Annotated in this window: 54 protein-coding genes and 1 other annotated feature (1 of these 55 only partly in view); of the genes, 39 read left to right on the top strand and 15 right to left on the bottom strand. The window is 44.2% G+C overall.

Features of this window, described 5'->3' with window-relative positions; genetic code table 11:
- From licT to DWV34_RS12610, 7 genes are all read left to right on the top strand, one after another.
- Positions 1 to 668, top strand: the 3' portion of a protein-coding gene (gene licT, locus DWV34_RS12640) for a BglG family transcription antiterminator LicT (protein ID WP_118476415.1). Its footprint begins 163 nt before the window's first position; only the last 668 of its 831 coding nucleotides appear in the window; its start codon lies off the left edge, out of view; the stop codon is at positions 666 to 668.
- A gap of 270 nt (positions 669 to 938) precedes the next feature.
- Positions 939 to 1925, top strand: a complete 987-nt coding sequence (locus tag DWV34_RS12635) for a PTS sugar transporter subunit IIB (RefSeq protein ID WP_118476413.1) — start codon at positions 939 to 941, stop codon at positions 1923 to 1925.
- Between the two features lie 35 nt (positions 1926 to 1960).
- On the top strand, positions 1961 to 2761 hold the full coding sequence (locus DWV34_RS12630) for a PTS mannose/fructose/sorbose transporter subunit IIC (RefSeq protein ID WP_006568880.1): 801 nt from the start codon (positions 1961 to 1963) through the stop codon (positions 2759 to 2761).
- 18 nt (positions 2762 to 2779) lie between these two features.
- Positions 2780 to 3691, top strand: a complete 912-nt coding sequence (locus DWV34_RS12625) for a PTS system mannose/fructose/sorbose family transporter subunit IID (RefSeq protein ID WP_006568881.1) — start codon at positions 2780 to 2782, stop codon at positions 3689 to 3691.
- Positions 3692 to 3843: 152 nt separating this feature from the next.
- Positions 3844 to 4215, top strand: a complete 372-nt coding sequence (locus DWV34_RS12620; protein ID WP_006568882.1) for a DUF956 family protein — start codon at positions 3844 to 3846, stop codon at positions 4213 to 4215.
- Positions 4216 to 4235: 20 nt separating this feature from the next.
- On the top strand, positions 4236 to 5171 hold the full coding sequence (locus tag DWV34_RS12615; RefSeq protein ID WP_006568883.1) for a type I phosphomannose isomerase catalytic subunit: 936 nt from the start codon (positions 4236 to 4238) through the stop codon (positions 5169 to 5171).
- 62 nt (positions 5172 to 5233) lie between these two features.
- Positions 5234 to 7339: a PTS transporter subunit IIABC gene (locus DWV34_RS12610; RefSeq protein WP_006568884.1), complete on the top strand. Its 2106-nt coding sequence runs from the start codon at positions 5234 to 5236 to the stop codon at positions 7337 to 7339.
- Positions 7340 to 7456: 117 nt separating this feature from the next.
- Here the strand turns inward: DWV34_RS12610 and DWV34_RS12605 are convergent, their stop codons facing one another.
- The 7 genes from DWV34_RS12605 to DWV34_RS12575 are packed head-to-tail and all read right to left on the bottom strand — an operon-like array spanning position 7457 to position 12341.
- Complete coding sequence (locus tag DWV34_RS12605) at positions 7457 to 8401, bottom strand: phosphoglycerate dehydrogenase (RefSeq protein WP_006568885.1); 945 nt, start codon at positions 8399 to 8401, stop codon at positions 7457 to 7459.
- Positions 8402 to 8405: 4 nt separating this feature from the next.
- Entirely contained in the window at positions 8406 to 9038 is a 633-nt protein-coding gene (locus DWV34_RS12600; RefSeq protein WP_006568886.1) for a ketohydroxyglutarate aldolase, read from the bottom strand.
- A gap of 25 nt (positions 9039 to 9063) precedes the next feature.
- Positions 9064 to 9828: a ChbG/HpnK family deacetylase gene (locus tag DWV34_RS12595; protein ID WP_006568887.1), complete on the bottom strand. Its 765-nt coding sequence runs from the start codon at positions 9826 to 9828 to the stop codon at positions 9064 to 9066.
- 10 nt (positions 9829 to 9838) lie between these two features.
- A complete protein-coding gene (locus DWV34_RS12590) occupies positions 9839 to 10663 on the bottom strand; it encodes a PTS system mannose/fructose/sorbose family transporter subunit IID (protein WP_006568888.1) in 825 nt (274 codons plus the stop codon).
- A 12-nt stretch (positions 10664 to 10675) separates the two neighbouring features.
- The gene (locus DWV34_RS12585; RefSeq protein WP_118476411.1) at positions 10676 to 11440 is read right to left on the bottom strand and encodes a PTS mannose/fructose/sorbose/N-acetylgalactosamine transporter subunit IIC; all 765 of its coding nucleotides are present in this window, start codon (positions 11438 to 11440) and stop codon (positions 10676 to 10678) included.
- A 14-nt stretch (positions 11441 to 11454) separates the two neighbouring features.
- The gene (locus DWV34_RS12580; RefSeq protein ID WP_009288736.1) at positions 11455 to 11931 is read right to left on the bottom strand and encodes a PTS sugar transporter subunit IIB; all 477 of its coding nucleotides are present in this window, start codon (positions 11929 to 11931) and stop codon (positions 11455 to 11457) included.
- Positions 11928 to 12341, bottom strand: a complete 414-nt coding sequence (locus tag DWV34_RS12575; protein ID WP_009288735.1) for a PTS sugar transporter subunit IIA — start codon at positions 12339 to 12341, stop codon at positions 11928 to 11930. The genes DWV34_RS12580 and DWV34_RS12575 overlap by 4 nt, the downstream gene beginning before the upstream one ends.
- 261 nt (positions 12342 to 12602) lie before the next feature.
- On the opposite strand from DWV34_RS12575, the gene DWV34_RS12570 reads away from it, so the two are divergent.
- The 4 genes from DWV34_RS12570 to DWV34_RS12555 all read left to right on the top strand — a co-directional run bounded on the left by DWV34_RS12570 (position 12603) and on the right by DWV34_RS12555 (position 20598).
- On the top strand, positions 12603 to 14948 hold the full coding sequence (locus DWV34_RS12570) for a hypothetical protein (protein ID WP_118476409.1): 2346 nt from the start codon (positions 12603 to 12605) through the stop codon (positions 14946 to 14948).
- 53 nt (positions 14949 to 15001) lie between these two features.
- Positions 15002 to 15175, top strand: a binding site (T-box leader).
- Positions 15176 to 15244: 69 nt separating this feature from the next.
- Positions 15245 to 16264 (top strand): phenylalanine--tRNA ligase subunit alpha, encoded by a 1020-nt coding sequence (pheS, locus tag DWV34_RS12565; protein ID WP_009288732.1) that lies wholly within the window; start codon positions 15245 to 15247, stop codon positions 16262 to 16264.
- A gap of 54 nt (positions 16265 to 16318) precedes the next feature.
- The gene (gene pheT / locus DWV34_RS12560; RefSeq protein WP_118476407.1) at positions 16319 to 18739 is read left to right on the top strand and encodes a phenylalanine--tRNA ligase subunit beta; all 2421 of its coding nucleotides are present in this window, start codon (positions 16319 to 16321) and stop codon (positions 18737 to 18739) included.
- 161 nt (positions 18740 to 18900) lie between these two features.
- Positions 18901 to 20598 (top strand): aryl-sulfate sulfotransferase, encoded by a 1698-nt coding sequence (locus DWV34_RS12555; RefSeq protein WP_118476405.1) that lies wholly within the window; start codon positions 18901 to 18903, stop codon positions 20596 to 20598.
- A gap of 86 nt (positions 20599 to 20684) precedes the next feature.
- Here the strand turns inward: DWV34_RS12555 and DWV34_RS12550 are convergent, their stop codons facing one another.
- The gene (locus DWV34_RS12550) at positions 20685 to 21038 is read right to left on the bottom strand and encodes a hypothetical protein (protein ID WP_006568897.1); all 354 of its coding nucleotides are present in this window, start codon (positions 21036 to 21038) and stop codon (positions 20685 to 20687) included.
- A 174-nt stretch (positions 21039 to 21212) separates the two neighbouring features.
- Here DWV34_RS12550 and queA point away from each other — a divergent pair, with 174 nt between their 5' ends.
- The 5 genes from queA (at position 21213) to DWV34_RS12525 (ending at position 23582) form a co-directional block, all read left to right on the top strand.
- Entirely contained in the window at positions 21213 to 22238 is a 1026-nt protein-coding gene (gene queA / locus DWV34_RS12545; RefSeq protein WP_009288729.1) for a tRNA preQ1(34) S-adenosylmethionine ribosyltransferase-isomerase QueA, read from the top strand.
- Between the two features lie 7 nt (positions 22239 to 22245).
- Positions 22246 to 22392: a Fic family protein gene (locus tag DWV34_RS18210; RefSeq protein ID WP_083809522.1), complete on the top strand. Its 147-nt coding sequence runs from the start codon at positions 22246 to 22248 to the stop codon at positions 22390 to 22392.
- Positions 22393 to 22480: 88 nt separating this feature from the next.
- The gene (locus DWV34_RS12535; protein ID WP_009288728.1) at positions 22481 to 22678 is read left to right on the top strand and encodes a YwbE family protein; all 198 of its coding nucleotides are present in this window, start codon (positions 22481 to 22483) and stop codon (positions 22676 to 22678) included.
- Between the two features lie 58 nt (positions 22679 to 22736).
- Entirely contained in the window at positions 22737 to 23105 is a 369-nt protein-coding gene (locus DWV34_RS12530) for a helix-turn-helix transcriptional regulator (protein ID WP_108912274.1), read from the top strand.
- Between the two features lie 3 nt (positions 23106 to 23108).
- Complete coding sequence (locus tag DWV34_RS12525) at positions 23109 to 23582, top strand: GyrI-like domain-containing protein (RefSeq protein ID WP_325058591.1); 474 nt, start codon at positions 23109 to 23111, stop codon at positions 23580 to 23582.
- A 107-nt stretch (positions 23583 to 23689) separates the two neighbouring features.
- On the opposite strand, the gene DWV34_RS12520 is transcribed toward DWV34_RS12525, so the two are convergent.
- Positions 23690 to 24703: a C45 family autoproteolytic acyltransferase/hydolase gene (locus DWV34_RS12520; RefSeq protein ID WP_243000866.1), complete on the bottom strand. Its 1014-nt coding sequence runs from the start codon at positions 24701 to 24703 to the stop codon at positions 23690 to 23692.
- 345 nt (positions 24704 to 25048) lie between these two features.
- Positions 25049 to 25714: a DUF3298 and DUF4163 domain-containing protein gene (locus tag DWV34_RS12515; protein WP_022260849.1), complete on the bottom strand. Its 666-nt coding sequence runs from the start codon at positions 25712 to 25714 to the stop codon at positions 25049 to 25051.
- A gap of 108 nt (positions 25715 to 25822) precedes the next feature.
- Between DWV34_RS12515 and DWV34_RS12510 the strand changes: the two genes are divergently transcribed.
- The 17 genes from DWV34_RS12510 to hdhA all read left to right on the top strand — a co-directional run bounded on the left by DWV34_RS12510 (position 25823) and on the right by hdhA (position 48544).
- Positions 25823 to 27163 carry an MATE family efflux transporter gene (locus tag DWV34_RS12510; protein WP_225103667.1) on the top strand — a complete coding sequence of 447 codons (1341 nt, stop codon included), beginning with the start codon at positions 25823 to 25825 and terminating at the stop codon, positions 27161 to 27163.
- A gap of 29 nt (positions 27164 to 27192) precedes the next feature.
- Entirely contained in the window at positions 27193 to 28413 is a 1221-nt protein-coding gene (locus DWV34_RS12505; protein ID WP_009288721.1) for an NAD(P)/FAD-dependent oxidoreductase, read from the top strand.
- Positions 28414 to 28425: 12 nt separating this feature from the next.
- Positions 28426 to 29088: a (d)CMP kinase gene (gene cmk, locus DWV34_RS12500; RefSeq protein WP_009288720.1), complete on the top strand. Its 663-nt coding sequence runs from the start codon at positions 28426 to 28428 to the stop codon at positions 29086 to 29088.
- Positions 29089 to 29091: 3 nt separating this feature from the next.
- Positions 29092 to 30993 carry a bifunctional 4-hydroxy-3-methylbut-2-enyl diphosphate reductase/30S ribosomal protein S1 gene (locus tag DWV34_RS12495; RefSeq protein ID WP_009288719.1) on the top strand — a complete coding sequence of 634 codons (1902 nt, stop codon included), beginning with the start codon at positions 29092 to 29094 and terminating at the stop codon, positions 30991 to 30993.
- A 181-nt stretch (positions 30994 to 31174) separates the two neighbouring features.
- Entirely contained in the window at positions 31175 to 34636 is a 3462-nt protein-coding gene (locus DWV34_RS12490; RefSeq protein ID WP_022260847.1) for a pyruvate carboxylase, read from the top strand.
- Between the two features lie 80 nt (positions 34637 to 34716).
- Entirely contained in the window at positions 34717 to 35367 is a 651-nt protein-coding gene (locus DWV34_RS12485) for a ClpP family protease (protein ID WP_022260846.1), read from the top strand.
- A 129-nt stretch (positions 35368 to 35496) separates the two neighbouring features.
- Entirely contained in the window at positions 35497 to 36984 is a 1488-nt protein-coding gene (locus DWV34_RS12480) for a 4Fe-4S dicluster domain-containing protein (protein WP_006568913.1), read from the top strand.
- Between the two features lie 160 nt (positions 36985 to 37144).
- A complete protein-coding gene (locus tag DWV34_RS12475) occupies positions 37145 to 39505 on the top strand; it encodes a DNA translocase FtsK (protein WP_118476401.1) in 2361 nt (786 codons plus the stop codon).
- Positions 39506 to 39523: 18 nt separating this feature from the next.
- Entirely contained in the window at positions 39524 to 41197 is a 1674-nt protein-coding gene (locus DWV34_RS12470; protein ID WP_006568915.1) for a formate--tetrahydrofolate ligase, read from the top strand.
- 21 nt (positions 41198 to 41218) lie between these two features.
- Positions 41219 to 42067 carry a bifunctional methylenetetrahydrofolate dehydrogenase/methenyltetrahydrofolate cyclohydrolase FolD gene (gene folD / locus DWV34_RS12465; protein ID WP_006568916.1) on the top strand — a complete coding sequence of 283 codons (849 nt, stop codon included), beginning with the start codon at positions 41219 to 41221 and terminating at the stop codon, positions 42065 to 42067.
- A gap of 3 nt (positions 42068 to 42070) precedes the next feature.
- Positions 42071 to 43408, top strand: a complete 1338-nt coding sequence (rimO, locus tag DWV34_RS12460; protein WP_006568917.1) for a 30S ribosomal protein S12 methylthiotransferase RimO — start codon at positions 42071 to 42073, stop codon at positions 43406 to 43408.
- Positions 43392 to 43925 (top strand): CDP-diacylglycerol--glycerol-3-phosphate 3-phosphatidyltransferase, encoded by a 534-nt coding sequence (gene pgsA, locus DWV34_RS12455; protein WP_009288713.1) that lies wholly within the window; start codon positions 43392 to 43394, stop codon positions 43923 to 43925. Before rimO ends, pgsA begins: the two co-directional genes overlap by 17 nt.
- A 12-nt stretch (positions 43926 to 43937) precedes the next feature.
- Positions 43938 to 45176 (top strand): competence/damage-inducible protein A, encoded by a 1239-nt coding sequence (locus DWV34_RS12450; RefSeq protein ID WP_006568919.1) that lies wholly within the window; start codon positions 43938 to 43940, stop codon positions 45174 to 45176.
- A 135-nt stretch (positions 45177 to 45311) separates the two neighbouring features.
- A complete protein-coding gene (gene recA / locus DWV34_RS12445) occupies positions 45312 to 46361 on the top strand; it encodes a recombinase RecA (RefSeq protein WP_006568920.1) in 1050 nt (349 codons plus the stop codon).
- A gap of 9 nt (positions 46362 to 46370) precedes the next feature.
- Positions 46371 to 46970 (top strand): regulatory protein RecX, encoded by a 600-nt coding sequence (locus DWV34_RS12440; RefSeq protein ID WP_024727967.1) that lies wholly within the window; start codon positions 46371 to 46373, stop codon positions 46968 to 46970.
- 78 nt (positions 46971 to 47048) lie between these two features.
- Positions 47049 to 47642 (top strand): zinc dependent phospholipase C family protein, encoded by a 594-nt coding sequence (locus DWV34_RS12435; RefSeq protein WP_006568922.1) that lies wholly within the window; start codon positions 47049 to 47051, stop codon positions 47640 to 47642.
- A 104-nt stretch (positions 47643 to 47746) separates the two neighbouring features.
- A complete protein-coding gene (hdhA, locus tag DWV34_RS12430; RefSeq protein WP_006568923.1) occupies positions 47747 to 48544 on the top strand; it encodes a 7alpha-hydroxysteroid dehydrogenase in 798 nt (265 codons plus the stop codon).
- A gap of 210 nt (positions 48545 to 48754) precedes the next feature.
- On the opposite strand, the gene DWV34_RS12420 is transcribed toward hdhA, so the two are convergent.
- On the bottom strand, positions 48755 to 50380 hold the full coding sequence (locus DWV34_RS12420; RefSeq protein ID WP_006568924.1) for an ABC-F family ATP-binding cassette domain-containing protein: 1626 nt from the start codon (positions 50378 to 50380) through the stop codon (positions 48755 to 48757).
- Between the two features lie 188 nt (positions 50381 to 50568).
- On the opposite strand from DWV34_RS12420, the gene ylxM reads away from it, so the two are divergent.
- From ylxM to DWV34_RS12390, 6 genes are all read left to right on the top strand, one after another.
- On the top strand, positions 50569 to 50925 hold the full coding sequence (gene ylxM, locus DWV34_RS12415) for a YlxM family DNA-binding protein (protein ID WP_022260843.1): 357 nt from the start codon (positions 50569 to 50571) through the stop codon (positions 50923 to 50925).
- Positions 50926 to 50963: 38 nt separating this feature from the next.
- The gene (ffh, locus tag DWV34_RS12410; protein ID WP_006568926.1) at positions 50964 to 52304 is read left to right on the top strand and encodes a signal recognition particle protein; all 1341 of its coding nucleotides are present in this window, start codon (positions 50964 to 50966) and stop codon (positions 52302 to 52304) included.
- Positions 52305 to 52354: 50 nt separating this feature from the next.
- A complete protein-coding gene (rpsP, locus tag DWV34_RS12405; protein ID WP_009288711.1) occupies positions 52355 to 52600 on the top strand; it encodes a 30S ribosomal protein S16 in 246 nt (81 codons plus the stop codon).
- A gap of 16 nt (positions 52601 to 52616) precedes the next feature.
- Positions 52617 to 52844 (top strand): KH domain-containing protein, encoded by a 228-nt coding sequence (locus tag DWV34_RS12400; protein WP_006568928.1) that lies wholly within the window; start codon positions 52617 to 52619, stop codon positions 52842 to 52844.
- A 92-nt stretch (positions 52845 to 52936) separates the two neighbouring features.
- Positions 52937 to 53692, top strand: coding sequence for an exodeoxyribonuclease III (locus DWV34_RS12395; RefSeq protein WP_006568929.1), 756 nt, complete (start codon positions 52937 to 52939; stop codon positions 53690 to 53692).
- An 18-nt stretch (positions 53693 to 53710) separates the two neighbouring features.
- Complete coding sequence (locus DWV34_RS12390; protein WP_006568930.1) at positions 53711 to 54760, top strand: endonuclease/exonuclease/phosphatase family protein; 1050 nt, start codon at positions 53711 to 53713, stop codon at positions 54758 to 54760.
- Between the two features lie 43 nt (positions 54761 to 54803).
- On the opposite strand, the gene DWV34_RS12385 is transcribed toward DWV34_RS12390, so the two are convergent.
- The 4 genes from DWV34_RS12385 to DWV34_RS12370 form a co-directional block, all read right to left on the bottom strand.
- Complete coding sequence (locus DWV34_RS12385) at positions 54804 to 55277, bottom strand: hypothetical protein (protein WP_006568931.1); 474 nt, start codon at positions 55275 to 55277, stop codon at positions 54804 to 54806.
- A 32-nt stretch (positions 55278 to 55309) separates the two neighbouring features.
- Positions 55310 to 56578, bottom strand: a complete 1269-nt coding sequence (locus tag DWV34_RS12380) for an ArsB/NhaD family transporter (RefSeq protein ID WP_006568932.1) — start codon at positions 56576 to 56578, stop codon at positions 55310 to 55312.
- A gap of 228 nt (positions 56579 to 56806) precedes the next feature.
- Positions 56807 to 57007 carry a hypothetical protein gene (locus DWV34_RS12375; protein WP_006568933.1) on the bottom strand — a complete coding sequence of 67 codons (201 nt, stop codon included), beginning with the start codon at positions 57005 to 57007 and terminating at the stop codon, positions 56807 to 56809.
- 52 nt (positions 57008 to 57059) lie between these two features.
- On the bottom strand, positions 57060 to 57539 hold the full coding sequence (locus DWV34_RS12370; RefSeq protein ID WP_009288710.1) for an S-ribosylhomocysteine lyase: 480 nt from the start codon (positions 57537 to 57539) through the stop codon (positions 57060 to 57062).
- Between the last annotated feature and the right edge of the window lie 132 nt (positions 57540 to 57671).

Raw genomic sequence — 57671 nt, 5'->3', positions numbered from 1 at the left:
TGACACATCGCTTTCAGCAGATGGTAGCAGACATCCCCATTGAACGATTGGAAATATGTAATGAAATTATTCAATATGCAAAAGACACTTTGCAAAAGAATATCAATGACAATATTTATATTTCTCTCACAGACCATATTAATTTTGCCATTGAACGGGTAGAGATGGGTGTTCCCTTCCAGAATCCATTTTTATGGGAAATCAAAAAGTTCTACTATCAGGAATATCTGATCGGGCAGGCCGCCATCCGCATGATTGAGCGGAAGTTAAAGGTTACTCTGCCGCAGGATGAAGCGGCGTTTATCGCACTGCATATTGTCAATGCAGAACTGGATCTGGATATGACAGAGATGGTTTCCATGACCAAGCTCACACAGCATATCTTAAAGATCGTAGACGAGTGTTTTCCTGACCAGATGGATAAAGAATCTGTTTTTTACGAAAGATTTATCACACATTTGAAGTTTTTTGCACAGAGAATCTTTACAGGCAATGAAGTGGAGAGTGACGACACAGAGTTCCAGGAGATTATCCGGAACAAGTATCAGGAATGTATGGACTGTGTGGAAAAGATCAGAATTTATATAAAAAATACGTGCAATCATGATATAACGGATGAGGAGATGATGTATCTCACCGTTCATATCAAAAGAGTGATTACAAGATAAAAGTTCATATTGATTTAGAATAAGGATTGTTACTGGTAATGCAGGCTAAACCTGATTCAAACCGAAGGATTTTTGAATCCATATGTTTCGCAATATATGCTGAGGTGTGTGGATTGAAAAGATCCGGTGTTTGAGTCGGGTTTTTTTATTTCTTTCGTGTTTTACGGAAATCACCCCCAGCGGGGGATTTTATAAATAGGGACCTGAGTTCTTGGTTAATATAAAAGAATAAAGATTCCGAAGGATAACTAGAAAAGGAGGAATGTTTAAATGGTAGGAATTATTCTTGCTACGCATGGCGGATTCGCAGATGGTATTATGCAGTCCGGGTCCATGATCTTCGGTGACCAGCCCGATGTGGCAGCTGTTACACTGCAGCCGAGCGAAGGGCCAAATGACATCAGAAAGAAGATGGAAGACGCAATCGCTTCTTTTGAAAGTCAGGACGAAGTATTATTCTTAGTCGATCTTTGGGGAGGAACTCCATTCAATCAGGCAAACGGACTTGTATCAGAGCATGAGGACAAATGGACGATTGTAGCCGGCTTAAATTTGCCGATGCTGATCGATGCCTACGGTTCACGCATGACGATGGAGACAGCTCACGAAGTTGCAGTCCAGATCGCAGGAAGCGGTAAAGAAGGGGTGCGCATCTATCCGGAGTCTCTGGAACCGAAGGAGGAGCCGGCAGCCGGACAGCAGGCGGAAGCACAGCCTCAGGGAGCGATCCCGGAAGGAACCGTATTAGGGGACGGACACATCAAATTTGTGCTTGCCCGCATCGATTCCCGTCTGCTTCACGGACAGGTGGCAACTGCATGGACAAAGACAACACAGCCGAACAGGATTATCGTCGTATCCGATTCAGTGGCTCATGACGATCTGCGTAAAAAACTGATTCAGGAGGCTGCGCCTCCGGGAGTACGCGCAAATGTTGTTCCTGTGGACAAAATGATTGAGGTCTCAAAAGACCCGCGCTTTGGAAACACAAAAGCACTGCTGCTTTTTGAGACACCTCAGGATGCTCTGCGTGCCATCGAAGGCGGAGTGGACATCAAGGAGCTCAACATCGGCTCCATGGCTCATTCTGTCGGAAAAGTAGCTGTGAGCAAAGTTGTATCTCTCGGAAAAGAAGACCTCAAGACGTTTGCAAAATTAAAGGAACATGGAATCGGCTTTGATGTCCGCAAGGTGCCGAGCGATTCCAAAGAAAACATGGATGAGATCATTAAAAAAGCAGAAGCCGAGTTATCTTAGGCTTCACACATTCAGAAAATAGAGGAGGAATTATAATGTCAGCAATTTCAATCGTATTAGTTATTATAGTTGCCTTTCTAGCTGGTATGGAAGGAGTTCTGGATGAATTTCAGTTCCATCAGCCGCTGGTTGCGTGTACATTAATTGGACTTGTGACCGGTCAGTTAGAAGCAGGTATTATTTTGGGCGGTACATTACAGATGATCGCTTTGGGATGGGCAAACATCGGTGCCGCTGTTGCACCGGATGCCGCGTTAGCTTCTGTAGCTTCCGCTATCATCTTAGTCCTTGGAGGACAGGGCACCGCTGGTGTCAGCACTGCCATCGCAGTTGCGATTCCTTTGGCAGTTGCAGGTTTATTCTTAACAATGGTTGTACGTACACTTTCTGTGGCATGTGTTCACCGTATGGACGCAGCTGCTGAAAAAGCAAATTTCAAAGGTGTTGAAATTTGGCACATCATCGCGATTGCTATGCAGGGACTCCGTATTGCAATTCCGGCAGGAGCGCTTCTGTTCATTCCTGCGACAACTGTGCAGAATTTCCTTACATCTATGCCAGCATGGCTGACAGATGGTATGGCAATCGGCGGTGGAATGGTTGTAGCCGTTGGTTATGCGATGGTTATCAACATGATGGCAACAAAAGAAGTTTGGCCGTTCTTTGCAATCGGTTTCTGTGTTGCTGCACTTTCAGATCTGACATTGATCGCATTGGGAGCTATCGGTGTATCTCTGGCATTGATTTACCTTACACTGTCTGAGAGCGGCGGTTCTTCTAACGGCGGAGGAAGCAATACAGGTGATCCGCTCGGCGATATTCTGAATAATTATTAATTGAAGGAGGTATGAAAAATGGCAGAAAAAATTACATTAAGTAAGAAGGAACGATTGTCCGTTGCATTGCGCTCTACCTTCCTTCAGGGTTCTTGGAACTATGAACGTATGCAGAATGGTGGCTGGGCATTTTCAATTATCCCGGCAATCAAAAAGTTGTATAAGACAGAAGAAGAACGCTCAGCGGCGTTAAAACGTCACTTGGAATTCTTTAACACGCATCCGTATGTTGCTTCTCCGGTTATCGGTGTTACACTGGCGCTGGAAGAAGAACGTGCAAACGGAGCAGAGGTCGATGACGCAGCGATCCAGGGTGTTAAAGTCGGTATGATGGGGCCTCTGGCCGGTGTCGGAGATCCGGTATTCTGGTTCACCGTTCGTCCGATCCTTGGAGCTCTCGGAGCATCTCTTGCGATGACAGGAAACATCATGGGACCAATCTTATTCTTCGTACTGTGGAATGTGATCCGTTGGGGATTCATGTGGTACACACAGGAATTCGGATACAAAGCCGGCGCAAAGATCACAGAGGACCTTTCCGGAGGACTGCTGCAGAAAGTCACGAAGGGTGCGTCCATTCTCGGTATGTTTATCCTCGGTTCGCTGGTTCAGCGGTGGGTATCCATCAGTTTCCAGCCCGTTGTATCAAAGGTATCTCTGAGTGACGGAGCCTACATTGACTGGGGAAAACTTCCTGAGGGAGCAAAGGGAATCCAGCAGGCATTTGAGCAGTATGCATCAGGCCTGTCACTGACCCCGACCAAGATCACAACTTTACAGAACAACCTGGATTCTTTGATTCCTGGATTAGTTCCATTATTATTAACATTATTCTGTATGTGGCTGCTGAAAAAGAATGTTTCACCAATCATTATTATCATCGCATTATTCTTAGTTGGTATTGGCGGACACCTTATCGGATTGTTATAAGCTAATGAAAAAAGTTCGGAGCAATCCGAACTTTTTTTATTCTTTGAGGAGCCTGAGAAATAAAGCAGGTCTGCCTGCTTTGTTTACTGAACCATATCGTGATATAATGTTTTAGATACTGTTTAAGAATAAATTAGAAATGGAGAGTTGTTATGGCTCAGTCAATAAACACAAAAGTAGATTTGGTAATCAGCGGAACTTCTTATCACGGCCTGAACAGTTATGGAAAGATCATGATCGGCGATAAAGGATTTGAATTTTACAATGACCGGAATGTAAATGATTATATTCAGATTCCATGGAAAGAAGTTGATTACGTGATTGCCTCAGTCATGTTTAAGGGAAAACACATTCCGCGCTATGCGATCCAGACAAAAGAAAACGGAACTTATTCTTTTGCCTCAAAAGAGCCGAAGAAAGTACTGCGTGCGGTCAGCAGGTATGTTGCACCTGACCATATGGTCCGCTCTTTAAGCTTTTTTGGAGTGATCAAAAAGAAGTTAAAAGCCAAGTTTAACAAATAAGTCTTAGGAGGGATAAGATTATGGGACATATTCTAAAAATTAAACCGGTGTTTAAAGAGATGATCTGGGGCGGACATAAACTCAGAGATGTGTACGGATACGATATCCCCAGCGATCACACGGGAGAATGCTGGGCAATCTCTGCCCATAAAAACGGGGACTGTACCATTGAAAACAGTGAATTTGCGGGAAAGACCTTATCCTGGCTGTTTGAAAATCACAGAGAATTGTTCGGCAATATCGAAGGAAATGAATTCCCGCTGCTGGTGAAGATCATCGACGCAAAAGATGACTTGTCAGTTCAGGTACATCCGAATGACGAATATGCAAAGGACCACGAGGACTCTCTGGGAAAAACGGAATGCTGGTATGTGCTTCAGGCAGACGAGGGTACGAAGATGGTCATGGGTCATCATGCCAAGACCAAAGAGGAATTTGTGAAAGCGATCGAAGAAGATGATTATGAGAACCTTTTAAATTCCTTTGAGATTCAGGAGGGAGATTTCTTCTACATTCCATCAGGAACTCTGCATGCTATCTGCAGCGGGTCACTGATCTACGAGGCTCAGCAGTCTTCCGACATTACCTACCGTGTTTATGATTATCACCGGAAAGATAAGGATGGAAATGAAAGACAGCTGCACGTACAGCAGTCCATTGATGTTACCAATGTACCTGCGCAGATCAGCGGCAATAAATCTTTCGATGAGATTTTGCTGGAAAACGGAACAAAAGTACGATATGTGGAAAGTGATTTCTTTAAAGTAGACTGTTACCGAATAAACGGAAAAAATACGGTAGAAAACTGTGTGCCGTTCCAAATGGTGAGTGTGATTGAAGGAAAAGGAACCATTGGAGGGAATGATGTCATAAAAGGTGATCATTTTCTTATTTGTTCAGATCAAAAAGAAACGATATTCGATGGAACGATGGATGTTATGATAGCAGCTCTGTAAATGGCTTAAGCTGCAGGTAAGTTCAGATATGTCTTTGATATGAGGTTTTTAGGAGGGAGAATATGAAAGACAAGTTATTCGGTGTTTTGCAGCGTGTGGGACGTTCCTTCATGCTTCCGATCGCAATTCTGCCTGTGGCCGGGCTGCTGCTGGGGATCGGACAATCTCTGACAAATGAAACCATGCTGAGCGCCTATGGACTGCTTGGAGTCATGGGGCCGGATACGATTCCGTATGCGGTCCTGAAAGTATGCGGTGACTGTGGGAATGCCGTTTTCGGAAACTTACCGCTGATTTTTGCCATTGGTGTTGCGGTTGGGATGGCAAGGGCTGAAAAGGAGGTTGCGGCACTGGCCGGTGCTATTGCATTTTTTATTATGCATACGGCGATATCGGCTATGATCTCGATCAACGGCGGAGCGGCAGCCATGCGTGAGGGTGCAACGACTTCTGTTCTGGGGATCACCTCTCTTCAGATGGGAGTTTTCGGAGGAATTATTGTGGGTCTTGGCGTAGCGGCGCTGCATAACAAATTTTATAAGATCAGGCTTCCGGAAGCCTTGTCTTTTTTTGGCGGAACAAGATTTGTGCCGGTAATCAGTACGGTTGTATTCGTATTTGTCGGGATCATTATGTATTTTATCTGGCCGCCGATCCAGGATGTCATGTATGCGGCAGGGGGACTTGTGAGTGCATCGGGTTATTTCGGCACCTTTATCTATGGCGTTATGGAGCGTGCGCTCATTCCGTTTGGACTGCACCATGTATTTTATCTGCCCTTCTGGCAGACTTCTCTTGGAGGAACGATGGAAATCGGAGGAAGGATGATCGACGGTGCTCAAAATATCTTCTTCGCACAGCTGGCCGATCCGGGGACAACCCATTTTGCGGTTTCCGCCACAAGATTTATGACAGGTAAGTTTCCTCTGATGATCTTTGGCCTGCCTGGAGCTGCATTTGCTATGTACAGGTGTGCGGAACCGGAAAAGAGGAAAGCCGTGGGCGGCCTTCTGATATCCGCAGCCCTCACATCTATGCTGACAGGGATTACGGAGCCTTTGGAATTTACTTTTTTATTTGTGGCACCTGGACTGTATGTGATTCACTGCGTGTTTGCAGGAGCGGCTTATATGCTGATGCATATCCTGAATGTCTGTGTCGGCCTGACATTTTCGGGCGGCATTATTGATATGTTCTTGTTTGGAGTTCTGCAGGGACAGGCAAAAACAAACTGGCTGATGTTTATTCCGGTAGGCCTCATATATTTCACTGTATACTACTTTATGTTCAGTTTTTTGATCAGGAAGCTGGATTTAAAAACCCCTGGACGTGAAAAGGAAGACAAGGAAATAAAACTATACACTAGAGCCGACATGGCTGCAGAACATCAGAAAGAAGGAGAAGAAACCGACGGTTCTGATCTATCAGCGCTCATTGCCGCGGGGCTGGGAGGGAAGGAAAACATCAAAGACGTGGACTGCTGTGTGACACGGCTAAGATGTACCATTGCCGACCCTTCAAAAGTGAATGACAGGATGCTGCAAAAAAGCGGATCACGGGGCATTGTAAAAAAAGGAGACGGGGTTCAGATTATCTATGGGCCGATGGTCACTGTTATAAAATCAAATCTGGAAGATTATCTGGCCAGCAGCTTGTCGGACAGGGCAGCAGAAGCACCGAGAGCCCCTGTGGCAGAAGAGATGCCGGAGGTGGCAGCGGAAACTGTCTGTATGCCGGTCAATGGAGAAGCAGTAGAACTGGATGAAGTGGAAGATGAGGTCTTTGCAGAAGGGATGCTCGGACAGGGGTTTGCCGTAAGACCTTCTGACGGAAATGTGATTTCACCTGTGGACGGTACAGTCACTACGGTATTTAACACGAAGCACGCTATATGCATCACGTCTGGGGGCGGGGCTGAGGTCCTGGTTCATATGGGAATTGATACAGTCAAACTTGCCGGGAAATATTATCATGTGAAGGTGGAGTCAGGCATGAAAGTGAGAAAAGGGGACCGGATCGCTGAGTTTGATCTTGAAAAGATCAAGCAGGAGGGCTTTTTTGTCACAACACCTGTGGTGGTGAGCAATAGTGAAGAGTATACAAGCATTACCATAGAGAACACCGGGGAATTGGACGCCGGAACAAAAGTGCTTACATTAAAAAAATAGGAATAAGTGAAAAAGATCTTCCAACGGATGGCCGCAAGAAGATCTTTTGTCTGGATCGTTCTTTATCACAAAGTCATCAAGTGCCATAAATATATAATATATTGAGGGAGATATGGATCATGGATCCTGCAAAAGCTGGATCATTATATTCGTTGCTGTATTTACGGTATTGATCTCAGACTCTACTGAACGGGATGCGATGTGGGCAGTTTGGATAAAGTGATCCATCTTGATCAGCTCATCGACCCACGGTTCCCTATGGGGAGGTTCTGTGGTGAAGACGTCGGATGCACAGGCGTAGATCTCCTTGTTTTTTAAAGCTTTGTAAAGAGCGTATTCGTTTACAATTCCGCCCCGGGCTGCATTTATTAAGACAGCCGTGTCCTTCATCATTTTAAACTCTTTGGTTGAGATCATGTCTTTTGTATTTTCAGTAAGCGGCACGTGGATGGATATAAAATCACATTCTTTCAGGATATGATTCACAGATGTTTGCTTTGCGTTGTATTCAGCCAGTACATCTTGGGCAGCATCAAACATATCATAGATCAGAACTTCCATTCCGATCCCGTTTGCTATTCTCGCGACATGTTTTCCGATATTACCAAACCCGATAATACCAATTTTCTTATGAAAGAGTTCCAGTCCTGTTGGTTTGTCCCAGCCGTGACTTTTGACATTCATAGCATTGCTCACAATATGCCTTGCCGCTGCAAACATCATTCCGATGGTGAGTTCGGCGACTGCATTGGAATTCGTTCCAATGCAGCGGCCGACTTTAATCCCTAGTTCTTCACAGACAGAAAGATCAATATTATCGGTCCCAACCCCGAATTTCACAATGGCTTTTAGGTGCCTGCATTTCCGGAGGAGCTCTTCATTCAGTTCGTCAACGCCCGCGATGATCCCGGACGCCCGCTTTGCTTTTTCTGCAAACACGTCTTTTGGAAGTGGTCTGCCTGTATGATTGACGTCCATTTCATAGCCAAGTACTTCTAAACGTTTTCCTGCTTTACTGCCGTATTTTGCGTATCCTCTCGGTGTTACTAGAATCGTTTTCATATGCTCATCCTTTTCTTACGTCTGTTACAATATCACGCAGCTTTTTTGCGTTTGCCGCAATTTCCTCTGTGGAACCTTTGGTAAGTAATCCGCCCAGGCCAACGCAGTCAGCTCCGCTGTCAAACCACTCTGCAAGGTTGTCGAAGTCAACTCCGCCTGATGCCATGACCGGCACCTGGGGGCATGGGACTTTTACCACTTTAGCTAAGCTGGGGCCGTAGTAATTGGAGATTGGAAATGCCTTTATAAAGGATGCGCCTGCCTTTAATGCCGTCAACATTTCCGTATAAGAAGTACATCCCGGTGCATATGGAATCTGGTATAAGTTGCAAATTTGCGCGACACCGTCGTCATAACAAGGGGCAATGATAAATTGTGCCCCGCTCATAATTGCAAGGCGGGCCGTTGTTCCGTCCAGGACGGTGCCTGCGCCGACCAGAAGATCCTCCTTATATTTCTTTTTTAAAGCAGAGATCACTTCTCCGGCGTTGTTGTTGGTATAGCTGATTTCAAGAACATTGACTCCGCCATCCAGGCATCCCTGAGCGATCTCATAACCACGTTCCACAGTATCCACCCGGACGATTGCCATTAAGCCGGTTTTTTTGATTCCTAAAATAATTTCTTCCTTTTTCATTTTTATCTCTTCTTTCTTTTATAAGTTATAAGTCTCTGGATGTAATAAATTTCATTTTGTCTAATTTAGCCTTTTTGAAACTATCTTCAAGATGCGTACCGCCTGTGTAGTTATCAATAAAATAACCCTCGACCAAGACAGGATGAACGTATACCTCTGCCTTCTTTTCTTTCATAAGCTGGGGATTCCTGCTCTTGCGGTTTTTATCAAAGGTGGCCACACTGCTGGAATAGTCTGTATGACGAAGGTGCAGCTGATTCATTTTTTTCTTCCACTGGGTGCCGTAGAAATGCCGCCATTTACTCCCGTTAAAAAAACTGTTTCCAATGTAACGGACAGATTCAAATTTGTATTTTTTTAACAAGGGTATCAATCCGTAAAGAACCGGAATATCATAAAATGCACAGTGGTGGGAGTCTATATTCATTAGAGAAAAACCTCCGCTTAAATACTTTTGGATCTGTGCTTCTATTTCCTCTGCGATGACATCTGCGTACATTGGTGTAACCCGGTGCAGAAAATCGGGGTGATAATCAAACAGATCTGATCTGGCATATTGTTTCAGCTTTTTAATCCCGGAGGTTAACGGTGTCCCGTCGAACAGATTGATATGTAAGCCGACCTTGTGCTTAAAGTTATTTTTTTCTGCCAGGGACACTGCCTCATCAAAATAATTCGTGTTGGTCACGACAGAAGCCTGGGAGCAAAAACCTTCATTGAAGGCTTTTGCGATTCCCAGATTCGCTTCATGGGTCAATCCAAAATCGTCAGCATTTAGTATAATTTTCATGGTTTATCCTCTAAAAGAATCCGATCAGTGTTCCCACTGTGCCAATTAGGATCAGCACCAGCAATATGATGTTTACATTGACTTTTTTTCTCAACATAAATACAGTTAATAGAGTGATTCCCAACGGCAGTATACCTTTTAAGATACTGTCAAATACCGCAGTCTGCACGTCCAGTGTACCTGTGCTTAAATTTAACTTTAATCCGCAGGACACAGTTACATAAGATGCCACCAGTCCTCCCAGTACAGTTGCCCCGACGATGGTTGCTTTTTCGGTTACTTTGTTTAATAAACCGCTTCCGATGATCTTTCCGATTCCTTCGCGTCCCATATAGTAACCTTTGGTATAGGATAAGTAACCAAGACCGAATAACACAACACCAATGATCAATAAGTAGATGATCGGTCCTAAGAAGTTGCCGGCCTTTGCCATACCAAGGATAATACCCAATGCTATGGGGGATAACGTTCCCTGCCAGATTGTGTCGCCGATACCTGCCAGAGGTCCCATCAAACCTGTTTTGATGCTTGAGATCATTTCTTCGTCTACATCTTCACCGTTTGCTTTTTGCTCTTCTAAGGCAAGAGTAATCCCTAAGATACAGCCTCCTACATTCGGTTCTGTATTAAAGAACTCCATGTGTCGTTTGCATGCGTCTTTTAATTCCTGTGTCTCTTTTCCGTATAATTTTTCCAGACTCGGCGCCAGAGTATGCAGCACCCCGGAAGCCTGCATTCGTTCATAGTTGTAGGTTGAATGGCTGAAGAATGTCCAGATCAGATAGGACTTAATGATATCTTTTTTACTTAATCTCTTTTTTTCTATGGTTTCCATGTTGATTCCTCCCTAACTTAAAGCTGAACTTTCGCTGTTCTGTAAAAGTGCTATAATCACTGCTAAAATACCGATGACCACCAGTGGCAGGTTGATATAAATAGATAAAATAAAACCTAACAGCAGATATAAGTATGCTTTTGCCCCAGCGTTAGATAAGATGGCTTTAAAATTCATTGCAATACCAAGGGCAGGAAGAATTGTCCCGATCGTAGTCAATACATCAATCACTGGTGTCCCTTTTAATGCCTGCAGCATACTTGTAATAACACCTGACCCGCTATATACGGCAATTGCTACCGGAATGGTATAAATGATACACTTAAAAATCTGGGAAGGAACGATGTTATAGAAAATAATTTTCTTTATATCTCCTGTCTCCGCAATTTTATCGGTTCTATGGACAATGAAAATATCCCCTGTCATATAAATCATCCATAATAAGTTGCCCAGTAAGGAAATCGGTACTGCAAGTGTCACTGCGACTCCTGTGGATGCATTTGAAATAATCGCCAGTGCTGTTCCGACAGTTCCCGCCAGGCCCTCATCCATGGTCTGGGCGCCGCCTGCCGTAATCTGTGCAAGATAGGTTACATTGATCGCTGCACCGACCATACAACCTTTGACAGAATCACCTAAAATTAGACCAACCAGGATCCCTGATATCAAAGGCCTTCTCAGCGCCCAGCTCATGTTAACAGTAAGCCATGGTGTCCCATTTGCTCCTAAATAGTAGACCAGGCCAATCAAAACTGCCTGTAAAATTGAAATATGCATGTTTCTCCCTCCGCTTAAAGTATTTTATTTATCTCTACAGTTTCCATGTTTGGCACGACCTGAATAAATACATGTACATGCTGTGCTGACAATTGCTTCAACATATCCCGTTCTTTATCACTTGCTGAAATATTTTTATATAACTTTTTTCGTTCTTGTGTAGAACCCATTCCGCCTAAATTAATTTCTTTTATTTGGACACCTTTCTCAATCAAATCCAGAAAAACCTTGGGTCCCTTTGCTAAAATAATGATGTTTTTATCCTCATCTTTTATCTTCTCTAAATACTCTGCGGCGCCGTCAATGGTCATTGCCTGAGCGCTTAGGTGCTTTGGCACTGCGCCTGTAATGACTGCGCTTAAAAATGGATCCTTTGCGACTTTGTCGTCTACGATCACAATTTCATTCCCTCCCACATGCTGGACCCATGCTGTCATGACCTGGCCGTGAATCAAACGGTCGTCGATCCGTGATAATACTATTTTGCTCATAATGTCCCTCCTCTCTCCATATTTAATGATAATTTAGCAATTCCCTGTTTTCCGGTCTCAACAAGATAATCTGCCAGCTCATCCAATTTCATATCGTTTCTTTTCAAGGCTGCTTCCACCAGCATAGATAAATTAATTCCCGATACACAGACAACATGTTTGTCCCTGTTATGATCAATCGCCTGGGCTGCGGCATTGTATGGGCTGGCTCCTAATAAGTCTGTCATGAATAAGATATCGTGATCTGTGTCCGCAGCGAAAGAATCGACCCTTTTGATAAAAGTATCAATGCTGTCCTCATGCCGCAATCCAAGAAACCATATGTTTTCCTGCTTCCCTATTATAAGCTCCAATGCATCGACCATGCCTTCTGCAAGTCCACCGTGTGTTGCCACTATAATGTCTGTCATCTACATCCTCCTTCACTCGTTAAATGGTAATTCGTTCTGTATGCGCTTACATCACTTAGGCATATCCTAACCCACAATTCTTATATACGCAAATTTTTTATATACACACTTAATTTACACTCTGTTTGAGTTTTTTACGGTGTATTTTGCATGAATTTTAAGTTTAGTGTATGATGAGTGTATATTAATTACGTCTGATTCAATTTGTGTGTGTTATAGAAACACCATAATCAGCACCAAATATACGCAGGAGATATGGCCATGTCTACGAACAAAGAGAAAATTTTATCCTATTTAAAAGAAGAAACCTTGCAAAGCATCAATCATCATAATTTTACCTTTGAAAAATGCAATGCGCTTATTCTGTCGATGGAGTTATATATTGACAGGACAAATGTGTCACGTATCCTAAATGATCTGCACAAAGAAGGAAAATTAATCAAGAAGGCAGGACGCCCCACCACTTTTATTTCAAGAGAGATCATCCGGAACTCTTTTCCTTTTGTATCCATCCCTGATACACTGAATAAAAATGAAACTATTTCAGACTTCATCCGATATGACGTACCGGCAAAAGAACAGACCATCGTCCAGTCGTTTTCTATTATCGGAAGTCAGCAAAATGGGTCCTTATATGAAGCTGTAACCAGGATCCTGCCTGTATTTTATCTCCCTAAATATTTCTTTAAGATCTTTTTTATGCAGGGGGAAGCTGGGACGGGGAAGAAGTTTTTCTTAGAAGAAATGTTAAACCGTGCAAAAACGTTGGGATTGGCTTCCCGGGAATCATCGGTTTATTATATTGAATTCAGCGATATTTACGTCAATCTAAGGCAGACCATAGAGATGATAGAAAAGGATCATAATATTTTTATCCTGGCAATTGAGTTTGTTCAAAAAAACGTAGACTCTGAAATCTTAAGCGGTTTTGTACATTCTCTTCAAATCCAATATAAAAATAAAAAAGACGCACCGATGATCGCCTTTATTGCGGCATCAGAATTACAGTCAGACCTGCTTCATTCCATCAGCCCTGTCATCCTGAACTTTCCTTCCGCAAAAGACCGGCCGCAATCAGAGTTGATTTCGATTCTATTGAATATGATCCAAAAAGAGAGCAACCGTTTAGATAAAACAATGTTTGTATCTTCCCAATTCATTCAGCTGATTTTACATAAGTGCAGCAACCTGCATCAATTAGAAAATGAGATTTTATATACAATTTCAAGGATTCTCTATACATCAAGTACTGCAGGCAAAAACAATGAACTTATGTTAGATGCATCGGTCTTGTTTGATAATGAAAGGGAGAATTTTATAAAATCCATTCCTGAACTAAAGGCAGAGATCCCTGACAAGATACAGATCAGACCAAACGGAGAAATTGAGTTTGATCAATTGTTTCTAAACTCCAATGAGCCTTTGGCTGAAACAAAAAATATAGTTTCAGATTTCTTTTCAAAGCAGCTGCTGATCTGTTCCAGGGTGACTGCCGCTGTATCTGAGAACAGTTATTCCGGCGATAGGCTTATTTCAGGGATCACAAAAGCATTCAATAAAAGTGTATTCTGCCAGGACCCATTTTTAAAAGAAAAAGTGGAACATATGATTCTGTCTGTATTCCGGAAAGATAAAAGTCTGGATATTGTGAAGGAAACCCCTTCTATGGACATTCAAACACCACAGATGAAAGCACTGTTAAACAATCTGATTCAATTAGCACAGACAAACCACTGCAAACTGTCAAAAACCCAAGAAAAAATGATCCAATCTATACTGACATATGCCCACTTAATCATGAGTGATATCCATATTCCTGTGATCATTACCTCAAAATATCATTTGTTGGCAAGTAATTACGCAAATATATTCAATTTATTCTTTGACCGGAGAATCATACATACTTTTCCTGCTGTTTTATCCGAAAAAAGAAATGAGAAACGAACGAATCTTGAGAACTTATATGAATTTGCGGTCAGCATCAATCGGGGACAGGGGGTCCTGATCTTATCAGACGCGGATATGAAACAAACCATTACCAATTACTTTTTTCCTAAGACGAAGGTATTGTCTTATAATGTCCAGTTTCATTCCTTTATTCTGGTGAAAGAGATTTTAAAGCTGTCTGTGAAGAAAAATGCCAGTATTATTTCCATCATCCCAAACCTGTTAATAAGCCAGAATGATGAGATGAAGATATTAAAAGACAACCAGTTAAAGAGTTATACTTTAAGATCCGCAGATAAACATCTCTTGTTTGCGTCCAAGCTTACCCCCGGAATCAATACGTTTACAACGAATGAACTATTTTTTCGTGCTCTGAGAGCAATTGCAAAGAAGCTTGATATCAAGTTAAATAACAGCCTGATCTTTGAATTCCTTTTTCATGCAAACTGTATCTTATTTCAGAAGAAACATAATTTTGATTTTTCTAAAAATGTCATGGATCACATGGATATTGATTATGCTGTCTTAGAGGTCATCCAGGAGAAAATACAGGAGCTGTCCTCGCCTGATTTTCATGTATCTGCATTTACCATGAAGGATTATCAGATTCTGTATGAGGCTGTTTTCCACAGTGCGCTGCAGAGCTTATGGGAGAGATAAAGAATCGGTTTTCCGTCTTGACATTCCGCTTTTGTGTGATAAAATAAGGAATGATAAAGACAGAGAAGGTGCACAGTAAGGAAGTCTTTCCCGAATTTCACACCGGAGTCGTATCCCTGAAAGAACAGTAGGGGATAACGTTATCTGCACGTTACGCAGGAGACTAAGAGCCAGGTCGTTTTTTCCTGGAATTAGGGTGGTACCGCGAGATGATTCCCGTCCCTTATATATTTTATATAAGGGATGGGATTTTTTTCATTCTATTAGATCAGATTATAAAACAAGGAGAAGTGATTATGAAGGAGAAACTTGAGGCGATTAAAAAAGAAGCCTTGGAGAAGATCAACACAGCAGATGCCATGGACACTCTGAATGATATCAGGATAGCGGTTCTGGGCAAAAAGGGAGAACTTACCCAGGTATTAAAAGGCATGAAGAATGTTGCCAAAGAAGAACGTCCGATGGTCGGACAGATGGTCAATGACACGAGGGCAGCCGTAGAACAGGCATTGGAAAAGGAGATGGCTCTTCTTAAGAAAAAGATTATGGAAGAAAAGCTCAAAACAGAAGTTATTGATGTGACGCTTCCGGGGAAAGTCCATGAGAAAGGACACCGCCATCCGAACCAGATTGCTCTTGAAGACTTGGAACGGGTATTCATCGGAATGGGTTATGAAGTCGTGGAAGGCCCGGAGGTAGAATACGATAAGTATAATTTCGAGATGCTCAATATCCCGGAAAACCATCCGGCAAAAGATGAGCAGGATACCTTCTTTATTTCAAAGGATATTCTTCTGCGCACCCAGACTTCACCGGTACAGGCACGGGTCATGGAGACCGGACAGATGCCGATCCGTATGATTGCTCCGGGACGGGTGTTCCGCTCTGACGAGGTGGATGCCACCCATTCACCGTCATTCCATCAGGTCGAAGGTCTGGTCGTGGACAAGGGAATCACCTTTGCGGACTTAAAGGGAACCCTTCAGCAGTTTGCCACAGAGTTTTTCGGACCGGAGACAAAGGTGAAATTCCGTCCGCATCACTTCCCATTCACAGAGCCGAGTGCGGAAGTGGACATCACTTGCTTTAAGTGCGGAGGGAAAGGATGCCGTATGTGCAAGGGCAGCGGATGGATCGAGATTCTCGGATGCGGTATGGTGCACCCGAATGTTCTGCGGGCTTGCGGGATCGACCCGGAAGTTTATTCAGGATTTGCATTCGGAATCGGTCTGGAACGTGTGGCGCTCCTGAAGTATGAGATTGACGATATGCGCCTGCTGTATGAAAACGATAAGAGATTTTTGAGCCAGTTTTAATTTTCGGGCGGCAAAGGCAAGTGAATATATTTAGATTTTGAAGGAGAATAGAGAATGAATACACCAATTTCTTGGATCAGGGCATATGTGCCGGATCTTGACTGTACGATACAGGAATATGTAGATAAGATGACACTTTCCGGGTCCAATGTGGAATGCTATGAAGAATTAGATAAAAATCTGGAAAAGATCGTAGTGGGAAAAATTCTTTCCATAGAGAAGCATCCGGATGCCGACAAACTGATCGTTTGTCAGGTGGATGTGGGGACGGAAAATGTCCAGATCGTCACCGGAGCAAAGAATGTTTCTGAGGGTGATTTGGTACCGGTCGTTTTAGCAGGGGGGAAAGTGGCCGGCGGCCATGACGGAAGCCCAAACCCGGAAGAGGGAATTAAAATCAAAAAAGGAAAGCTTCGGGGAGTGCCGTCCTTTGGCATGATGTGTTCCGTGGAAGAACTGGGTACAAGCAGAGATATGTATCCGGAAGCACCGGAAGACGGGATTTATATCTTTCAGAAAGATGTAAAACCGGGAGATGATGCGGTAAAAGCGATGGGACTCCGTGACCAGGTGGTGGAATTTGAGATTACTTCAAACCGTGTGGACTGTTTCAGTATGGTTGGAATGGCCAGAGAAGTTGCGGCAACGTTTCGAAAAGAATTTCATCCGCCGGTTGTGACAAAGACAGGCAATGACGAAGATGTCAATGATTTTATCAAAGTTACCGTAAAAGATACAGATCTTTGTCCCCGCTATACAGCAAGAGTTGTGAAAAATATCAAACTTGCACCGTCGCCGGAATGGATGCAGAGAAGGCTTGCAGCTATGGGAATCCGTCCGATCAACAATTTGGTGGACATCACCAACTATGTGATGGAAGAATACGGCCAGCCGATGCATGCTTATGATCTGGACACCATAGCAGGAAGCGAGATCATTGTGCGGAGAGCAAATGACGGAGACAAATTTACAACTCTGGACGGTGAAGAACGGAATTTAGACAGTGATGTGCTCATGATCTGTGACGGAGAAAAAGAAGTTGGAATCGCAGGTATTATGGGCGGTGAAAACTCTATGGTCACGGATGATATCAAGACTCTTTTATTTGAGGCCGCATGCTTCAACGGAACGAACATCCGCCTGTCTTCCAAGAGGATCGGCCTTCGGACCGACGCTTCCAGTAAGTTTGAAAAAGGTCTGGATCCGGAAAACGCTATGGCCGCTATGGACCGTGCGTGCCAGCTGATCGAAGAATTGGGAGCAGGGGAAGTAATTGGAGGGGCAGTGGATGTCTATCCGAATCCAAAGCAGCCTGTGCGTCTTCCATTAGAGGCTGACAAGATCAATGCACTGCTCGGAACCAATATTTCCATGGAAGAAATGATCGAATACTTCAGACGTCTCGATGTTAAATACGATATGGATGCAAATGAACTTATCATTCCTTCTTTCAGGCAGGATTTGAACTGTATGGCAGACCTGGCAGAGGAGGTGGCGAGATTTTATGGATATGACAATATTCCGGTCACTCTGCCGAGAGGAGAGGCTACAGCGGGTAAAAAGCCGTTTAAGATCCGTGTAGAAGATATTGCAAGAGAATCTGTAGAGCAGAATGGATTCAGCGGCGGTATGTGCTATTCTTTCGAGAGTCCGAAAGTATTCGATATGCTGCTGATTCCGGAGGGTGCAAAAGAGAGGGAAGCCATTAAGATATCCAATCCGCTGGGAGAGGATTTCAGTATCATGAGGACTGTTTCACTAAATGGTATGATGACTTCGCTGGCCAATAACTACAGCCACAGAAATCAGAATGTGCGTCTTTATGAGTTCGGCAACATCTATATCCCAAAAGCACTTCCGCTCACGGAACTTCCGGAGGAACGGATGCAGCTTACTCTGGGAATGTACGGTGACGGTGATTTCTTTACACTGAAGGGAGTCTTGGAAGATGTCTTTAAGGATCTCGGACTCGGCGGCACATCCGAATATGTTCCGACCAAGGAGCATTCTTTTATGCATCCGGGACGTCAGGCAGACGTTTTAGTCGGCGGAACTAAAGCTGCCTATATCGGTCAGATGCATCCGCAGGCTGTAGAAAACTATGGTATGAAAGGCGAAGTATATGTGGCTGTCATTGATATGCCGATCCTTACCGAGCAGGCGACCTTTGACCGTAAATATACAGGAGTGGCAAAATTCCCTGCGATGAAGAGGGATCTTAGTATGGTAATGAAAAAAGAGATATTTGTCGGCCAGATTGAAAAGATCTTCAGAGACAAGGGAGGAACACTGCTGGAAGGCTTTGAACTTTTTGATGTCTATGAAGGCGATCAGATCCAAAAGGGATGTAAGTCAGTGGCATATTCCCTGACCTTCCGTGCCCAGGACAGGACATTGGAGGAAGCAGAGATCAATAAAATCGTCGATAAGATTTTAGAAGAATTAAAGACATTAGGTATTGAACTTAGGGCATAAGCGGAAAATAAGAGGAAATAATAAGAAGGGTAGAGAATGTGCAGATACTGCAGATATTTCTGCTCTTCTTTTCTTTTTTGTTAAAAATATTACAAAATAGTTACATATATTATAAAAATGTGCTATAATACCGTTGAAAATGTCACAGGAGGATATAAGAAATGAGCTATTTGAAAGGAATGATCGAGGAAATGCAGGAAACAGAAGGAAAAAAGCACAAACAAAAAAAAGTCATTATTTGCATTCTGGCGGTTCTGATTCTTATGGCAGCTGGTTTCTTGGGATACCGTGTTTATGCGAACTACAAAGAAGAACAGTTCTTTAAAAGCGTAAAACTAAGAGAGATTAAAGTAAAGCCTATGACACTTGAACACAAGGAAAAAGATGTGTTCACAGAAGCTTATCAGAAAGAATCCCAAAATCAGATTGACAAGCAAAAGAAAAAAGACTATACCATCCAGAAACCTATGGTGATCCAAAATGCATATGGGACAAATACGACGGCTTTGTACTATTACGGAAAAACAGACCGGGCTTCTTATGCAGTATGTACGGTAGAAGCACCTGATGCGGGGGCAGCAGTATACAAACATACGCTGAAGGGGAAAAAGAAGTACAGCACGACCCATGAATATCAGATCATTGGGCTGTCAGCCGGTACGAGAAATAAGGTGACCATGGAATTTTTTAACGAAGATGGAAGAGCTGTTGAAAAGCAGTACTTCTATGTGGATATACCGGAAGACGATGTTATTCCAAGGGTGCTGAAAAAGACAAAGGGAAGTTCCTCACAGAAGATGGAGGACGGGCTGTTTGCACTGTTGGGGCATGACAAGGCACAGAATGCAAATATTTATCTCTATGACAATAATGGAGTGAACCGGGGAAGGATGCCTTTAAATGACTATCGCACAGACCGTCTGCTCTTTGTCGGCGATGATATGGCTTACTCTTACGATTTTAACAAGATCGCCATGGTCAACAGGCTGGGGAAAGTCACAAAGACTTATGATCTTGGAGAAAATTATGAATTTCATCATGACTTTCTTTATGCAGAAAAACAAAATAAAATTATCTGCCTCGTCAATGACAAAAAACAGGATACCATTGAGGACATTGTAATTTCTGTTGATGTAAAGACGGGAGAAGTAAAGGAACTGATTGATTTTGAAGACTATTTTAAGACCATGCGGCTTCTGGCATACCGTCCGAAGAAAAACACTTATGGAGGAACGGGACTTGACTGGCTTCATTTAAACTCCATGAATATGATCGATGATGACAGTATGATTTTCAGCAGCAGGGAGCAGAGCACGCTTATTAAGATGAAAAATGTGTTTGAAAAACCGGAAGTGGATTATCTGATCCATGGAGGCACGATCTATAATGGAACGGATTATAAGAAATATCTGCTGAAAAAAGAAGGAAATTTTGTTGGCCAGGCGGGACAGCATACAATTTCGGTGGAACATGATAAGTCACTTCCGAAAGGCCAGTATTATCTCTACATGTTCAATAATAATTACGGATATTCTGCCACGATCAAGAATTTTGACTGGAGTATGTTCCCGGGAACCGGAACAATGAAAGAAGGGGAGAAGTCTATGTATTATAAGTATCTCGTGGATGAAAACAAGAGGACTTATAAACTGGTGCAGTCCTTTTCGATCCCTTACTCTCCGATCGTCAGCAGTGTTGAACACCTGAAGAATAATATTTCTTTTGGAAGCGGTACCAGCAAAACATTCGGAGAATATGACAAGGACGGAAAACTCATTTATTCCTTTTACTACGATGCGGACAAGTACTCTTACCGTGTTATGAAGTATGATTTTGAAGGATATTTATTCAGAGAATAGTTTTTGAATGACACAAAAACCCGGATATGCAGAGGTTATGCTGCATATCCGGGTTTTATTGGAGTTATGTATTTTTGGTTGTTCTCCTAGAGCTGGTCTTTCTTTTCCAGGATAGCGGCTGCAGCTGCGCAGGCAGGGCAGTCGCAGTATTCGGCGCCTTCCGCCTTGATCTCTCTGGCATGTGCCGCAACATCTTTTGCTTTGTCTGCCCCGAAAACCTGAGCTCCGGCTTCGGACTCTGCAAAACCGATCAAAGTGTCAATGGGCATAATATCTTCTTCCAATTCGGCAATGTATTTTTTTGTTTCCTCTGTCTCCGCTTCGGTGCCCACAGAATCCAGCCAGGTGTTAGCCGCATCTCTGGTTTCACTGCTGCATGTAGGAGAATCGATTAGTTCGCGGGTTTTTTCTACAACAAAATCTAATACATCTTTTTTCATAATGGGAACCTCCTCTGTCGTCCGGTTTTGATTTTATTTTACTCTTATTTAAGAAGAATTGCAATAATACCAGGTCAATAGGAAATCAAAGAAAACAGGGCTCTGCATTGCGGCGCTTTGTTTTTAATGCTATACTATCCTATTGAAAAGAAATTAGAGAAAACAGGAGCAATTATGAAAACATCAGATTTTACATTTGACCTGCCGGAAGAGCTGATCGCACAGGATCCGCTGACCGACCGTTCAAGTTCAAGATTATTAGTGTTAGACAAAGAAACAGGGGAGATAAGACACGAGGGTTTCCGGAATATTGCCGGTTATCTGAAAAGAGGAGACTGCCTTGTGTTAAACGATACGAAGGTTATCCCTGCCCGGCTGATTGGTGAAAAAGAGGGAACAGGTGCGAAAATCGAGGTCCTGCTCTTAAAAAGAAAACAGGACAATACGTGGGAAACACTTGTAAAACCGGGAAGGAAGGCGAAGCCGGGGACGAGAATTTCGTTTGGACAGGGGAAACTTGTCGGTGAGGTTACGGACATTGTGGACGAAGGAAACCGTCTCGTGAAGTTCGAGTTTGACGGGATTTTTGAGGAAGTGCTGGACGAGCTGGGACAGATGCCTCTGCCTCCGTACATCACTCATCAGCTGAAGGATAAGAACCGGTATCAGACCGTATACGCCAAACACGAAGGGTCTGCGGCGGCGCCGACAGCAGGGCTGCATTTTACAAAGGAACTGCTGAAAGAGATCGAAGAAAAAGGGATACGGCTTGCCTATGTCACTCTGCATGTGGGGCTTGGAACGTTCCGTCCTGTGAAGGTGGAAGATGTCACAGAACATCATATGCACTCTGAATTTTATGTTGTAGATGAAGAGGCAGCAGAAAAAATCAATAAAACCAGAAAAGAAGGCGGAAGGATCATTTCCGTTGGTACGACCAGCACAAGAACTTTGGAATCCGCGGCAGATGAAAACGGATTTATTGAACCTAAGAGCGGATGGACGGAGATCTTTATTTATCCGGGTTATAAGTTTAAGGTCATTGACGGTCTTATCACTAATTTTCATCTGCCGGAATCTACACTTTTGATGCTGGTGTCTGCACTGGCGGGAAAAGAGCATATTTTAAAGGCGTATGACGAGGCTGTGAAGGAGCGGTACCGTTTCTTCAGCTTTGGTGATGCGATGTTTATAATGTGAGTAAAAAATTCTGAAGCGAAACAGGCAGAATGACAAAGACATTGTATTCCGTATCGTAAGAATCAATGCCCAGATTTGGCAGACACATCCCTTTCGGGAGGGCAACACCCGCAGCGTTATTGTCTTTGCGGTATTGCTTGCCTGGGAAATATGAGAAAATTGGCGATTATATGGTGCGGGACTATAAAGAGCGGCCGCATGAATATCAGGAACATGAGAAATTCAAAAAATAGGAGCGGAAAATGATGAACGGACAAAACAGGTCTGATGTGAAGATTGGAGCGGCGGTCAAGATTGTCCTGAAAGCGGACCAACGGACCGGAAAGCTGACAGAAGGAATTGTAGCTCGGCTATTGACAAAGAGCAGCTACCATCCCCATGGCATAAAAGTGATGCTTGAGGATGGGCAGGTAGGCCGGGTACAGGATATTGTCAGATAGATATGGATATGAAAGAAACCATGGTATTTGTGGAGACTTAATCTATGAGTAAAAAAATATTTTAGACACTGCAGTAAATTTTATAGAATCAAACCTCCATAATGATATAGGACTGCGTGATGTTGCAAATCACGCAGGTTATTCATATTTTCATATGACACGTGTGTTTACTGCGGTTTTAGGTGAATCTGTGGGCAGCTACATAAATAAACGCAGGTTGTATGAAGCTTCAAGAAGTCTGATTTATTCGAAACAAAAAATTATAGATATTGCAATAGACAGCGGATTTGAATCATCAGAAGCATTTAGCCGCGCTTTTAAAAATATATTTCATGTGTCACCTACCGTTTATAGAAAAAATGGTCTTAATTTAGTTGTAAAAACAAAACGAAAACTAGAACAAGAACATATTTCTCACATTACTTAAAATATTTCTGTAACCCCTCAAATAATTGAAACTGAAGACATAGTGATAGCAGGTATAAGAGGAACTACTACTCTTTATAATAATTCATTACCTAAACTATGGTCTCAATATATGAAAATGTGTAGAATTCATAATATGAATACAATTGGTTATAGTATATATGAAAGTCATAATGCTTCATATTTAGAAAATGATGATCTTCGTTTTTCAGTGATGATAGGCTCACCAATTGAAGCATTTTCAACTGTACCAAAATCTTTTGAAAAAAAGACGTTGTCCAAAGGAAAATATGCGGTGTTTACACATACCGGTTCTTTCCAGAACCTGGTATTATCCTATGACTATATTTATGGAGTTTGGGCAATGTCTTCAAAATTTCAACTAGATAATCGTGAATCATATGAAATATACGATGGGCAAGTATGTGAGTATACAGACGCAGATAATTATGTCCTTATCTACATTCCTATAAAATAGGCTTTTTATATTTTGACGAATGCACCATCCTCAAATTGTGAATTGGAAGTTTTGATGTCAACTGTGAAATTTTCTGCTTTTATATCATTTACTAAAGAATATGTCTTTCAACCATTTTTTTCTAATCCACCCCAACAAATTTCAACAGTACCCAATGTCACATCAAAAACCATACTTTTAATTGTGCCAAAGAAATTATCATACCAGTTACAGCATAATCCCTCAGGATATTTAGATAAAAGTAATGTCTTTAAATCCCTGGTATTTATCCCATGAGATTGATTCACGAAATTTTCAATATAATTATATCGACAAACTGAATGTTTCATTGCCATCGGCTCAAGATTAATTATTTCCTGCAAATGTGCGTGATTGGTTGAATGTAAATACTGCTGTTCAGTAGTATCATCAATTTTTCTAAAAGCTTTAACCCCATCTAATGTTTCAAATAAAGCAGCGTTCCCCCCTTTATCAGCAAGAATCAGATTGATATTGTAGGCAATCGGCATATCTTCTAGAGTCTGCAGAGCTTCTTCTACATTCTTGCAGTTTTCTAATAAAGATCGTATGACCGCCCAAAATTGTAAACCTGTAACAGCGGGTCTGCGCATGACTTCCATATTGCCAACCGGCATACCGCAAGATGTTTGAGCAACCATCAGGCCACATTCATTTATTCCCTCGCCACGCCCAAACTGCATCATGCTTCCACCCATGTGAGCATACTTACCTGTAACTTTGGTCTTGCAGAAGGAAAAGTCCTCCATCTTGTGAGAAAACTCATAATTACGAGCTGCCATTACATGTCCGTTTGCTGTTAATTTAGGCAGTACAGCAAGCAAAGAACAACCGGGCGTTAAATAAGTCATTGCATAGTAAAGCATTTGCAATCTTGTTGTTTTAATAGCTTCTGCAAAACCTTGCAATTCTTCGTTCAGTCCGGGGCAATAACAATCAAACATTTCGGTCATTTGTGCCGCTTGTTTTTCCGTATAAGCACCGGGTGGGCATTTTTGCATTTCTGCAAATTGAGGGCAGTTCATTGCGATTTTCCCAAGCTGATACCCAATTTCATAATTCGAGCCGCATAATTCAAAAATACTTACATTTGCTTTTTCCATAAAGCACCTCTTTTCTTAATATAATTCATATTATAAATTAGCAGGCAACTTAATTCATGATATATTTTGCGCATTTAATTCGTCTTGTTTTTTCTCTTACAACGTGAAGTGTCTGCCGACAGTAAAAATGCCCGCAAAGCCTGCAGAATAAGGCTTTGCGGACATATAAGAATTTGTGAAAAGATAATCAGAAATTTATTTTAAGTTTAAATATAAGATTAAAAACACAAAATTTCTTGTCTTTTATATTAACTTTACAGTTGAAATAGGCTATTATAAATATACAGAAAAGCGATGTAGGAAAAGTGTCCCTGCACCGCTCGTTTTCTGCGGACGCGATGCTGATTATATAATCTCCGGGGACCGGCTGTTTCTGAAAGGAATGACGATTTCGGGAATACCGGATGCATAGGGGGCAATGTCATATTGCTGGTAATAAATCACTAAGCCGGCTGGGGTTATATAAAAATTTTCAGCATGAAAGTTATTACGGAGAAGCTGGCTGTAATCCTCAAAAAAAGTGGCTGGGGATTCTTTTAAACGATCCTCTATCTGTTTTTCTATGCGTCGGAAAAGGCATTCGGGAAATCCCTGTACTCCGGGAAAAAATTCCGTCAGGTTTATCTGCCTTCCCATACAGAAATCCCAGGTGTCAGAGCTGCGCACAGTTGCTCCGTGAGCCCCGCCTGAATAAGAATACTGATCTGTATAAAGACTTACGATACAGCCCTTATTGTAAACTATATGGTAATCAGAAAGAAATTCATAGCTGTTGAATGGCGGTATATTCTCTGGAATATACTGAGCCGCCTGCACTGCCTGCGAATAGAGATCTGTGCGGCAGTTCTTCTCTGTTTTTTCAGCCTTTAATGCATAATAACCGTTTATATGGCAGGCTGCCGGCGGACTGCATGTAGTTTCAAAAAAAGGATAGTTTATCTTATAGGTGAGTACTGGGATATCATGATAGAACATAGTATCTTTCAGAACTTTATTATGGATTTTCTGCATGAGGGCCTCAGAAGTTTTTATTATTGACAGTATACTTGTGGAAATTTTTAAATATGAATATAAATGTTTTTTCTTCTGACAGAATTACCAAAAGATATGGGGGTACAGATGCAAGTCGACCTGACCGACGGCCGGATTGGCCGTTCTATTATATTATTCAGCCTGCCAATGATTGTGGGCAACCTTTTACAACAGTTATATAATATCGCTGATACCCTGATTGTAGGCAGAACGATCGGTGCTGCCGCACTGTCTGCAGTCGGTTCGGCCTATGCTCTGATGGTTCTTCTGACTTCTGTTTTACTGGGACTTTGTATGGGAAGCGGCGTTGTCTTTGCCCAACTCTATGGGCGTAAAGAGCATGACCGAATGAAGACATCTATTGTCAATGCGTTCGTCTTTATTATGTTGGTTTCCGCCGTGATTACGGCAGCAGCATTTCTTCTGCTGGATCATTTGATTGTGTGGCTTCACATTCCAAAAGAAGCGGCCCCGTTTACAAAAGAATACTTATTTATTATTTTTTTTGGAATCTTTTTTGTCTGCATCTATAATTTTTTCAGCTCTGTACTCCGCAGCATCGGCAATACGGTGACACCGTTGGTGTTTTTGGCTGTCTCTGCGGTGCTGAACATCATACTGGACGTGGTTTTTATTTTAAAATTTGGGATGGGGATTGCCGGGGCGGCGTGGGCCACAGTAACCGCCCAGGGGGTATCTGCCGTACTGATTACAGTATACTTTTTTTCTAAAGCAGGAGACTTGTGTCCAAAACGCTGTCATATGTATTACAGCCGGGAACTTCTTGGTATGATCATTAATAATTCTACTCTGACAGCTATACAGCAGTCGATCATGAATCTTGGAATTTTGATGGTGCAGGGATTAGTCAACAGTTTTGGATTTCTTACTTCCGCAGCTTTTGCCGCAGTGGTAAAGATTGATGCCTTCGCCTATATGCCGGCACAGGATTTTGGAAATGCTTTTACCACTTATATCGCACAAAATTATGGAGCGGGAAAACCAGACAGGATAAAAAAAGGTCTTCGGTCAGCGGTATTCATTTCTATTGGGTTTTGCGCGGCTGCGTCTGTGACAGTGGTCGTCTTTGCAAGACAGTTTATGATGATTTTTATCAAACCTCAGGAAACGGAGATTATTGCAATCGGAGTAAAGTATCTGCATATTGTGGGCTGTTTTTATGCAGGGATCGGTATATTGTTCTTGCTTTATGGACTCTATCGGGGACTGGGCCGTTCTGCAGTCTCTATTTGGCTGACTGTCATTTCCCTGGGAAGCAGGGTACTACTGGCCTATATGCTGTCATCTGTGCCGGTCATCGGACTCGCCGGAGTCTGGTGGGCAGTCCCGATCGGATGGGCTTTGGCGGATGCAGCCGGATTGTTATATTTCGTATTCCGGAAAAAGAATCTGTTGCTGGAAAAATAAAGAATCAATGTGATTGACAAAGGAGTTTTATGAGTGATGTAATCGTAGTCGGAGGAGGTGCGGCGGGAATGATCGCTGCCATCTGTTCTGCAGGAGAGGGGAATCGAGTCACCCTATTAGAAAAAAACGAAAAATTGGGGAAAAAGCTTTTTATTACAGGGAAAGGCAGGTGTAATCTGACCAATGCCGGTGACATCGAAGATCTGATGGGCCATGTAGTTACCAACAGGGAATTTTTATACAGTGCATTTTATTCTTTCACCAATGAACAGATGATGGAATGGATGGAGCAATGGGGATGTCCGGTGAAAGTAGAGCGGGGGAACCGTGTGTTTCCTGTGTCTGACAAATCGTCAGACGTGATCAGAGCCATGGAGAGAGAACTTGGCAAAAGAAAGGTGTCTGTTAAGCTGAATACGGAGGTGAGACAGATTCTGACGGAGAATGGCAGCATCAGGGGTGTTGAAGTAAATGGCGGGCGAAAGATGAAGGCGGACAAGGTAGTCATTGCAACGGGAGGCGTTTCTTATCCTTCCACAGGTTCCACCGGAGACGGGCACTCATTTGCAAAAAAAACGGGACATAAGGTGACTCATTTGGACCCGGCGCTTGTTCCTTTTAATATCGACGGGACAGTCTGTTCAAGGCTTCAGGGGCTTTCCCTTAAAAATGTGGAAGCATCCCTTTATGCAGACGGAAAACGTATTTATAAAGAATTCGGGGAGATGCTGTTTACTCATTTTGGCATCAGCGGACCGATTATCATAAGCGCCAGCAGCTATGCGGTGAGGCACAAAGGAAAACAGTTAAAATTTTGCATCGATCTGAAGCCGGCATTGTCGGAAGAACAGCTGGATCAGAGAATTCTGAAAGATTTTCAGAAAAATATCAATAAAGAATTCAAAAATTCTCTTGGAAAGCTGTTGCCAAAAAAAATGATCCCGGTTATCCTAGAACTATCCGGAATTCCGGAGGACAAAAAGGTTCATGAGATCACGAAGGATGAGCGGAGGAGTCTCACAGCACTATTAAAAGCTATGCCTCTTATGGTCACGAGTACGAGAGGGTTTAAAGAGGCTATCATCACTCACGGCGGAGTGGATGTAAAAGAGATCAACCCGAGTACCATGGAATCCAAGAAGGTGCAGGGATTATATTTTGCAGGGGAAGTGTTGGATCTGGATGCGCTGACCGGGGGTTATAATCTTCAGATCGCATGGTCCACAGGATACTTGGCAGGAATGAATTAGGAGGAATCATATATGTACAGTATTGCCATTGACGGCCCGGCGGGAGCCGGAAAGAGCACGATCGCAAAAACAATCGCAAAAAAATTGGAATTTATCTATGTGGATACGGGAGCCATGTACCGGGCCATGGCTTTGTATTTTATCCGCAGCCAGATCGATTATACAGATGAAGCGGCCATTGACGCTGCCTGTAAGGATATAAGAGTCAGCATAACTTATGAGAACGGGATGCAGCAGGTGATTTTAAACGGAGAAAATGTGACCGGACAGATCCGGACGGAGAAAGTGGGGAATATGGCATCCAAGACATCCGCATATCCTTCTGTGAGGGCTGCTCTTTTAGATCTGCAGAGAGATCTCGCAAAAACTGCGGACATTTTAATGGACGGAAGGGATATCGGGACCAATGTGCTTCCCGATGCGGATTTAAAAATATATTTGACGGCTTCCGTGGAGGTCAGGGCAAAGCGCCGCTATGATGAACTCATTGAGAAAGGGCAGGAGGCAGATCTTGCTGTCATTGAAGAAGATATAAAGAAAAGGGACCACCAGGATATGACCAGAGACATCGCGCCGCTTAGACAGGCGGAGGATGCGGTTCTCGTGGATTCTTCCGGGATGACGATCGAAGAAGTAGCCGATACGGTGATCCGCGAATTTGAAAAGGTGAAATAAGAGATGGAAGTAAACTTAGCGAAAACAGCAGGATTTTGTTTCGGTGTCAGACGCGCGGTGGATAAGGTATATGAGGAGGCAGGAAAAGAACAGGTCTATACATACGGACCAATCATCCATAACTCGGAGGTGGTCTCCGATCTGGAACAAAGAGGCGTAAAAGTCCTCCGTTCCAGAGAAGAATTGGAGCAGATTTCAGAGGGAACCGTGATCATCCGGTCCCACGGCGTGGCAAAGGATATTTATGAGCTGATCCGGCAGAAGGGGCTGCATCTGGTAGATGCCACCTGTCCTTTTGTCTTAAAGATCCACAGGATCGTGGAGAAGGCCAGTGCCGAAGGAAAACAGATCCTGATCATCGGCAGCTCGGAGCATCCCGAGGTAGAAGGAATCAGGGGCTGGTGCAGCGGAGAAGTCCATGTGATCTCCGATGCAGAGGGGCTTTCGGGAGTCGAACTCGGAGACAAACCGGCCTGCGTTGTTTCACAGACGACATTTAATTACAATAAATTTCAAGATATAGTTGAAATTATCAAGGAAAAGAGTTATCATATAGAAGTATGTAATACAATTTGTAATGCCACAGAAGAGCGTCAACTGGAAGCAAAATCTATAGCACACGATGTAGATGCAATGATTGTCATTGGCGACAGACAAAGTTCTAACAGCCAGAAATTATATGAGATCAGCAAAAAAGAGTGTGGGAACACCTTTTTTGTGCAGACACTTAAAGACCTGGATTTGAAACTTTTTGAATCGACTGGTAAGGTAGGTATTACAGCGGGGGCATCCACCCCAGAGAAAATTATCAAGGAGGTTCATGCTAGCATGACGGAAAAGAGTTTTGAACAATTATTAGAGGAAAGTTTAGTTACGATTCGTAACGGAGAGGTAGTGGAAGGAACAGTCATTGACGTAAAACCAGATGAGATCATCTTAAACATCGGTTACAAAGCTGACGGTATCCTGACACGCAGTGAGTACTCTAATGATGCGGCTAACTTAGATTTAACAACGATCGCCAAAGTAGGGGATACGATGGAGACAAAAGTCCTTAAAGTGAACGACGGAGAAGGACAAGTGTTGTTGACATATAAGAGACTGGCAGCAGAAAAAGGCAACAAGCGCCTGGAAGAAGCTTACGAAAACAAGGAAGTGCTCAAAGCGCCTGTGGCTCAGGTTTTAGATGGTGGTTTAAGTGTGATTATTGATGAGGCGAGAGTCTTCATCCCGGCAAGCCTTGTATCTGATTCTTACGAGAGAGACTTAAAGAAATACGACGGACAGGAAATCGAGTTTGTCATCAGTGAGTTTAACCCGAGAAAGAGAAGAGTCATCGGAGACCGCAAGCAGTTGTTAGTGGCTGCAAAGAAAGAAAAACAGAAAGAATTATTCGCAAAGATCGAGCCTGGAATGAAGATCGACGGAGTTGTCAAGAACGTGACAGACTTCGGTGCATTCATCGACTTAGGCGGCGCAGACGGACTGCTTCATATTTCAGAGATGTCCTGGGGACGTGTGGAAAATCCGAAAAAGGTATTTTCTATCGGTGATAAGGTAACTGTACTGATCAAGGATATCCAGGGTGAAAAGATCGCGCTGAGCCTGAAATTCCCAGAGGAAAATCCATGGTTAAAGGCAGAAGAGAAATACAAAGTTGGCAATGTTGTGGACGGAAAAGTCGCACGTATGACAGATTTCGGAGCATTTGTTGAGCTGGAATCAGGCATTGACGCACTGCTTCACGTTTCTCAGATTGCCAAGGAACATATTGACAAGCCATCTGATGTTTTATCCGTTGGACAGGAAATCACAGCCAAAGTCGTTGACTTCAAAAAGGATGAAAAGAAGATCAGCTTGAGCATGAAAGCATTGCTCAATGACAATGCAGAGGATGCAGAATAAGAGATTGACGGGGCGGTTTCCGATGCAGGAAACCGTCTTTTTTTGACCTGTCGGGGGTTCCCTTTGAATCGGCTATTGTAATATGGCTGATTTTAAGCTATAATGTTTTCTAATACGTCTTGCTGTGGCGGATCATTGTCCTGTCAGGAAAGACAAATTTTATATAAGGAGTAGTTTACCAATGCAAATAAAGAAATTTAAAAAAGTATTAGTAGCCAACCGCGGTGAGATTGCGATCCGTGTATTCCGTGCTCTCAATGAGCTGGGGATTACCACTGTTGGTGTATTTTCAAAAGAAGACCGCTATGCATTGTTCCGCTCCAAGGCGGATGAGTCATATCAGCTGAATCCGGATAAAGGACCGATCGATGCGTATCTGGATATCAAGACCATCATCCGGATTGCCAAAGAGAAAAATGTGGATGCGATCCATCCGGGGTATGGATTCCTGTCTGAAAATCCGGAATTTGTAGATGCCTGTGAGAGACACGGGATTACCTTTATCGGACCGACATCTGACATCATGAGGGCGATGGGAGATAAAATCTCTTCCAAGCAGATGGCAATCAAAGCGGATGTGCCGATCATACCGGGTGTGGACCATGCGGTACATAGTGAAAAAGAAGTCATTGAGATTGCAGAGAAGGTCGGATATCCTGTGATGCTGAAAGCATCCAACGGAGGCGGCGGACGCGGCATGCGCATCGTTCACACGGCAGAAGATATGCCGAAGGAATATGCGGAAGCAAGAGATGAATCCAAAAAGGCATTCGGAGACGATCAGATTTTTATTGAAAAGTACCTGAAAAGTCCGAAACATATTGAAGTACAGATCATCGGAGATAACTACGGCAATGTCGTTCATCTGTATGACCGTGACTGTTCCGTTCAGCGGCGTCACCAGAAGGTGGTAGAGTATGCACCGGCCTTCAGCATTCCGGAAGAGACAAGGAAGGTGATATTTGACAGTTCGTTAAGGCTGGCAAAGACGGTCGGATACCGCAACGCCGGAACCTTAGAGTTTCTTGTGGATGCCGATAACAATCCTTACTTCATCGAGATGAATCCGAGGGTTCAGGTAGAACACACGGTGACAGAGATGGTAACAGGGATCGATATCGTACAGACGCAGATCCTCGTTGCTCAGGGGTATGCCCTTGACTCTGATGAGATTCAGATTCCTTCTCAGGAAAGTGTGGAAACTACGGGCTATGCTATTCAGACACGTATCACCACCGAAGATCCTTCAAACAACTTCCTGCCGGATACAGGAAAGATCACAGTATACCGTTCCGGAGCCGGAAACGGAATCCGCCTGGACGGAGGAAATGCATATGCAGGGGCAGAGATCACTCCATATTATGACAGTCTCCTCGTAAAGGCATGCTCTCATGACCGTACGTTCTTAGGGGCTGTGATGAAGTCTACCCGTGTGCTGAAAGAGACAAGAATCCGGGGTATCAAGACCAACATCCCGTTCCTGATCAATGTCCTTAACCATGAGACTTTTAAATCAGGACAGTGCTATACGACATTTATAGAAGATACTCCTGAGCTGTTCCTTTTCGCCGCATCCCAGGACCGTGCCACAAAGATTCTGGAGTTCCTCGGAAATAAAATGGTCAACGAACAGAAGGCAGAAGAAAAACCGTTTTTCGAAGACCGTGTGCTTCCGAAGTATGACAAAAAGAAAGAGATTTACGGCGCCAGGGATGAATTTTTAAAACTCGGAGCCGAAGGTTATACTCAGAAGATCTTAAATGATAAAAAACTTTATGTAACTGACACAACAATGAGAGATGCCCAGCAGTCTTTGATGGCCACCCGTATGAGAACGAAGGATCTTGCAGGGGCTGCCAAGGCATCCAACCAGTACATGGCAAATGCATTTTCCATGGAAGCGTGGGGAGGAGCCACATACGATACTTCTTACCGCTTCTTAAAGGAATCTCCGTGGGTAAGACTGGCACTCTTAAGAGAAAGAATGCCGAATACCCTGATTCAGATGCTTCTTCGGGCGTCCAATGCGGTCGGATACAAGAATTATCCGGACAATGTAGTGACAACCTTTATCGAAGAGGCGGCATCCCGCGGAGTCGATGTATTCCGTATTTTTGACAGCTTAAACTGGGTTGAGAATATGAAGCTTCCGATTGAAACGGCTTTAAAGACCGGTAAGATCGTGGAAGGAGCTATCTGTTATACCGGGGATATTCTGAATCCGGATGAGACAAAATATACACTGGATTACTATGTAAAAAAGGCAAAAGAATTGGAAAGCCTGGGATGCCACATCTTTACCATCAAAGATATGGCAGGGCTTGTAAAGCCTTATGCAGCCGAAAAGCTCATCAAAACGTTAAAAGAAGAACTGAATATACCGGTTAATCTGCATACCCATGATTCCACCGGAAACGGAGTCAGCACTCTGCTGAAAGCAGCGGAAGCGGGAGTGGATATTGTTGACTGTGCCATCGGATCTATGAGTTCCATGACAAGCAACCCGTCCATGAACTCTCTTACAGAGGCACTCAGGGGAACCGAGAGGGATACGGGATTAGTTCCGGATGAACTCACAGAATTAAGCCAGTACTATGAGAGACTGAGACCGGTTTATAAACAGTTTGAAAGCGGCATGGACGCTCCGAACACAGAGATCTACAAGTATGAGATCCCGGGAGGACAGTACTCCAACCTGCTGGCTCAGGTAAAAGAGATGGGAGCAGCAGAGGATTTTGAGGAGATCAAGAGTCTGTACAAAGATGCCAATGATCTGCTTGGAAATATTGTAAAAGTTACGCCTTCCTCTAAAGTCGTCGGAGACTTTGCCATCTTTATGTTTAAAAACGGTCTGACCAAAGAAAATATTCTGACAGAGGGCAGAGGATTATCTTATCCTGATTCCGTAGTCGAATATTTTGAAGGAATGATCGGACAGCCGGAAGGCGGATTCCCGAAAGAACTTCAGGCTATCGTGCTGAAAGGCAAAGAGCCGATCACCGTCCGTCCGGGAAGCCTGATTCCTCCGGAAGATTTCGATCAGATCAAGAAAGGGCTCAAAGAGTTCTTTTATATTGATACAATGGAAGACGAAAAGACGCTTCACCGCAAAGCCATCAGCTATGCGATGTATCCGAAAGTATATGAGGATTACTGCAGACATTTTGAGGCTTACAATGACGTCACAAGGCTGGAAAGCCATGTGTATTTCTACGGGCTGAGAAAGGGTGAGGAGACGACACTGACCATCGGAGAAGGAAAAGATTTGATCATCAAGTTTGTGGATATGTCAGAACCCGATGAGAACGGATACCGTCTGCTGGAATTCGAGGTCAACGGTTCCATGCGTGAAGTGAAGATCTTAGACCGCAACCTGGAAGTCAAGGCCGACCACAGGATCAAAGCGGATAAGAGCAATCCGGGACATTTAGGCTCAACAATTCCTGGAACCGTCGGAAAAGTCCTCGTAAAAGAGGGAGATCCGGTAACTGTGAATATGCCGCTTCTTACCGTGGAAGCAATGAAGATGGAAACCACCGTCGTATCCAAAGTTAACGGAAAGGTGGATAAGATCTACGTTAATGAAGGCGAACAGGTCAATCAGGAAGATCTGCTTGTATCTTTTGAAATCGAAGAAGAATAATCTTACTCATAATGACAGACAATAAAAGGGAGAAGCACTGCGCTTCTTCCTTTTTATTAAATCAAAGTGAGGATTTCGATATGAATGAAGATCAAAGAAATGAGATAAGAGATACCGGAGAACTGGACCTGGGCGGGATTCATGTCATGACGGTCATAGGAGAGATCGAGGGGCATCAGCTGTCCCCGCAGAACTCCAAGACAACCAAATATGAGCATATGATCCCTGCGCTTGCCAAAGCAGAGTACTCTGACGATATCAAGGGGATACTGATTCTGCTCAATACGGTTGGAGGGGATGTGGAATGTGGGCTTGCCCTTGCGGAAATGATTGCTTCCCTGAGTAAACCAACGGTAACGCTTGTATTGGGAGGGAGCCATTCCATCGGAGTGCCTCTTGCAGTCTCTTCTGACTATTCATTTATTGTTAAAAGTGCAACAATGATGATCCATCCGGTGCGCTCCAGCGGAACCTTCATCGGTGTGCTTCAAAGCTACCGTAATATTGAGAAGATTCAGGACCGTATTACCAGATTCATCAGCGATCACTCTGACATTGCGGAGGATAAGGTGGAAGAACTGATGCTGCACATCGGAGAACAGGTGAAAGACGCAGGAACCGTACTTGAGGGAGAACAGGCGGTGGAACTGGGCCTGATCAATGAAATCGGGGGCATGAGCGAGGCCTTTGCAAAGCTTAAGGAACTCATACAAAATACCTCGGAAAACTGAGAAAAAACCGGGGGTTCCGGTGTACAGAATAAAGTACAAAAAAAGCAAAAAAATCCTTTAATTTCGGGTAAAAGTAGTGTAGAATGATAATAGATTGTTTTTATTTTAACGAACATTAAAGGAGGAGCTATGAGAGGAATTGAGACCCCGGTCCGAGAGATCAGAAAAAAGGTATTTACAGAGATTGCTAAATTTGCCTATGAACAAAGAGACCTTGAAGAAATCGAGGATCTGCCGTACGAATTAGTGAAAGGTGAGCTGCCGACATACCGCGACAGTATTTATCGTGAAAGGGCAGTGGTAGGAGAGAGAATCCGTCTTGCCATGGGGATGTCTTTAAGACCTGCTGATAAGCCTGCAAGAATAACAAAAGGAATCAAACAGAGCAACATTGCTGAAAAATACTACGAGCCGCCGCTTCTGCAGGTGATCCCGGCAGCATGCAACGCCTGCAAGGACAGAGCATTCATTGTAGGAGGAGAGTGTCAGGGATGTATGGCACATCCATGTATGGAAGTATGTCCGAAAAATGCAATCAGTTTTGTGGACGGATATTCCTACATTGATCAGGAAAAGTGCATTAAGTGCGGACAGTGCCAGAAAGTATGCCCATACAGTGCGATCCATGAGAGAAAAAGGCCGTGTGAAGTAGCCTGTGGCGTGGGAGCGATCGAGACTGATTATGCAGGACGTGCTACCATTAATCCTGACAAATGTGTATCCTGCGGCATGTGCATGGTCAACTGTCCGTTTGGAGCCATTGCAGACAAGTCACAGATCTACCAGCTGATCAAAGCCATGAATGAAGGCAACGAAGTCATCGCCATCCTGGCCCCTGCTTTTGTTGGACAGTTTGGGCCGAAGGCAACCCCTGCCAAGGTGAAGGCCGCACTGCTGGAGATCGGATTTGCCGACGTATGGGAAGTGGCAGTGGGAGCGGATGCAGGTGCCCTGGAAGAAGCGGATCACTATGCACATGGAGTTGCTACAGGAGAGGTGCCGTTCCTTTTGACCTCCTGCTGTCCGTCCTGGTCTATGCTCGGGAAAAAGTACTTCCCTGAACTGATCGACCAGATTTCAAATTCACTGACCCCGATGGTGGCGACAGCCAGAGCCGCAAGACAGACCAACAAGAACGCAAAAATCGTATTCGTCGGTCCTTGTGTGGCTAAAAAACTGGAAGCTTCCAGAAAGTCTGTCAGAAGTGAAGTGGATTTTGTCATTACATTTGAAGAATTGGACGGCATGTTTACCGCCAAGGATATTGATTTCAGTACTTACGACAAGGAAGTCGAGATGAACGATGCGTTCGGTGCAGGACGCGGATATGCAGTCGCAAGCGGTGTTGCCGCGGCTATTGAAGCATGCGTAAAAGAATACCATCCGGGAGTGGATGTGAAGATTGACCATGTGGAAGGACTCGCAGAATGCAAGAAGATGCTTCTTCAGGCAAAAGCCGGCAAGAAGAACGGGTACCTGATCGAAGGAATGGGATGTCCGGGAGGATGCGTTGCCGGAGCCGGAACCAATATCCCGGTAGTCAAAGCGGGTGTACAGGTTAAGAAGTTCGTGAATGAAGCAGAGCAGTTCATTCCGCCTGAGACAGCAAAATACTGATATTCATTATATTTCAAAGATACAAAAGAGTCTGAACGGAACCAAAGAGTTCTGTCCAGGCTCTTTACATTTATTTAGGTTAATTGTAAAATAGTCATATAACTCTTTTGATGAAGGGTTGTTGAGTATTAAATATAAGAAGAAAAGAGATTCCAGAAGAATGGCAGCAAAAAAAAGAAAGAGAAGAAACACAGCACGAAAGAAGAAAAAGCAAAAAGACTTTGCAGGGTTCTATCAGGAAATTGCGGTTCTGTTAAGTTTTGCAGTTTGTCTTTTTTTATTTTTGAGTAATTTCAGACTCTGCGGAAAAGTGGGAAACACGGTAAGTTCCGCGCTGTTCGGAGTGCTGGGCGGTGTTCACTATGCTGCTCCTATTGTTATATTGATCATGATCCTTCTGCTGATCTCCAATCAGTATAGCAGCATCTCGGTAAAGAAGTCTTTTTTTATTGTTCTGCTCCTGTGTATGACTGCGGCGATATGGCAGATGGCGACAGACATCCGTATGTCTGATGCAGCAGTGTTGTACCGGTACGGATCGGAACATCATGCGGGAGGCGGAGTGGTCGGAGGTGTCATCGCTTCTTTTCTGTATAAGGAGCTGGGACTGGCAGGAAGTTATGTTGTCGTATTTTTTTTGACAGCAATTTCTATGATACTGATTACTGAGAGATCACTGCTCTCCTTTGTAAAGCGTGTGGCAGCATTTTTTGCACCCGAACGGACTTCAGGAAAGAAGACCAAAACAGCTGATAAGAGAAAGCCAAAAGAAAAAGAGGACAGGCAGGCATCAGGAATCAAGACTCCAAAGCTTCCAGACTTAAAGCTGAAAAGGAGAGAGAAACAGTCAAAGGTACTGGATGACCTTACTCTGATGCCGGAAGAGCCGGCAAAAGAACCGGACAAGCCGTTTGATCTGGACGAGATGATCGGACAGCCCGATGAGGAAGTACTGCCGGAGGAGCCGGAGCTGAAGCCGGGCAAAAGATCTTTTGTGAACAGAGAGAAATCAGAGCCTGAACCTATACCGGAGATTTCCATACATCCTTCTGCGCTGGAGGAGGGAGATTATGTGTTTCCGCCGGTGACTCTGCTGAAAAAGGGAAAGAAGGCCGGAGGAAACAGTCAGGCAGAACTTAAAAAGACAGCCCTGAAGCTGGAGCAGACGCTGAGAAACTTCGGCGTCAATGTGACGATTACGGACATCAGCTGCGGGCCGTCTGTTACCAGGTTTGAACTTCAGCCGGAGCAGGGAGTAAAGGTCAGCAAGATCGTCGGGCTTTCCGATGATATTAAACTGAATCTGGCGGCCCCGGACATACGGATCGAAGCTCCGATTCCGGGAAAGGCAGCAGTGGGCATCGAAGTGCCGAATAAGACCAATCAGGTGGTCATGTTCCGGGATCTGATTGAAAATAATGACTTTAAACGCTTCTCTTCCAATATCGCGTTTGCGGTAGGAAAGAATCTGGCTGGCAAGGTGATTATCTCAGACATTGCAAAGATGCCGCACCTTTTGATTGCAGGTGCCACAGGTTCCGGGAAATCAGTGTGTATCAATACGCTGATCATGAGTATTTTATATAAAGCAAGTCCCAACGATGTGAAGCTGATCATGATCGATCCCAAAGTCGTGGAACTGAGTACATATCAGGGAATCCCGCATCTTCTCATCCCGGTGGTCACAGATCCCAAGCAGGCATCCAGCGCGCTTAACTGGGCAGTTATGGAGATGGGAGACCGCTATAAGAAGTTTGCGGACGTCAATGTAAGAAATCTGACCGGATATAATGAAAAAGTAAAAGAGATGATGGAAAAGGGAATGGAAGGTGAAGACTTCCAGCCGCTGCCTCAGATCGTCATTATTGTGGATGAGCTTGCGGACCTTATGATGGTTGCGCCGGGTGAGGTAGAGGATGCGATCGTAAGGCTTTCTCAGCTTGCCAGAGCGGCAGGCATCCATCTGATCATTGCCACCCAGAGACCATCTGTCAATGTCATCACAGGACTGATCAAGGCTAATGTCCCTTCAAGAATCGCATTTTCTGTGTCCTCCGGGGTGGATTCCCGCACGATCATTGACATGAACGGAGCAGAGAAGCTCTTAGGAAAAGGAGATATGCTCTTTTATCCGGCAGGATACCAGAAGCCGGTCCGGGTCCAGGGAGCATTTATCAGCGATGAGGAAGTGGGACGTGTCGTAGACTTCTTAAAGAGCCAGAACATAGAAGATGACTACGGCAGTGAGATCAAAGAAAAAATGGAGACGGCCAGTGTGAAGGCATCGGTTTCGGCAGACAGAGACGAATATTTTGAAGATGCGGCCAAATTTATCATAGATAAGGACAAAGCATCCATTGCAAGCCTTCAGAGGATTTTTAAGATCGGATTCAACAGGGCGGCAAGGTTGATGGACCAGCTCTGTGAAGCCGGGATCGTCGGAGAAGAGGAAGGCACAAAGCCCCGTAAGGTTCTTATGAGCCAGGAAGAATTTGAACAATACAAAGAGGAATATTTATAGAAGAAAGGAATCCAACCAATGAAAACAGACATTCAGATTGCACAGGAAGCAAAGTTACAGCCAATCAGGGAAGTAGCGGCGTCTCTTGGGATCAGTGAAGACGATCTTGAGCTGTACGGCAAATATAAAGCGAAGCTGTCTTCCGGATTCATGAACGAAATCAAGGATCGTGAGGACGGGAAGCTTGTACTTGTGACGGCGATCAATCCGACTCCGGCGGGAGAAGGAAAAACTACGACCAGCATTGGTCTCGCACAGGGACTCACAAAGCTCGGGAAGAAAACGGTGGCTGCGTTAAGAGAACCTTCTCTCGGACCGTGCTTCGGGATCAAAGGAGGTGCTGCCGGAGGCGGATATGCCCAGGTGGTGCCGATGGAAGACTTAAATCTTCACTTTACCGGTGACTTTCATGCCATCACTTCCGCAAATAATCTTTTGGCAGCCATGATTGACAATCATATTCAGCAGGGAAATGCACTGAGGATCGATACGAGAGACATCGTCTGGAAACGATGCCTGGATATGAATGACAGGGCACTGAGAAATATTGTCGTGGGATTGGGAAGAAAAGTGGACGGAGTTGTCCGTGAAGATCACTTTGTGATCACGGTGGCCTCCGAGATTATGGCAATTCTCTGCCTTGCAAATGACATGGAAGATCTGAAGAAACGTTTAGGCAAGATCATTGTTGCCTATAATATGGATAAAGAACCTGTGACAGCAGCGGAATTAAATGCTGTGGGAGCCATGGCGGCCCTCTTAAAGGATGCCTTAAAGCCGAACCTGATCCAGACGCTGGAACATACGCCGGCCTTTGTACACGGCGGTCCTTTTGCAAACATCGCTCATGGCTGCAACAGTGTCCAGGCTACGAAGATGGCTTTAAAGCTTTCCGACATCACTGTCACGGAAGCAGGATTCGGAGCGGACCTTGGAGCCGAGAAGTTTTTGGATATCAAATGTCCGATGGCAGGACTCTCTCCGGATGCGGTTGTCCTGGTAGCAACGGTCAGGGCTCTTAAATATAACGGCGGCGTTTCCAAAGAAGATCTGGGGAGGGAAGATATCGACGCCCTGAGCAGAGGTATTGTAAATCTGGAAAAGCATATTTCCAACCTGAAGCAGTATGGGGTGCCTGTGGTTGTCACACTGAACCGGTTTGTCACAGACACGGAGGCTGAGCTGGACTTTATCAAACATTTCTGCGAGGAGAGAGACTGTGATTTTGCCCTGTCAGAGGTATGGGAAAAAGGCGGAGACGGCGGCATTGAGCTTGGAAAGGCAGTTCTCAGGACGTTAGAGACGAAAAAAAGCGAGTACCGCCCGCTGTATTCTTACGAGGATACTTCCATTGAAGAGAAGATTGAGACGATCGCCACAAAGATTTATGGTGCGGACAATGTAATCTATGCACCGGCGGCAGCCAGACAGAAAAAGCAGCTTACGGAACTTGGCTACGGAAATCTTCCGGTCTGCATGGCGAAAAACCAGTATTCTTTATCTGATGACCCGAAAAAGCTTGGCCGTCCGGAAAATTTTGATATTACGATCCGCGAAATCTATGTAAATGCAGGAGCCGGATTTGTTGTAGCGCTGACCGGAGATATCATGACCATGCCGGGGCTTCCGAAAAAGCCGGCGGCAGAAGGCATTGACGTAAACGAAGACGGTGAGATCACCGGTTTATTCTAGGAGTGACGAGAGGAAACAGACATGACACAGATAATAGATGGAAAAAAGATCTCAGCGGAGATCAAAGACGAGTTAAAGCAGGAAGTAGCAGCCATGAAAGCAGAGGGAAAAGAGATTGCTCTGGCAGTGATCCAGGTAGGTGAAGATCCTGCATCCTCTGTCTATGTGAGGAATAAGAAAAAAGCATGCGAATATATTGGGATTACTTCTGTATCTTATGAGATACCGGAAGATTCCACCCAGCAGGAACTGCTTGATCTGGTGGAAAAGTGCAACAAAGATCCAAAGATCAACGGGATTTTAGTCCAGCTCCCTCTGCCGCCGCATATGGATGAGGACGCAGTGATCCATGCCATTGATCCGAAAAAGGACGTAGATGGGTTTCATCCGGTCAGCGTGGGAAATATGGTAATTGGAAATGACGGATTTCTTCCGTGCACTCCGGCCGGCATTATAGAACTCCTGAAGCGGTCCGGTGTGGAGATCGGCGGAAAAGAATGTGTCGTCGTGGGAAGAAGCAATATTGTAGGCAAACCTATGTCCATGCTGCTGCTCAGAGAAAACGGTACCGTGACCGTCTGCCATTCCAGGACAAGGAATCTGCGGGAAGTATGCAGCCGCGCGGATATCCTGGTAGTAGCTGTCGGAAGGCCTAAATTCATTGATGCATCTTATGTCAAAGAAGGGGCTGTCATTATCGATGTGGGTATTCACAGAAATGAAAATAACAAGCTTTGCGGAGACGTGGATTTTGACGCAGTGAAGGAAAAGACATCTGCGATCACTCCGGTGCCGGGCGGCGTTGGACCGATGACTATCGCTATGCTGATGAAAAACTGTGTACAGTCAAAAAAATTGTTTGGAGAATAACAGATGAAAATACTTTTTATTTCTCTTGGATGTGATAAAAATCTTGTAGACAGTGAGGTGATGCTGGGACTGCTCACAGAGAGAGGACACACTTTGACGAACGACGAGGAAGAGGCGGATGTGATCGTCATCAACACATGCTGTTTCATTCATGACGCCAAGGAAGAGAGCATTAATACGATCCTTGAGATGGCAGCTTATAAAGAGCAGAATCTGAAAGCTCTCGTGGTCGCAGGATGTCTGTCTGAGCGCTATAAAGACGAGATACTGGAGGAGATTCCGGAAATTGATGCGGTACTCGGGACTACCAGTTACGATTCCATTGTCGAGGCAGTGGATGAGGCTCTTGCGGGCAATGGTTATGAACATTATGAGAGTATCGATTATCTTCCGGACAATTCCGGACACCGGCGTCTGGTCACAACTGGAAGCCACATGGCATACTTAAAGATCGCCGAAGGATGCGACAAAAGGTGCAGCTATTGTATCATACCAAAGATCCGGGGGAGATTTCGGAGTGTTCCGATGAAGGAACTGTTAAAGAGTGCCCGGGAGCTGGCTGCATCTGGTGTGACGGAACTTGTTCTGGTGGCTCAGGAGACGACTCTGTACGGGAAGGACCTGACAGGGAAAAAAGAGCTTCCAACGCTTCTGAAAGAGTTGTGCGGGGTGGAAGGAATTGAGTGGATCCGCCTGCTGTACTGCTACCCTGAGGAGATCACCGATGAGCTGATCCGGACCATAAAGGAAGAAGAAAAGGTTGTAAACTATATCGATATGCCGATTCAGCACTGCAGTGACGGGATTTTGAAGAGGATGGGCCGCAGGACATCCAAACATGATATTGAAACGATCATCGCAAAGCTTAGAAAAGAGATTCCGGATATGGCGATTCGTACAACGCTTATCACCGGTTTCCCTGGCGAGACAGAAGAACAGCACGAAGAACTGAAGGAGTTTGTGAGGCAGCAGCGCTTTGAGCGCCTGGGAGTCTTCACTTATTCTCCCGAGGAGGATACTAAGGCAGCAGAATTTGAGGGACAGATTGAAGAAGATGTGAAGGAAGCCAGAAGGGATGAACTGATGGCTCTGCAGCAGAAGATTTCTTATGAACATACTCATGAAATGGTTGGAAAAACCATCCGGGTCCTGATTGAGGGATACCTGTTTGAAGATGATGTGTATGTAGGCCGCAGCTATATGGATGCACCGAAAGTGGACGGATGTGTCTTTGTGACTTCACCGGAAGAACTGCTGACCGGAGACTATGTTTATGTGAAAATTACCAAAGGAAATGAGTACGATTTGATAGGAGAGATGGACTATGAATTTACCGAATAAACTAACGATATTGAGAGTATTAATGATACCGATTTTTATTTTTGTACTGCTGGCGGAACCGTTTGGCGAGATCAGCAAGTGGATTGCCGTGGCCATTTTTATCATCGCAAGCCTTACGGACTTTCTAGACGGACACATCGCGAGGAAGTACAATCTTGTGACCAATTTTGGGAAATTTATGGACCCTTTGGCAGATAAGCTTTTGGTCTGCTCTGCCATGATTGCTCTCGTGGGAATGAACCGCCTGGCATCATGGATCGCAATCATTATTATCGCCAGAGAATTTATTATCAGCGGTTTCCGTCTGATTGCATCAGACAACGGTGTGGTAATTGCAGCCAGCTATTGGGGCAAATTCAAAACCAATTTTCAGATGTTTATGATCATCATGCTGATCATCGACCTGGGAACCGGCACAGCGGTGCTTATTGAAAATATTTTAGTATACATTTCGCTTGTGTTGACCATCATATCATTGTTGGATTATTTATTAAAAAACAAGAATGTCTTGAAATAGAAGGAGACAATTATGACAGCAGAAATTATTTGTGTGGGAACAGAAATATTATTAGGCAACATTGTCAACACCAATGCTGCCTACCTGTCAGAACGCTTAGCCGCCCTTGGGATAAGCGTTTTTTTTGAGACCACTGTGGGTGACAATCCGGAGCGTGTGGAAGAAGTGATTCGGACAGGAATGAAACGGTCGGATATCCTGATCTTGTCAGGGGGTCTCGGGCCTACGAAGGATGACCTGACAAAAGAGATTGCGGCAAAAGCATGCGGACAGGAACTTGTGGAAGATGCAGAGGCGAAGGAGCGGCTCACTTCCTACTTTACGAGCATCAAACGCCCGATGACGGAAAACAATTTAAAACAGGCCATGGTGCCGGAAGACTGTACTGTTTTATACAACAAAAACGGCACAGCGCCCGGTATGGTGGTCAACGCACCGGAAGACAAGAAGATTATCCTGCTGCCGGGACCTCCAGGTGAGCTGATCCCGATGTTTCATGAGCAGGCAGAACCGATTCTTTCCCGACTTCAGCCTGGTATCTTATATTCCAAGGTTGTCAAGATCGACTGCCTGGGAGAAAGCTATGTGGAAACCCAGATCATGGACCTGATCGATGAACAGAGCAATCCGACGGTGGCACCGTATGCAAAATTAGGAGAAGTGCATTTGAGGGTGACGGCCAAGGCTGACTCTGAAGATGAGGCAAAGGAACTTGTCATGCCTATGGTGGAAGAACTGAAATCAAGATTTGGGGATAAGATTTATACCATTGAGGAAGACGAAACACTGGAGGAAGTGGTCGTAAAGATGCTTGAGAGCAGGGGCGATAAGATCGCCTGTGCCGAGTCCTGTACCGGCGGCCTGCTGGCCGGAAGGCTGATCAATGTTCCCGGGGCGTCAAATGTGCTGGAAGAAAGTTTTATTACTTACTCCAATGAAGCTAAAAAGAAGTATCTTGGTGTAAAAGAGGACACTCTGAAAGCCCACGGGGCGGTATCGGAAGAAACTGCCCGGGAAATGGCGGAAGGCGTCTTAAGAGCTTCAGGAGCCGACATCGGTGTGGGGATTACCGGACTTGCCGGTCCGGGAGGAGAGACCGGAACAAAGAAACCGGGGCTGGTCTATATCGGAGTCAGCAGAAAGGGAAATACTGTTGTGAAGAAGTATGATCTGAGAGGAAACCGCGCCAAGATCAGAGAAGTTTCTGTGTGCAGGGCACTGACGATGATACGGAAAGCGCTGTCAGAGTGATTGTAAAACATGTAAAAATATGTTAAAATAAAAGAGAAAAACAAGTACGAACAAATATTCGCCGAACACTTGTTTTTCTCTTTGTGCTATGATATAATCAAAAACAGTTCATAATAAGATAAAAGGAGAATACAGATGCAACAGACAGAGAAGTTAAAGGCATTGGATGCAGCTCTTACGAAGATAGAGAAAGATTACGGCAAAGGAGCCGTGATGAAACTTGGAGAATACCAGGCAGACATGAGCATTGAGACTACACCGACAGGATCTCTGAGCCTGGATATCGCTCTCGGAGTCGGAGGTATACCGAGGGGAAGGGTGATCGAGATTTACGGTCCGGAGTCAAGCGGTAAGACAACGGTCGCATTACATATGGTGGCAGAAGTGCAGAAGCGGGGCGGCATTGCAGGGTTTATAGATGCAGAGCATGCTCTCGACCCGGTCTATGCGCAGAATATCGGAGTGGATGTGGACAACCTCTATATTTCTCAGCCGGATACCGGAGAGCAGGGACTTGAGATCGCCGAGACTATGGTGCGTTCCGGCGCTGTGGATATCATTATCGTCGATTCTGTCGCAGCATTGGTGCCAAAGGCAGAGATCGACGGAGACATGGGAGATTCCCATGTGGGCCTCCAGGCAAGGCTCATGTCACAGGCTCTGAGAAAACTGACGGCTATCATCAGTAAGTCCAACTGTACCGTGATCTTTATCAACCAGCTGAGAGAAAAAGTCGGAGTCATGTTCGGAAATCCCGAGACAACGACCGGAGGCCGTGCTCTGAAGTTCTATTCTTCCATCCGTCTGGACGTACGGCGTATCGAGACACTGAAGCAGGCCGGGGACATGGTAGGAAACCGTACCCGTATCAAAGTAGTAAAGAATAAGGTTGCTCCGCCGTTTAAACAGGCAGAGTTCGATATCATGTTCGGTGAAGGCATCTCCAAAGAAGGCGATATTCTGGATCTGGCAGCCGGCGTGGATGTGATCAAAAAGAGCGGTGCATGGTATGCATATCAGGGCGAAAAGATCGGACAGGGAAGAGAGAATGCCAAGACATACTTAAAAGAACATCCGGAAGTAGCTCAGGAAGTGGAGTCCGCAGTCCGCAGGGAATACGGACTGGAAGCAGGAACAGAGGACGCCGCACCGGCAGAAGAAAAGCCGGATACAAATCAGCAGTAAGCGTCGGATATGAGAGTGACGATGCTGGAGCCGGTGGGAAAGAAGCAGATCAGACTTTATCTGGAGGATGAGCGGTATTGTCTTTTATATGCGGGGGAGGCCAGGCGGCTTGGCCTGAAAGAAGACATGGACTTATCCGAAGTACAGAAGAACGAACTGGACAGCATGCTCCTCAGCCGGGCCAAATTAAAGGCGATGAATCTTTTAAAAGTCTCTGACCGGACAAAGGAAGAGATCAGGATGAGGCTCAGGCGTCTGGAACTGCCTGAATCCTGTATAGAAGGAGCGGTATCCTATGTGGAAGGATACCACTATATAGACGATGAAGCCTATGTGAGGAATTATATCGGGTACCGGGGTTTTTCAAAGAGCCGCCTGAAACTCAGACAGGAATTGTTGAAGAAGGGGATAAGCCCGGAGCTGTTTGAACAAATTTGGGAAGAGTCTGCTGTCTCAGAGTCAGATATTCTGAGAACACAGATAAAAAAAAGAATTCGGCAGAAAGGACCGGTAACAGAGGAAAATTTCCAGAAGAATCTGGCTTTCTTTGCCAGAAAGGGATTTTCAATTCATGACATTTTAGAAATTCTTAAGGAATATAAAGAGTAATTCAGTTGATTTTTCTAGAAAACGGGATATAATAAGATTAGAACCAGAGTTACATGTCAAGTTCTTTAAGGAGATCGAATGAGAAAAAAATCACACATTTCATTGGCTGGACAAATTATGGACTCACTGAGACTGGAAGAAGTTTTTGACTATAAGTTACCGTTTTATGTCGGGAGTATCTGGCCGGACTGCAGACCATCCTTTTTGACAACACCGCATACTTTTGACATAACATATGATAAAATAGAGAATCAACTTGATGACTTTGTAGCAGACTACGATACCCTGAAGGGGATGAACATGCGCCGCTGTGCAAAGTTGGGAGTGATTATTCATTATATTGCTGATTACTTTACGTTTCCCCACAACAGCACTTACGAGGGCAATGTAAAAGACCATTGTATTTATGAGAGGGATTTAAAACACGGACTCAAAGAGTATCTCTCCACAGAAGAAGCCATGGAGCGCAAAGACAAGATTGTTCCGCTGAATTCTACAAAAGGTTTGTCTGAATTCATTCAGAACATCCATGCAGAATATATGCGCCGTGAACACAGCGTGGCAGATGATATTAAGTACATTGTGGATGTGTGCACCACAGTAGTGATGAGCATATTAAATATTATTAAGATCAGCTATGAGAATGTTGCTCTGAAAGTACAGTACGCATAAGCAGAAGAATCTATACCGCAGGATAGCTTTTATAAAAAGTCATCCTGCGGCATTTTTTTGTGGAAGAAGGAAATAATTTATAAATAAGAAAGGAGAACAGAGGTATGAGATTAAAAGATAAAGTAATCTTGATTACAGCTTCAACGAGGGGGATTGGTCTGGCGATAACGAAAGCGTGTGCAGAAGAAGGTGCTATTGTATATATGGGGGCCAGAAACCTGGAACGCGCGGGACAGAGAGCGGATGAGCTGAATCAGAAGGGTTTCCGGGTGAAGTATGTGTACAATGATGCCTATGAACCGGAAACTTACGACAGTATGGTGGAGGAAGTGGTGAAAAACGAGGGGCGTATCGATGTGCTTGTCAACAATTTCGGCACTTCAGATCCAAAGAAAGATATGGATATCAGTCATACGGACTGCAAAGATTTCCTGCATATCGTCAATACCAATCTGACCAGCGTGTTTGCGGCTTCCCAGGCAGCCATAAAATACATGGAAACACAGGGAGGCGGCAGCATCATTAATATCTCTTCCGTAGGCGGATTGGTGCCGGATATCTCTCAGGTTGCTTATGGAACCAGCAAAGCGGCGATCAATTATCTCACTAAATTGATTGCAGTCCAGGAGGCAAGGCACAATATACGGTGCAACGCTGTTCTGCCGGGCATGACGGCGACGGATGCAGTGCAGGATCATTTGAGCGAGGAGTTCAGAGAATTTTTCTTAAAACACACGCCGATCCGGAGAATGGGAAAACCGGAGGAGATCGCGGCGGCAGTCGTTTATTTTGCCGGTGATGAATCTGCTTATACTACCGGGCAGATCATGGATATATCCGGGGGATTCGGGAAAGCGACCCCTATTTTCGGAGACATGGCGGAAATGAAGCAGAAGCGCTGAAAAAGAGCAGGCACCAATACAGGATGCCTGCTCTTTCTGAATTTATTCCATAGAAAAGTCGCCTATGGAATAAAAACGCTCCACGGGTTGTACACAGATGCATAAGGGAATCATTTGACTGCGTCAAATCGCATCTGGCACGTAAAGTTGTCAATCCCCTCAGAGAATGAGAGGTTGGGGAGATAAGGTACTTGCCCACTTTGTTCCAATTTAGTTTTCTTCGTCATAGTTTGCGACCTGGCGTTTTCTTGCGGACGCATCGTTTTCCAGATATTCATCATAAGTCCCGAGGAAGTCGACCATGCCGCTGTCCGTAAATTCGATGATACGGTTGGCAGTAGTTTGTACAAATTGGTGATCCTGTGAACTGAACAGCAGGCCTCCGGTAAACTTGTGGAGCCCTTCATTCAGGGCGGTGATGGATTCCATATCCAGGTGGTTGGTCGGTTCATCCAAGATAAGGATGTTGGCTCCGCTGATCATCAGCTTAGACAGCATACAGCGGACCTTTTCTCCTCCGGATAAAACAGAAACTTTCTTTAAGGCTTCTTCACCGGAGAAAAGCATACGCCCGAGGAAACCGCGGACAAAGGTGACGTCCTTGTCTTCAGAGTACTGGCTGAGCCACTCTGCGATAGACATATCTTCACTGAAGTCCTTTGTGTTGTCCTTAGGGAAATAGGATTGGGAAGTCGTGACACCCCATTTGTATGTGCCCTCATCCGGTTCCAGTTCCCCGGCAACGATACGGAAAAAGGTTGTAGTAGCCAGTGTATTCGGGCCTACGAAAGCAATCTTATCTTCAGGATTCATGGTGAAAGAAACGTTATCCAACACCTTTACACCGTCAATAGTCTTGGAGAGTCCCTCCACTGAGAGGGCGTCGTTTCCAATGTCACGGGTTGGTTTAAAATTAATATAAGGATATTTTCTGCTGGATGGTTTGATCTCGTCCAGCTGGATCTTATCCAATGCTTTTTTTCTGGATGTGGCCTGCTTGGATTTGGAAGCGTTGGCGCTGAACCTTGCGATGAAGTCCTGCAGCTCCTTGATCTTTTCTTCTTTTTTCTTATTGGCATCCTTCATCTGCTTGGAGATCAGCTGGCTGGACTCATACCAGAAATCATAGTTTCCGGTGTAGAGCTGGATCTTCGCATAGTCAATGTCAGCGATGTGGGTGCATACCTTATTTAAGAAATAGCGGTCATGGGATACAACGATAACGGTGTTGTCAAAGTCTATAAGGAAGTCTTCCAGCCAGCGGATGGCTTCCAGATCCAAATGGTTGGTCGGCTCATCCAGCAGAAGGATATCCGGATTTCCGAATAATGCCTGGGCCAAAAGGACTTTGACCTTCTGGGAACCATTCAGTTCTGACATCTTAGAATAGTGAAGATCATTGTCAATACCAAGTCCATTCAGCAAAGTTGCGGCATCGGATTCGGCTTCCCAGCCGTTCATATCGGCAAACTCGGCTTCCAGTTCGCTGGCCTTAATGCCGTCTTCCTCTGTAAAATCCTCCTTGGCATAGATCGCGTCTTTTTCTTTCATAATTTCATAGAGCCGGGTGTTCCCCAGCATGACAGCATCCAGCACCGTGTATTCATCATACTGGTAGTGATCCTGTTTTAATACGGACAGCCTTTGGCCGTCTGTGATGGCTACCTCACCCTGAGACGGCTCCAGTTCACCGGACAGGATTTTTAAAAAAGTTGATTTGCCCGCTCCGTTGGCACCGATCAGGCCATAACAGTTGCCCTCTGTAAATTTGATGTTTACATCTTCAAATAATGCGCGTTTTCCAAGGCGCAGTGTCACATTGATTGCTTGTATCATGGAAATAAACCTTTCTTATTTAAATTTCGTTTGGGATCGTCTTTTTTCTATTTTACAGGAAAGTGAAACTTTTTCAAGTGATATTTCCGCAGAACAGTAAAATGTGCAAGGAAAAATACTTGACAAACAGAAAGATATCCGATAGACTAAATTTCGGTAAAGGAAAAACACTTTACAGGAGAGGCAACATGGAATGGATTGTAGAACAGACGCTTTTATACGATTTTTACGGAGAGCTTCTGACAGAACACCAGAAAGAAATATACGAAGACCATGTACTGAATGATTTGTCTCCCAGCGAGATTGCAGGAGAACACGGGATAACGAGACAGGCTGCCTACGATATGATCAGGCGCTGCAATAAAATTCTCGCCGGATATGAGAGAAAGCTACACCTTGTGGAAAAGTTTTTGAGGACGAAAGAAAAAGTAAGCGAGATTCATCTTCTGGCCAAGAGCATTTTAGATGCGGAAGATCAGGAACAGATGAAAACAGAGATCAGAAAGATTGAGCAGGTATCCAACGGGATTCTGGAAGATTTGTAACAGATCGCCGGTGTCTGCGGCGGATTCAGGAGGATGTTATGGCATTTGAAAGTTTATCTGAGAAACTTCAAAACGTATTTAAAAATTTGAGAAGCAAGGGACGCTTGACAGAGAGCGATGTAAAAGCAGCGATGAAAGAAGTGAAGCGGGCGCTTTTAGAAGCCGATGTCAACTTTAAAGTTGTTAAAACGTTTATTAAAGCTGTTCAGGACCGTGCTGTGGGGCAGGATGTATTAAACGGACTGAACCCGGGACAGATGGTCATTAAGATAGTAAAAGAAGAGATGGAAGCCCTGATGGGTTCCACAACCACCGAGATTCAGTTAAAACCCGGCAATGAGATCACGGTTATCCTGATGGCAGGTCTCCAGGGTGCGGGTAAAACAACGACTACGGCTAAGATCGCCGGAAAGTATAAACAGAAGGGAAAACGCCCGTTATTAGTGGCCTGTGATGTCTATCGTCCGGCAGCGATCAAACAGCTTCAGGTCAATGGAGAAAAACAGGGTGTCCCGGTATTTTCCATGGGAGATAAGATGAACCCTGTGGATATCGCAAAGGCATCCATCGAGCATGCGGCGAAGAACGGCAACAACATTGTCATTCTGGATACAGCGGGCCGTTTACATATCGACGAGGATATGATGACAGAGCTGATTGCCATCAAGCAGGCCGTCGATGTGCATCAGACCATTCTTGTAGTAGATGCCATGACCGGACAGGATGCGGTCAATGTGGCAAAAGATTTTAACGAAAAAGTCGGAGTCGACGGTGTCATCATTACAAAGATGGATGGCGATACCAGGGGCGGGGCGGCATTATCGATCCGTTCTGTCACAGGGAAACCAATTTTATATATTGGTATGGGAGAGAAGCTGGATGATCTTCAGCAGTTCTATCCTGACCGCATGACGAGCCGGATTCTCGGAATGGGAGATGTGCTGACTCTGATCGAGAAGGCAGAAGCTACCGTGGATGAGGAAAAAGCTCTGGAGATGCAGCAAAAACTCCGAAAAGCTTCTTTTACCTTTGACGACTTTTTAGAACAGATGGAGCAGGTAAAGAAGATGGGAGGGCTTGCCGACATGCTGTCCATGATCCCGGGACTTGGGAATCAGTTAAAGGGTGCAGACCTGGATGACAGTATGATGGACCGGACCGCATCAATCATCTATTCGATGACGAAGGAAGAGCGGGCTACGCCGGAAATCATCAATCCTTCCAGAAGAAAAAGGATTGCTGACGGTGCAGGGGTGCCGATCTCAGAAGTCAACAAGCTTTGCAAACAGTTCCAGAACCAAAAGAAGATGATGAAGCAGATGTCAGGTATGTTTGGTGGCAAGGGCGGAAAAAAAGGCAGATTTAAATTACCTTTTTAACGCTTTGTTATAGATATTATTAACTATTAAAAATTATGGAGGTGAAACAGATGGCAGTAAAGATGAGATTAAAAAGAATGGGACAGAAAAAGTCTCCTTTTTATAGAGTGGTTGTAGCAGATTCCAGATCTCCGAGAGATGGAAAATTCATCGAAGAAATCGGTACTTACGATCCGAATCAGGATCCAAGTGTGATCAAATTCGACGAAGACGCTGCAAAAAAATGGTTATCTCAGGGAGCACAGCCGACAGATACTGTTGCAAAATTACTTAAAGTTGCTGGAATTGAAAAATAGTTAGGAGGCAAAACGCATGAAACATTTGTTAGAAGTGATTGCAAAAGCCCTCGTAGATCAACCGGACGAAGTAACAGTAATCGAGCGTGAGACTGAAGATGCTTTAATCTTGGAATTACATGTTGCCCCAGGTGATATGGGAAAAGTCATTGGCAAACAGGGAAGGATTGCAAAGGCGATCCGGACTGTGGTCAAGGCTTCCGTTGATAAAGGCGACAAAAAGATTGTTGTAGATATACAATAAAGGTTAAAATCCTGTAATCAAGGTGTTATACTGAGGTTACAGGATTTTTTGTGTCATAAATCCCAGTATATTATAACAGAAGGAGAAAGACTATGATCCAGTTGGTATCTTGGAATGTAAACGGGCTGAGAGCCTGTGTGAAAAAAGGATTTTTAGATGTGATGGAGCAGCTGGATGCAGATATATTCTGTATTCAGGAAACAAAGCTTCAGGAGGGCCAGATCGATCTGGAACTTCCGGATTATTATCAATATTGGAATTACGCAGAGAAAAAAGGATATTCAGGGACGGCGGTATTTACAAAGATTAAGCCTTTGTCTGTAAAAAATGGAATCGGTGTCGATGAGTTTGACCACGAGGGACGAGTGATCACTCTGGAGTTTGACGACTATTTTCTTGTGACCTGCTATACTCCGAATTCCCAGAGTGAGCTTGCCAGATTATCCTACCGGATGGACTGGGAAGAAAATTTCAGAGAGTATCTGCTCAAACTTGAAGAGGACAAGCCCGTGATCCTCTGCGGCGACCTGAATGTGGCGCACACGGAGATCGATTTGAAGAATCCAAAGACAAACAGGAAAAATGCGGGATTTACGGATGAGGAGAGAGAAAAATTCACGAAACTTTTAGAGGCAGGATTTATTGATACATTCCGCCATTTTTACCCGGATGTGACCGAGGCATACAGCTGGTGGTCCTATCGGTTCAGGGCAAGGGAGAAGAATGCGGGATGGCGCATTGACTATTTCTGTGTTTCCGAGGGCCTTGAAGAACGCCTGGCAGAGGCAGTTATCCACACAGATATTTATGGTTCTGACCACTGCCCGGTTGGATTGTATCTGGAATAACAGAAAGGACTGAGGCTTATGAAGACGCTGAAAAAAGCAGCTAAAATCATGGCAGCGGTGATCACTGCAGTCGTGTTTGTGTTTACAGGATTGCTGATCTTTGTTACGGTGATGGAATACCGGCCCCAAAAGACAGAAAGTATAAAAAAATCAGAGGGAACCAGAGAGGTTTCCAGAGAAGATCCATTTACCGTGGTCAGTCTGAATACCGGATACGCCGGTCTTGGAGAGGACGAAGACTTTTTTATGGACGGAGGCACGAAAGTGAGACCGGACAGCAAGGCTCAGGTGGAGGAAAATCTTGCAGGAATTGCGGGGATACTGAAGGAACACAGAGCGGACACTTATTTTCTGCAGGAAGTGGATCTGGATTCCAAGCGCTCTTATTCCACTGATCAGAAGAAGTATTATGAGACGATGCTCGGACTGGGCGGGATGTTCGCCTATAACTTCAAAGTGGCATATGCTCCGTATCCCTGGCCAACCATCGGACATGTGGAGAGCGGTCTTTTGACGCTGACGGACGCCAGGATAAACCAAGCCGAAAGGATAGCACTGCCGGAATCTTTTTCATGGCCTCTTAAAACGTGCAATCTGAAACGGTGCCTTTTAAAGACGAGGGTGCCGGTCAAAGGATCCAGGGCGGAGCTTGTACTGATCAATCTGCATTTGGAAGCCTATGATTCCGGAGAAGGAAAAGAAGCTCAGAGCAAAATGCTTCTGAAAGTGCTGGAAGAAGAATATAAGAAAGGGAACTACGTGATCGCAGGAGGAGATTTTAACCAGACTTTTGAGGGCATCACCAAGTATCCGATCCGCAGTAAAGAAGACTGGACACCTGGGGCAATCGGTAATGAGATACTTCCGGCGGGTTTTCAATTTGCCATTGATGATTCATATCCCACATGCCGTCTCCTGAACAAAGCCTATGAGAAGGATTCACAGGTTTATGTGATCGATGGCTTTATTGTCTCGCCGAATGTACAGGTGGAACAGGTGAAAGTCATGAATCATGATTTCCGTTATACAGACCATCAGCCGGTCAGGCTGAAAGTAAAACTTAAATAGAAAAGAGGCTCCCTGTATTTTGACAATACAGGGAGCCTTCTTTTTAATCGTCTTCTTTCAGGTCAATCTTTTCCGAAGCCTGATACAGGTTAATAATATCTGTTAAAGACTCTTCCATCTTTTCCTGTATCCCTTCAAGTTTATTGGGGTCTACATTGTAATTCAGGAATAATTTCTCTATGTTTTCTGTGACATGATGTCCCAAATGTGAAATGAGCAGGAAGGTATCAAAGTTCTTGCTGTTCTTTGCGTTTACAAAGCGCTTTAAGTCACTTTGGATAAATTCGAGGATCTCGCGGTCGCTGGCAAACTTGCCATGGATCATGGCATAAGGCTGCACCCGCTGCAGAAAGTATTTGTTGTGGCGGGTGATATTAAATACATAGGATACGATCAGACCGTCTCCCAGATCAAATTCTGCTATGTGCATAATGCTGTTATATTCTTTGATCGACGTGGCGCCCAGCTGACGCAGATTAATGTTAATAAAATCGCCGGTTACTGTGTTTTCATTCATAAAAAATTCTCCTTAAAATAATAATTTCATGTTTATGCAAAGCGGATCAGCAGAAAAATAGAACAGATAAATACGGAAAGGATCATCATAGGAAAGCCAATTTTAAAGTATTTTCCGAAAGAGATAGGGTAACCTGCATTTTTACTGATACCGGAAAGGACTACGTTGGCTGAAGCACCGACCAGAGTACCATTTCCACCGAGACAAGCACCGAGAGAGAGTGCCCACCATAAAGGGGTCACATCTACACCATGTGACTGGATTGTCATAATCATTGGAATCAGAGTGGCCACAAAGGGAATATTGTCAAGGAAGGATGAAACAACCGCAGAGATCCAAAGAATCAGAAGCATGGTCATGGTTATATTTCCTCCGGTGACAGAGAGCAGAGCATTTGCAAGAACTGTGATGACTCCGACTTTTTCCAGACCACCAACGACAATAAATAATCCCACAAAAAAGAGGATTGTCGGCCATTCGACACTCAGAATAATGTCTTCCGGATCTTGCCCGCCGATAATTAACATCAGACAGGCAGCAGCTAAAGCAATGGTAGCAGACTGCATTTTTAACTGGTCATGAAAAACAAAACATAATGCCACGACCAAGAGAATGATCACACTCTGAATCAGCAGCTTTTTACTTTTGATTGCTTTTGATTCGTCAAGCTTCATAACTTCTTTGATATTTTTGTCTTCTACGGTCAGACTGTTTCCATAGATAAAGCGAAAGCAGATGAGGGATGCGATGATAACAAAAACTACTGCAAATCCAGTATTTAGAATGAAATCAACAAAGCTGAGTTTTGCTGCACTTCCAATCATAATATTGGGTGGATCACCGATTAGAGTGGCAGTACCTCCAATGTTGGAAGCCATAATCTGGGTGATGATGTACGGAACCGGATTGACTCTCAGAATATTGGTAATTGCCAATGTCATTGGACCGACCAGAAGTACAGTTGTAACATTGTCTAACAGTCCTGATAAAACGGCAGTGATGATAACAAACGTGACCATAATGGGCCATGGACGTCCTTTTGCCAGTTTTGCAGCTTTAATTGCAATATATTCAAAGATACCGGAATTCTTAACAACTGCAACTAAGAGCATCATACCCACGAGAATGCCGATCGTTTCAATGTCTACGGCGTCGACACATTCGTCGATGGTGAGAATATGGGTCAAAATTAAAAGGACCGCACCTGAGATTGCGGCAACGGTATTGTGAATTTTGTCTGAAATGATTGCGGCCATGGTGATTAAAAAAATGGCAACTGCAATAATCTGTTGTAGTGACATGATAGTTCCTCCTAATCATTAAATTTAATTCTTATTGTATCACCAACAGACAGGATTTTCACAATTTATGTAGATGTTTTTTATTCAGAACAAGGAAGTTTGCTGTAATTACAAGAATGGATGGAAAGAGGATTTCAAATTTCAGAGAAGATAAAGGCTGCTTCTCTGAGAGGGGATACATTAACAGCAAAACAGCTGTCCCGATAAGACAGCTGTTTCATCCATTGATTATATTTTGTCTACAATTTTGTCGTACAAGTCCAGACAGCAATGACATTCTTCTTCAGAGAAATGAGAACAGTTCAGGCAGCTCTCGCATTTAGCATCGTCTCCGTTACTGACATTTTTGACAGAGTGGTCACGGCCGCAAGGGCAGTACTGACTGCAGTTGATCGCTACTTCTTCATATATTTTATTCTGATCTGACATCTGATAAAGCCTCCTTTTTAAATTTGAAGTTACTTTATCAGTATTGACGGATCTATTCCGGATAATTCAGATTTTTCTCATTTGCAGTATATAAAGAAAACGTCAAATATTTGTAAGCAAGGAGTTTTGCCATAGGAAGATTCATATCGAGGTAATTTCCGCAGTCTCTGGGAGATGCCCCGGGAACATCTCCCTCAAAGTCTCGTATATACTCAAATGTTTCTTTTACCAGTTCAAGTATCTCACTGGATGTCTGATCTCCGGCCAGGATCAGATAGAAACCGGTACGGCAGCCCATAGGTCCAAAATAGATGACTCGGTCTTTATATTGAGCATGGTTTCTTAAAAAGGTTGCGCCCAGATGTTCGATGGTATGAATCTCGGCGGTGTTCATAACTGGTTCTTTATTTGGTGCGGTCATCCTCAGGTCATAGGTTGTCAATGTCTCTGTCCCAATAGAATCCCTGCGGGATACATATACTCCGGGCAGAAGGTCTAAGTGGTTGACCGTAAAACTTTCAATTTTCTGCATTGAAAAAACCTCCATATATTATGTTTGTCTGAATATTAATGTAAATAGTATATCAATATTATACCAGAGATAAAAGAAAAAGCACGAAAATTACATATTAACTGATGATCTCAGGGAATTTTAAAAAAAATG

Origin of the sequence: Anaerostipes sp. AF04-45 (assembly GCF_003461725.1) — a bacterium.
Lineage (GTDB): Bacteria > Bacillota > Clostridia > Lachnospirales > Lachnospiraceae > Anaerostipes > Anaerostipes caccae.
The sequence above is the reverse complement of the archived record's forward strand: the minus strand, read 5'-3'. Positions and strand labels throughout refer to the sequence as shown.

Bases quoted from the DNA above. Each gene is read 5' to 3' on its own strand.
- DWV34_RS12630 (WP_006568880.1), top strand. From the start codon at position 1,961: ATGTCAGCAATTTCAATCGTATTAGTTATTATAGTTGCCTTTCTAGCT.
- DWV34_RS12440 (WP_024727967.1), top strand. From the start codon at position 46,371: ATGAGAGTGACGATGCTGGAGCCGGTGGGAAAGAAGCAGATCAGACTT.
- DWV34_RS12580 (WP_009288736.1), bottom strand. From the start codon at position 11,931: ATGAGCAAAATAGTATTATCACGGATCGACGACCGTTTGATTCACGGC.
- hdhA (WP_006568923.1), top strand. From the start codon at position 47,747: ATGAGATTAAAAGATAAAGTAATCTTGATTACAGCTTCAACGAGGGGG.
- DWV34_RS12595 (WP_006568887.1), bottom strand. From the start codon at position 9,828: ATGAAAATTATACTAAATGCTGACGATTTTGGATTGACCCATGAAGCG.
- cmk (WP_009288720.1), top strand. From the start codon at position 28,426: ATGTACAGTATTGCCATTGACGGCCCGGCGGGAGCCGGAAAGAGCACG.
- DWV34_RS12515 (WP_022260849.1), bottom strand. From the start codon at position 25,714: ATGCAGAAAATCCATAATAAAGTTCTGAAAGATACTATGTTCTATCAT.
- DWV34_RS12435 (WP_006568922.1), top strand. From the start codon at position 47,049: ATGAGAAAAAAATCACACATTTCATTGGCTGGACAAATTATGGACTCA.
- DWV34_RS12555 (WP_118476405.1), top strand. From the start codon at position 18,901: ATGAGCTATTTGAAAGGAATGATCGAGGAAATGCAGGAAACAGAAGGA.
- DWV34_RS12375 (WP_006568933.1), bottom strand. From the start codon at position 57,007: ATGTCAGATCAGAATAAAATATATGAAGAAGTAGCGATCAACTGCAGT.
- queA (WP_009288729.1), top strand. From the start codon at position 21,213: ATGAAAACATCAGATTTTACATTTGACCTGCCGGAAGAGCTGATCGCA.
- DWV34_RS12385 (WP_006568931.1), bottom strand. From the start codon at position 55,277: ATGAATGAAAACACAGTAACCGGCGATTTTATTAACATTAATCTGCGT.
- DWV34_RS12585 (WP_118476411.1), bottom strand. From the start codon at position 11,440: ATGCATATTTCAATTTTACAGGCAGTTTTGATTGGCCTGGTCTACTAT.
- DWV34_RS12535 (WP_009288728.1), top strand. From the start codon at position 22,481: ATGATGAACGGACAAAACAGGTCTGATGTGAAGATTGGAGCGGCGGTC.
- DWV34_RS12470 (WP_006568915.1), top strand. From the start codon at position 39,524: ATGAAAACAGACATTCAGATTGCACAGGAAGCAAAGTTACAGCCAATC.
- DWV34_RS12485 (WP_022260846.1), top strand. From the start codon at position 34,717: ATGAATGAAGATCAAAGAAATGAGATAAGAGATACCGGAGAACTGGAC.
- folD (WP_006568916.1), top strand. From the start codon at position 41,219: ATGACACAGATAATAGATGGAAAAAAGATCTCAGCGGAGATCAAAGAC.
- pgsA (WP_009288713.1), top strand. From the start codon at position 43,392: ATGAATTTACCGAATAAACTAACGATATTGAGAGTATTAATGATACCG.
- DWV34_RS12490 (WP_022260847.1), top strand. From the start codon at position 31,175: ATGCAAATAAAGAAATTTAAAAAAGTATTAGTAGCCAACCGCGGTGAG.
- DWV34_RS12510 (WP_225103667.1), top strand. From the start codon at position 25,823: ATGCAAGTCGACCTGACCGACGGCCGGATTGGCCGTTCTATTATATTA.
- DWV34_RS12620 (WP_006568882.1), top strand. From the start codon at position 3,844: ATGGCTCAGTCAATAAACACAAAAGTAGATTTGGTAATCAGCGGAACT.
- rpsP (WP_009288711.1), top strand. From the start codon at position 52,355: ATGGCAGTAAAGATGAGATTAAAAAGAATGGGACAGAAAAAGTCTCCT.
- DWV34_RS12570 (WP_118476409.1), top strand. From the start codon at position 12,603: ATGTCTACGAACAAAGAGAAAATTTTATCCTATTTAAAAGAAGAAACC.
- DWV34_RS12475 (WP_118476401.1), top strand. From the start codon at position 37,145: ATGGCAGCAAAAAAAAGAAAGAGAAGAAACACAGCACGAAAGAAGAAA.
- DWV34_RS12420 (WP_006568924.1), bottom strand. From the start codon at position 50,380: ATGATACAAGCAATCAATGTGACACTGCGCCTTGGAAAACGCGCATTA.
- DWV34_RS12575 (WP_009288735.1), bottom strand. From the start codon at position 12,341: ATGACAGACATTATAGTGGCAACACACGGTGGACTTGCAGAAGGCATG.
- DWV34_RS12395 (WP_006568929.1), top strand. From the start codon at position 52,937: ATGATCCAGTTGGTATCTTGGAATGTAAACGGGCTGAGAGCCTGTGTG.
- DWV34_RS12590 (WP_006568888.1), bottom strand. From the start codon at position 10,663: ATGGAAACCATAGAAAAAAAGAGATTAAGTAAAAAAGATATCATTAAG.
- DWV34_RS12400 (WP_006568928.1), top strand. From the start codon at position 52,617: ATGAAACATTTGTTAGAAGTGATTGCAAAAGCCCTCGTAGATCAACCG.
- recA (WP_006568920.1), top strand. From the start codon at position 45,312: ATGCAACAGACAGAGAAGTTAAAGGCATTGGATGCAGCTCTTACGAAG.
- DWV34_RS12605 (WP_006568885.1), bottom strand. From the start codon at position 8,401: ATGAAAACGATTCTAGTAACACCGAGAGGATACGCAAAATACGGCAGT.
- DWV34_RS12615 (WP_006568883.1), top strand. From the start codon at position 4,236: ATGGGACATATTCTAAAAATTAAACCGGTGTTTAAAGAGATGATCTGG.
- ylxM (WP_022260843.1), top strand. From the start codon at position 50,569: ATGGAATGGATTGTAGAACAGACGCTTTTATACGATTTTTACGGAGAG.
- DWV34_RS12390 (WP_006568930.1), top strand. From the start codon at position 53,711: ATGAAGACGCTGAAAAAAGCAGCTAAAATCATGGCAGCGGTGATCACT.
- DWV34_RS12380 (WP_006568932.1), bottom strand. From the start codon at position 56,578: ATGTCACTACAACAGATTATTGCAGTTGCCATTTTTTTAATCACCATG.
- DWV34_RS12610 (WP_006568884.1), top strand. From the start codon at position 5,234: ATGAAAGACAAGTTATTCGGTGTTTTGCAGCGTGTGGGACGTTCCTTC.
- DWV34_RS12450 (WP_006568919.1), top strand. From the start codon at position 43,938: ATGACAGCAGAAATTATTTGTGTGGGAACAGAAATATTATTAGGCAAC.
- ffh (WP_006568926.1), top strand. From the start codon at position 50,964: ATGGCATTTGAAAGTTTATCTGAGAAACTTCAAAACGTATTTAAAAAT.
- DWV34_RS12625 (WP_006568881.1), top strand. From the start codon at position 2,780: ATGGCAGAAAAAATTACATTAAGTAAGAAGGAACGATTGTCCGTTGCA.
- DWV34_RS12370 (WP_009288710.1), bottom strand. From the start codon at position 57,539: ATGCAGAAAATTGAAAGTTTTACGGTCAACCACTTAGACCTTCTGCCC.
- rimO (WP_006568917.1), top strand. From the start codon at position 42,071: ATGAAAATACTTTTTATTTCTCTTGGATGTGATAAAAATCTTGTAGAC.
- DWV34_RS12495 (WP_009288719.1), top strand. From the start codon at position 29,092: ATGGAAGTAAACTTAGCGAAAACAGCAGGATTTTGTTTCGGTGTCAGA.
- DWV34_RS12520 (WP_243000866.1), bottom strand. From the start codon at position 24,703: ATGGAAAAAGCAAATGTAAGTATTTTTGAATTATGCGGCTCGAATTAT.
- DWV34_RS12600 (WP_006568886.1), bottom strand. From the start codon at position 9,038: ATGAAAAAGGAAGAAATTATTTTAGGAATCAAAAAAACCGGCTTAATG.
- DWV34_RS12635 (WP_118476413.1), top strand. From the start codon at position 939: ATGGTAGGAATTATTCTTGCTACGCATGGCGGATTCGCAGATGGTATT.
- DWV34_RS12480 (WP_006568913.1), top strand. From the start codon at position 35,497: ATGAGAGGAATTGAGACCCCGGTCCGAGAGATCAGAAAAAAGGTATTT.
- DWV34_RS12505 (WP_009288721.1), top strand. From the start codon at position 27,193: ATGAGTGATGTAATCGTAGTCGGAGGAGGTGCGGCGGGAATGATCGCT.
- pheT (WP_118476407.1), top strand. From the start codon at position 16,319: ATGAATACACCAATTTCTTGGATCAGGGCATATGTGCCGGATCTTGAC.
- pheS (WP_009288732.1), top strand. From the start codon at position 15,245: ATGAAGGAGAAACTTGAGGCGATTAAAAAAGAAGCCTTGGAGAAGATC.
- DWV34_RS12550 (WP_006568897.1), bottom strand. From the start codon at position 21,038: ATGAAAAAAGATGTATTAGATTTTGTTGTAGAAAAAACCCGCGAACTA.